Source organism: Rhodopirellula europaea 6C (genome assembly GCF_000338295.1).
GTDB lineage: Bacteria > Planctomycetota > Planctomycetia > Pirellulales > Pirellulaceae > Rhodopirellula > Rhodopirellula europaea.
In genome coordinates this window covers 1-57671 of the sequence record NZ_ANMO01000272.1, presented here as the reverse complement: position 1 = coordinate 57671, position 57671 = coordinate 1, and the positions used below count along the sequence as shown (strand labels likewise).

Below are 57671 nucleotides of genomic sequence, written 5' to 3'. Positions count from 1 at the left end.
TGCTGCCGCAAAGGATCAACCGAAAGCGGCCGCCAAATCCGAGTCGCCAGAAGCGCCGGCCTCGGAAGCCAAGACCGAGACTACCGAAGCAGCCCCAGCAGCAGATGCCCCTGCTGCTGAAGCTGCTGCTCCTGAAACCGCAGCTCCAGAAGCAAGCGGAACCGAAGCCGCCAGCAGTTCAGAGCCGCCGGCCGCGGAAACAGCCGAAACGCCCGCCAGCGAACCGGTTGCTGAAGCCGCCCCGGCGGAACAAGCAGCTCCCGCCGAGCCAGCCGCCGCGGAAGCTCCCGCGGATCAATCTGCAGCCGCAGCGACACCGGCCGCCGATGCTCCCGCCCCAGCGGCGGAAGCAGCCGAAGCGACCGAGCAACCTGCCTCGGAAAAGCCAGCCGCCTCGGTGACCAAGCAGGCTCCCGCAGCCAAAGCGGCTCCCGCGAAAGCGAAAGCCAAGAAATCGAAGAAGATCTCTCCGCGGCAACGTCGTCGTCGCTGGTTGGTCAGCACGCTCAAACCGCTTGCCGGAAAGAGCATGCCCGCCAACAAGCTCAGCTCGTTCCAATTGGTGATGCTCGGGCGTGCCCTGCGAAGCCAAGTGGCCCAGTGTGCGTTTGATTACGACGCAGCGAAGTTGGTCGCTGAATTGCAAAAGACCGCCGCCGGATTCAATCGTCCGCTGGCGGATCGTTTGTCCGGATTGGTGCTCGAAAACGAAGCCATCATTCGCGACGCCGCCGAAGCAGCATGGTGGGACGAATTGCAGGAGCAGGCTTCTGCACGCTTGGTTTCCATCGCCGCCGACAACTTGCATTCGCAAATCAACCGTGGTGGAGTCGAAGCCAAAGTGGTGATGTCGATCGATGCCGTTGGGCCTCGTACCGCCGCCACTTCGATCGTTTCATCGGACGGACGCCTGCTACACAGCGAAGACATCCCATGTCAATTGTCCGCCGCCATGCGGACGTTGGCCGTGACAAAGATGGGCGAGCTGATTCATGCTCACCACGTCGATCTGATCGTGATCAGCAACGGTCCCGCCCGTCGGGCGTGCATGATCGCGGTTGGCGAACTGATCAAACAATCAGCGGACAAATCGGTTCGTTGGACTTTGGCTGACCGCAGTGGCGCTGACGCATACGCTGGCGGACCGGCCGGCGATCAAGAAATGAAATCGACTCCGCGTCGATTCCGAGCCGCCGCCTGGATCGCTTTCTCGGCGATGCAGCCCGCTCAAGCGTTGGTCAAGGTCGACCCACTGAAATTGCGTCTTGGTTCGTTCCAACGCGAATTGTCCGATGACGCGGTTTTGTCGGCACTCGAAGATGTGATGGTCAGCGGTGCTGCCCGCGGCGGTGTGGATGTGAACTCCACCGCAACGACCTGGATGCAGCGATTGCCGGGCATCACGCCGGAGATTTCTCAAGCCATTGACGAACGTCGTCGTGAGAAGCTGATTGCTTCCCGCGAAGATTTGGCGACCGCGGTCGAATGGCCCTCCGTCGTTCATTCGCGTCAAGCGATGCCATTCCTGCGTGTCTTTGCCAGTGAAGAAACGCTCGACGGAACATTGATTCACCCGGATGACTATGCACTCGCGAAGAAGCTCGCCACCGCTCTGAACGTCGAGCTGCCGCCAGACCGTCCGCCAGCCTACGAGCTGCCTGATTACAGCACGCCGGCACCGGCTCCTGCTGCCGCTGCGGTGGAAGCACCCGCGGAAACGGCCAGCGAAGCAGCTCCCGCCGGTGAAGAAACAGCAGCAGACGGTGCTGAGTCGGAAACCGCCGATTCGGAAACCTCCGCCAGTGAAACCTCCGCTGAGTTGTCAGCGGAAACCGCGACGGAATCGACTGAGGCTCCTGCTGCGGATGCCGCAAGCGAAGAACCAACCGCGGAAGCCAGTTCTGACGAAGCACCGGCGGAAGCCGCAGCTACAGAAGACGCCCCCGCACCTGAAGCCGCCGCCGAGTCAGATGAATCTGCATCGAGCGATGGTGAGTCCAGCGAAGAGCCCGCAGCGTCCGGAGACGATGCAGCTGAAATCAAGGCCGAAGCGGACGCTCCCGCGGCACCCGCCGCACCGGAGCCTGTTCGTCGTCCGATGCCAGAACGTGCCGCTGTCGACAAGCTGATCAAAGAATGGCAAATCGGAAAACGTCGTTCGCATCAGCTAGTTCGTTGGTTGTGCGATCCGTTCGGCGAAGGAGCTTCCGAGGGTGAAGCACCTGCCGTGATGACCGCCATGCCATCGCTTTCGGAGCTCAAGCAAGGCGATCAAGTCATCGGCGTGGTTGTCGGTGTGATGCCGTTCGGCGTGTTCATTGAGCTGTCGCCTGATTGCAGTGGTTTGATCCACGTCAGTCGCATCTCGGATAGCTACGTTGAGGATTTGCACGAAGCCGTTCAGGTCGGTGACGTCATTACCGCCTGGGTGACCGGGACCGATGCAAAGCGTCGCCGGGTGGCACTGAGTGCAATCTCGCCGGAACGCGAAGCAGCGATGGAGTCGCGACGCCAAAACGAACGTGGCGGACGCGGTGGGCGTGGCCCCGGCGGTCGCGGTCAGCGTGGCGGCCAAGGCGGTGGTCAAAGCACCGGACAAGGTCAACGTTCGGACTCGGCACCACGTGGTCGTGGTGGACAGTCCGGAGGCGACGGACGCACGGGCCAAGGTGGTCAACGCGGCGGTCGTGGACAGGGTCAAGGCCGTGGTGGACAGGGCGGACGTGGCGGCAAACCAGGTGGTCGTCCAGGCGGACGCGATGGTGGCCGAGGCGGTCGCGGTCGTGGACCAAAGAAACCAGAAGTCTACGAAGTGATCGGCAAGGATCCTGAAAAGCCAAAAATCAGCGACGCGATGGCCAAAGGCGATGAGCCCATGCGATCCTTCGGCGATCTGATGCAAATGTTCAGCAAGGAAAAAGGTCAAACGACTCCTCCGGCGGACAAGAAGCCAGCTGCGAAGCCTCCCGCCGCCGAGAAGCCGGTTGCTGAAACGCCTGCAGAAGGCAAGCCGACTGACGCACCTCCAGCGGACGCGTCCAAGACCGAGGCTCCAGTCGTCGAAGCATCGAAACCAGCCGCTTCCGAGGGAGACGAATGAGCGACGACTTTCAGTCTCGATTGGAATCGGCCATCGCTCGCGGACGTCGGCGTGCGGAGCATGAAGCTTCGCAGGAACGGCAGAAGGAGATGTCCGAGGAAGAGCTGAAACGACTTCACACGTCGTATCGTTTGTCCTTGTCAGAACAAATTGAAACCGCCGTGCGACGCGTGGCGGATCACTTCCCTGGCTTCCGCTACGAATCTGTCTTCGGTGAAGAAGGCTGGGGTGCGGCCTGCTACCGTGATGATTTGAGACTCGACGCCGGGCGTCGCACCAATTTGTACAGCCGCTTGGAATTGGTCATTCGGCCTTACAGCGATTTGAGAGTGCTGGACTTGAAGGGCAAAGGCACGGTCATGAACCGTGAGCTTTTCAATCGCACTCACTACACCAAAATCGCAGAAGTGGAAACGGAAGATTTCAGCCAATTGATCGACGCGTGGGCGATCGAATACGCCGAGATGTATTCCGCCAAAAGCTCGACGTCTTGAGCATCCGCTGGGGGCTGCTCAAGCGCGATCAACTGGACTTCGGTTCGGAGTTGAACTCGTTCATCTGAACCGCAAGTTCGCCTGGCGGCTTGTTGATTTAATAAGTCGTACCGCGTTAGCGGCGGTTAATCAGACGCCAACCTGAGCCAACGCCCATCGGCTGATTGTTGCCATTCGGTATGCGACTGAATCAGCAGCCCGCTAGGTCGATTGTTCTTGGACGGCATTCTTTGCCACCTGCATCCGAGCGTGCGTCGGCAAGTGGTTTTTGCCAATTCGTCCATCGGCTTTGGCCCATCCAAGCGGACGCCCTTGATGTTGCACAATCAGCCAACCGCGTTGATCTGTGGGGACCGTGCCGCCCGCCAAGAAGGTTGCAGCTTCGGCATCGTTCAGTTCGATGCGTACGACATTCACGGTCAAAGGATCATTGGTCTGTCTCAGTGCACACGCATGCGAGGGTTTCCAAGTTTGTCCGGTACGGTGGGCGACTTCAGGACCAATCGTCCAGTCTTGTTTGACCCACTCGGGAGCGCCTTTACAGAACGCTTCCGTGATCCAGTCTCTTTGTCGAAAGAACCCTGAGTCATCTTCGGTGGCATTTTCCGAAGGGGAAACTCCGAGGACGGATTGGATCAGTTCATCGCAGTCGGAATCCAGTGGTTGCTCCGATCGCAACACGCCTCGACGAAGTAGCCATGGATCTTCCGAGAACTCAGCGGTTTCTTCGGTTGGGTCTGCGGCGATTGGTTTGGTCAATCGAGCCGCGAACGCACCGGCACATCCATCGCGATGTGGCCACACTCGGTACCCGCAATCGGCGAGCGGACTTTGATAGTCGCTCAAAGTTGAGACGGGAGATGGTTGCATCTCCAATTCGCGAATCATCCAATCGACTTGATCCTCGTTCTCCGCCACTGCAAAGGTGCAGGTGCTGTAGACGATCGTTCCGCCAGGTCGAAGCAGCTTGTGGGCAGCTGCAAGGATTCGTTGCTGGCGTGCCGCATTCGTGGCCACCATCGATTCGTTGACGGCACCCTTGGATTGCCGGCCTCGCGACAGCAAGGCTTGGCCGCTGCAGGGTGCATCAATCAGAATTGTGTCGAAGACGCCCGGAAGCTTTTCCGCGAGAGCGTCGGGATCTTCACTGCTAATCGCGTAACGATCGGAGCCCGTGCGAGACAGGTTGTATGCCAGCGGCGCGACCCTCGAACGGATTGGTTCGTTGGCGAGCAAGAAGCCGTCGTCGCCGATGGCTTCTAAAAGTCCGGTCGCCTTTCCGCCAGGAGCTGCGCACAGGTCGCAAACCAGTTGCCCAGACAGCGAATCGGTATCTGCCTGAGCGGCTGCGAGAGCGAGAAGCGATCCAGCGTCCTGCAAGTAGAATTCACCGGCAGCGAAGTCAATGGAACGAGAAGCGTGAAAGCCATCCGGTATCGCGAGAGCCAGCGGGTACCACGGCACATCGGCTTGGTTATGCGAATCGGCGTCGCTGCGGCTAATTCGAAACGCATCGGTCCGGTCGCGACGAACGCGCATCACATTCGCGTGACGCTGACTCATCGCGGCGGCGAGACGCTCCAGTTCATCGGTTGGCAATTCGATCGGTGCGATCGCCGCGGAGACCTGTTCCGCATCCAGCTCAACTGGTTTGCGATTGGCGGATGGTTTGGAAGACGCCGAGGATTTGCGGCTGGCTTTCTTCGAGCCTTTTCGGGACCGACTCACGTTCGTGTGATCTTGTTCCAAACGGACATCACCAATGACAGCGTCATCGCAATCACGAGCGGCGAGGTGAAGGTGAACATGATAAACAGCACCTGCGCGAGGCTGCCGGAGTCATCTTCGGGAGGTTTCGCACCCGCCCAAATCGCGATGTCGGTTTGGACGCTCGGAACGCGAGACGCATAAAACAACCCTGCCAGAAAGACGGCGCTGATCAGGACCAGCAGCAGCGATACCGCGATGCTGACCTGTGGGCGGGGTGCGTTGCTTGAAGGTGTCCTGGAGGCGGGCGGATGAACGGGGGCGGCGTCAGTCATTGAAAATGCCAGACCCAAAGTCGTCAAACGGATCCGAACTGTCTTGCGACGATTCGTCGGGTGTCGCTCCACCAGCGTCGCGGTTGGGCGAATTGGTCACGGTCGAGCCGCGAGATCCTCCGCCACGACGATGAAGATGGGGTTGAGGGATGCGTTTTTCATCGCCTTGCTCGCCGCGAACGATCAGTGTTTCTGAATCGTCTTCCGTTGCATTGCCGCGATCGGAACCTTCGTTGGATACTGAACCGGAATCACCTGAGGAGGAATTGGCGTAGTCGGCTTCGTCGTAGTCTCCGGCGTCAAAGTCGTCCTCGTAACGACTTCGGTAACCGGGTTGCTGCGATCGATCGAGTTCGGCCTCGAATTCTTCGATCACCGCCTGCTGAATCATTTCGCGGCATTCGCTGTTGATGGGGTGTGCGACATCCGCGTAGAGCTTTTGTGGCGAGTTCGCGTTGTGGCCGCTCAGCTTGGCGCCACAATGGTTGCAGTAGGTTGCTCGCAGGTGGTTCTTCGAACTGCAACGTCCGCAGTGGCCGGTCAACTTTCGGCTAGGCATCGCGACGAAGGGACCGCTCGTACCGTCGATGATTTTCAAATCACGAACGACGAATGATTGATCAATGGTGATCGAGCAAAACGCCCGTAGACGATCCTCCGAACTTTCCATCAGCTTGATGCGAATCTCGGTAATTTCCACGACGTACCCCTATGCGATGTGGATCTCCGACGGCACCACATAACTCATAACCGCTCGGATCAATGCGCCGCCCGGAAAAGTCGAACGCAAAGTTTCCGCAGCGATTGCTGCTTGTTGCGACGAGTCTGCCAAAGCGAAGCAAGCCGAACCGCTGCCCGTCATGTGGCAATGTGTCAGTCCAGCCTTCGACAGACATTCTAGGGCGGGATCGATGCGCGATGAAAGCCCGCGTGCGGGCGCTTGCAAGGCGTTATGCAATGAAAACTCGGATTCCGCTGTGATTCCTTGCAAAGCACGCAGTAAATCGTTGCTAGATTGGGGAGAATCGGGGACTTGGCACCTTGAATAGACTTGTGCGGTCGAAATACTCGCCGCGGGGTAAATCACGACTGCGTGCAGCGGATTGGCTAATGTGAAGAACTTCAATTTCTCACCGCGTCCCGTTGCATGCGCGCATTGGACAACACGATCGGCTTCCAGATCACCTAAGAAAAATGGGACATCACTTCCAATTTCCGCGGCCAAGGAAAGCAGCGTTTCGTTCTTAAGCGTTGCCGACAGATCAGATTGTGTCTCGCATGCGGCGGCCCATCCCAATTTCAAAGCCGAAGCCGCATCACTGCTGGCGCCACCCATTCCCGCCCCACTTGGAATGTTTTTGCTCAGTTGAACTTCCCAGCCGCCTTCTAAACGCAACGTTTCGGTGAGGCGATTGAGAGCACGCACGACGAGATTTTTGTCATCGGTCGGGACAAGCAGCAATTCGTTGTCTTCATCGACTTGCAATTCTGCAGCAACCGAAGTTCGTCCATCCGTCCAATCAACCGACAGTTGGACGCCGGGAACCGTTGTGTGACGAACGCGAAGTTCATCACGCCAATCGATCGCGACCATCACGGTATCCAGTTCATGAAAACCGTCATCGCGACGTGCCAAGAGCTCGAGAAAGAGATTGAGTTTGGCGGGAGGCGACGTGGAATACCAACGAGATTCGGTCACTGGTTCAGGCTGCTTTTCGAGAAGACGACAGGTGGTCTTCCATGGTATCAGCAGATGCCATCGCTACCAAAGCGATCCCGAGTCGGTCGGCAAGTTGGATGGTTTCTTCGCTGTCGAGCAGGATCGTTTTTTCGGCTTCGATTGCGATCGCCGCTCCGCCTGCTTCATGAACGCGTTGAATCGTTTGGGGCCCGATCGTTGGCACGTCGAACCGCATGTCTTGATCTGGTTTGCTGACTTTGACCAATGTCCAACCACCGCGACGACATAGTTCGCCAGTTCGTGCGATGCACGCGTCGGTGCCTTCAATGGCCTCGACTGCGATGATCGTTCCATCTTTGATCGTGATGGCTTGTCCGATATCCAATCCACCCATCGTTTTCGCGATTTGCCATCCAGCAGAAATGTCAGACTGAATCACTGATGAAGGTTTACGGCGAGTCAGTTGTCCTGTTTTGGCAAGCAACTCAGGGGCTAAGTCCGTAGCGGAGCATATTTTCATCGCGTGATTCTCATAGGTGTCGATCACCGCACCGAGCAATCTGTCGTCGCGTGCGTCTCGGCGAGCGCCAAACAAGCAGGGCCAAAATGTCTTGATACACGTCCAGTCCGGCGTATGACGAATCCAAACCGAACCACTGTAAAGCAAATCTGACTTGAAGAGTTTTCCTGCCATCGTCACATGCGCGACGTCATTGCGTTTGAAGTATCGAAGATGGCCTCCGAAACGACCCACGCCTGACCAAAGCACGCTTTCACAAATGTCGTTGAGCTCATCGCCCGCATGACCGGTGATAGCCACGCAGTGAACCGGATGCCCGAGTGCCTTCAGCTTTTCGGCAACGCAGATTGGAAAACGTCCCCACCCCGCGATCAAACCAACCGGCGCGCCATCGGGCACGTCGCGGAGAATTGATTCGCAATCAAGCGGCCGGCTTTCGCTGGTATCGTGAACCGCGTGTCGCATTGGGAGAGCGTTTGTCATGGCAGTGCAGCTATGCGGGAACCTAAGTTGATTAGGCCGCTTTGCGCTGGTTGGTGTCGGCGGGTTGTTCTTCCAAAGCTTCACTCAGCCGACCGATTCGTTGAGTCAGTCGTTTCAGTTCACGACGCATCTCCGGCAGTTTGCGTTGAACGGCCATGATCTGCATTTGATCGCGTTGCGGTGTTGCTGGCGAACCTAAATAAACTTGGTTGGGAGCAAGGTCATCCATCACACCGGCTTGAGCACCGACGATGACTCCGTCGGCCAATGCGATGTGGTCCTTCAGCCCGACTTGGCCGGCCAAGACGACATAGTCCCCGGTTGTGCAGCTGCCTGCGATTCCGACTTGGCTGCACAACAAGTTGTGTCGACCAATTTGGCAGTTGTGCGCGATCATGACTTGGTTGTCGATCTTGGTGCCTTCACCGATTCGTGTCGCACCATAAGTGCCACGGTCGATCGTTGAGCTGGCGCCGACTTCCACATCGTTTTCGATCACGACATAGCCGAGTTGTGCCGTTGGGATGTGGCGACCGTCGACCATTTTGTATCCAAAGCCGTGGGCTCCCACGACGGTGCCGGCATGCAGCGTGACACGCTCGCCAAGTTGGCAGTAGGCATACAGAGTCACGTTGGGATGAAGCGTGCTGTCCGCACCGATTTGGCACCCCGCCCCAATGTTGACTCCCGGTGCGATGGTGCAACCGGGACCGATTTCGACATTCGCACCGATGTTGGCCGAGGGATGCACTTGGCTGGTTGGATCCACCTTGGCTGTCGGATCGATTCCGCTGACCGGCATTGTCTCGCCAAGTGCCGGACGGTAGTGGCTGACCAGTTTCGTGAACGCTGCGTGGGGATCATCGACCAAAATCTGCAAGCGAATCGGGGAGGCTGCCACGTATTCGGGTGCGATCACCGCGAAGGCTTGGCTGTCAGCCAATTGGCCCGCGTGGTTGGCTTGGTCGATCAGCGTGATTTGTTGAGGTCCCGCTTCGGCCGGCGGAGCAGCACCCGTGCAAATTGTGGAGGAGATTTCAACGCTCGGGGATTTTCCTTGAACGGCACCGTCCGACGCATTGGCCTCGTCAGTGGTGCAGTCGCTGAAGTCGAGCAATTGACCACCGACGAGATCGGCGATTTCTTGCAGTGACAATCCGTTGGAAGACGCCATTTGAAAAATCCTTTTTTCGTGACGTGTGTCGGGGTGCGGGGCGAGACCGTGGGTGCCTTCCTTGTAGCGGCAACCCACAAATTGACGCAACGTGAATCGTCGGTCTTGCGACGGTTCGTCAGAAAGGACTAGTACAGGGCTGCATGACGCGCGTTAGTGTTCAACCTGCGCGTTTTCCGAATGGCTCCAGCACCCAGTCGCTAACGATGCCCAGCCCTGCTCTTCGCAACGATTCTTATCTTTCGTCCGCCTCCCCGGTTTCGGTCGGCAAGCCGTTGCATGCCAATGACGCGACCACAACGAACCCGAACGGTTTGCGGATTTTCAATCCAAATGACAACGCGGCGGCGGGATCGGCAACTGAGCCCGTTCGGCAAAGTCGATTGACCATTTGGAGTTGTTTGACCGCCTCCCTGATCGCGGGAACGATTTTCGCCACGATGACCGGGTGCCAATGGGCCGCCGGAAGTCAGAACACGCAAGGTGCGGCTCTGTACAACCAAGGACAATACACGGCGGCGATGGAGCAATTTCAGAAAGCGATTGCTTCGGATCCAACCGACTCGGACGGCTACTACAACTTGGCCGCCACGACGCATCGATTGGGAAATCAGCGACAAGATCCCAATCTGATCCGCCAAAGCGAAGCCCTTTACAATCAATGTCTGGATCACGATCCCAATCACGTCGACTGTCATCGCGGATTGGCGGTATTGCTGGTTGATTCCGGCCGTCCCGACCGAGCCTTCACTCTGCTGAAGAACTGGGCGGCCCAAAATCCAGCCCTGGCCGAGCCACGCATCGAATTGGCGCGCCTCTATGAAGAGCACGGCGAGCCACAAACCGCACTGAAGTACCTGGAAGACGCCGTGCAACAAGACGCCAACAACGCTCGAGCGTGGTTGGCACTGGCTCGTTTGAGAGAGGCCAGCAACGATCCTGTTCAGGCATTGCAGAATTACCAGCGTGCTCTCGCCCTGGGTGGAGGCGTTTTGGGCCCCAACGGTGCGATGGTCAGCGAACGAGTGGCGGCACTCAGCCGTCAAATCAACTCGACCCGCGACGCGGCATCGTTCAATGCGGGCGGCACGCAAATGGCCACTCCGGCCGGATTCGGCTCGTCCCGCTATTGAATTCCGGTTTGAAATCTCCCGGGATTTCGGCGGTTTTTCGTTCCAAACGCTGTCAACTCAGGGCAGATTCACGGTTCTTCGCGTTTGGACCAGTGGGATAGGCTAGCGAACGAATTTGGGGACAATGTTGGGTTGGATTTCCCTTCACTCCTCGATTGCCTGCCCGATTCTCATGAAATCAATGGACGCCTTGGTGTCGTTGTGCAAACGACGCGGTTTTCTTTTTCAATCCAGCGAAATTTACGGCGGTGTCCAAGGCTTCTGGGACTACGGACCGTTGGGCGTGGAGCTAAAACGCAATCTGAAAGATGCGTGGTGGCACGACATGATCTCCGGGCACAACGAATTGGTGTCGCCCGCCGGTGCTCCATCAACGTTCGAGATGGTGGGGCTGGATTGCACGATCATCATGCACCCGCAGGTTTGGAAGTGCAGCGGCCACTACGATCTTTTCCACGATCACATGGTGGATTGCCGCGAATCGAAGAAACGATATCGCTTTGACCAAGTCCGTGGTCGTTTTGTGGAATACCAAGGCACCAAGATCTTTGTTTCAACGCTTGCTGAGATCGAGCAAGAAGAAGACGAAGTGCGACGCCGTGGCATGAAGTTTTTCAAGCTTCGTCCCAAAAACGCGGATGAACTGACCGTCGAAAAAGAATCGCTAACGCTGGACAAGCTCGATTCGACCGACAACGTCCTCGCTCCCGATGCGAAGACACTCGGAACACTGACCGAGCCCCGCGAATTCAACTTGATGTTCAAGACCACCTTGGGTGCTTTGGGTGGCGAGGAAGACACGACATTCTTGCGTCCGGAAACCGCGCAAGGCATTTTCGTCAACTTCAAGAACGTCGTCGACAGTTCTCGCGTTCGCATCCCATTTGGAATTGGCCAGGTCGGCAAGAGCTTCCGCAACGAAATCACTCCGCGAAACTTCACGTTCCGTTCGCGTGAGTTCGAGCAGATGGAGATCGAATTCTTCTGCCACCCAAATCAGTCGCAGGAGTGGTACCGCTATTGGCGTGATCGCCGAATGGCTTGGTACACCAAACTCGGTTTGTCCAGCGAATCGCTAATCATGCGGGAGCACCACACCGAGGAACTGGCTCACTACAGCGTCGGAACCGCCGACATCGAGTACGCGTTCCCCTTCCTTCCCGAAGGTGAATATGGCGAATTGGAAGGTATCGCGCACCGCGGCGATTTCGACCTTCGCAGCCACATGGAAGGCAAGCTGGATCCGGCAACCAATCCGATGACCGTCGAACTGAACGAGCACGGCAAGCCGAAGCATCGCGGCAGCGGCAAAGACCTTGCCTACCGCGACGACATCACGAACGAGAAATTCGTGCCGCACGTGATCGAGCCTTCCGCAGGTGCGGACCGTGCTGCACTCGCGTTCCTCTGCGAAGCGTACACGGAAGACGAAGCGCCCGACGAAAACGGCAAGATGCAAACTCGAACGGTCATGAAATTGGACCCACGTTTGGCACCGATCAAAGCCGCCGTATTCCCGCTCGTGAAGAAGGACGGGATGCCGGAAGTCGCGCAAGAGATCTACGGTGCGCTCAAAGAGCACTACAACGTCTTCTACGACGCCAAGGGTGCGGTGGGTCGACGTTACCGTCGTCAGGACGAGGCTGGAACGCCGTACTGCATCACCGTCGATGGCGATTCGCTGACGGACAAAACGGTCACCATCCGCGACCGAGACACCCTGGAACAAACCCGAGTCAAAATCGACGACGTCATTTCAGAGATCCAGTCCCGAATGAAAGCCTCCACCTAATCAGGCTCTTGTGCGACCATTCCTGAGCTTTGCTGAAAGGGTGATGATGCAACTGGAATTGTGTCGTGGGTTCGGTCTTAGAACCCGCGCACAGAACGGTGGTGAAGATCTATCACGTCAACCTGAACGCATCAAACGATCGTGTGAGTCCCCGCTCACCCCATGCCGGTGAAGAGGTGGCGTTTGATGGCGGCGGCTTTGGGGGTGAGTTGGTCAGTGGCTTGGGATTGAGATTTGGCGGATGCCGGGGGGACTCGATCGGGTTGGTCGAAATCGATCAGTTCCAGTTCTCCGTTTCCGTACTCAACCATCGCAGTGGCGTTTTCGACCCAGTCGCCCAGGTTGAAATACAAAGGACGCTTGGCATTGGGATTGTCCGACGTGGGGCTGAGTCGTCGTACGGTTGGAATGTGAATGTGGCCGCAAACGATTGCGTCGCAATCATTTTCGCAAGCGTGCTGGCGGACTTTTGATTTGAATCCGCTGACCCACTGAACCATGCGTTTTGTGGTCTGTTTCAAATAACGGCTGATCCGCCGAGGCTTCATTCGCAACCATTTCAACACGCGGTTGATCGCTCGGTCAGCGGTCAGCAAAATCGTGTACAGGAACGTGCCGATCAGTGAGAGCCAATGGGCTTGGCGCTCGACTTTATCGAATTGGTCACCGTGCAGGACCACGATGCGGCGGCCATCGAAGGTTTCGTGAACGAATTGCTCGCCGATGGTCACGTCATCCGACTCGGCGGTATGGGGCCAGTCCACATGCCGCAGGTAGTCGTCATGATTTCCCGGCGTGTAACAAATTGCCGTGCCTTCCGCGGCGAGTTCGGCCAACCGATTCAGCAAGCGGTCATAAATTGGCGGCCAATACGGCTGCATGTGCAACACGCGGGCGTCAATGAAATCACCAACTAGATACAAGTGTTCAGGTGAGTGGCTGTTGAGAAAGGCAAGCAGCCGGTCGACTTGGGCGTGGCGAAGACCGAGATGAACGTCGCTGATGAAGATCGAACGAACTGACCGGGTTGCGCGGTGTTCAGCCGCCGCTTTCGCGGGCGCAACCGTCACTTCAGATCGTGAAGGGGACTCCGTTCGCCGGCGGCGAGGAGGCAAAACGGCGGACGATTGAGTGGGCAAAAAAGTGATCAACAGGGTGGTCCATCGGGCCAAACGAAGGTCAACGTGTTCGGTGTCAGGATAACCACTGACATCAAAAGTCGAGTCCCAATGATTCGAAAGAAGAAATCAATTCACGAAATAATCACTTGGTACCTCGCATATCGGCGTCGTTTCGACTGCCCACGTGGTGCTCGATGCCCACCAAAGCGTTTTACGGGCAGGCATTCTGCGACTATCCGCATTTTCAGGCTTCTGGACCCAACTGGCGGTTTGATCGCAAGCGAGGAAAGCACCGACGTTGTCAGGAGGACACTTCAGCGACAGATGGTCGCAGTTGTGGGGAACGATTCCCGCGGCTCTCTAGGCTGAACCGTCCGCAAGGCGTAAACTCCGATGGTGGAGCCGATGGAACCGATACGATGGACGCGTTGTTGCGTTATCTCAAACGGTGAACGACGGTTCTACGATTGGCCAGTTTCCACCTCAAGAAGACCTGGACCCACGTGTCTGAACTCACTCGTTCGCAATCGTTTTTCCTGCGTCACGAATTCGCCATTCGACGACTGCACTCGCTGACCGGGATTGTGCCGCTGGGCGTTTACATGGTCATTCACTTGACCACCAACGCCAGCCTGCTCAATGGGACGGAAACGTTCCAACGGGCGGTGTTTATGATCCATAGCCTCGGGAATTTGCTGCCCGTGGTGGAATGGGGAGGCATTTTTGCCCCGTTGTTGTTCCACGCGATTTTGGGCGTTTGGATCATCAGGACGGGCAAGTCAAACCTTGGCAATTATCAATTCACCGGTAACCGCCGTTATGTGTGGCAACGCTGGACTGGTTTGATCGCCTTCGTTTTCTTGATGACGCACGTTTTGCACCTGCACGGTTGGTTCCATGCTGGATTTTGGCTGGCAATCGTCGAGCCGCTTGGGTTTGCGAGCTTTGACCCTTACAACGCTGCTTCGTCACTTGGCGAAGCGATGCAGGGCTATGTCTGGCCAGCGTTTTACCTGGCGGGTGTCTTGGCGACAGTTTATCACTTGGCCAACGGCATCTGGACCGCTGGAATCACCTGGGGATTTTGGGTTTCGCCACATGCTCAGCAGCGAGCTACCAAAGTTTGTGTGGCCTTCGGTGTCGTTTTGGCGGTTATTGGGACGGCGGCCTGGTGGGGTGCAGTCCGAATGGACGCCGAAGACATCGCTCAGGCCCGAGCCGATGAAAACATCATGTACGAAGCGGCCAAGGAAACCGGGTTGGCTTACGACATGCCCGAGAAACGAACGCAGGTCGACGTCGAGGAACTGGGGAATGAACCCAACTCCGACGACGACTCAATCACCGAATAAGTTTGCACCCACCCATTTTGATTCTTTAAAGGAAACATTCCATGGCACAATCCAACTCGCCTACCCGCGTGGTTGTCGTCGGGGGTGGTTTGGCCGGTTTGGCGTCGACGATGAAGTTGACCGAGCTGGGCGCTCAAGTCGATTTGATCAGTTTGACCCCGGTCAAACGATCGCACAGCGTTTGCGCTCAGGGCGGCATCAACAGCTGCAACGACGCGACGCGGCAACTGGGCGACGATGAGTGGAAACACCTCGACGACACGGTTTACGGGGGTGACTTTTTGAATCACCAACCGCCCGTCAAAGAGATGGCTTACTGGGCACCCAAGGTCATCGAGCTGATGGACCGCTTGGGCGTGCCGTTTAACCGTACCGGCGAAGGTTTTATTGACCGACGTCGGTTTGGTGGAACCCTCTACAAACGAACCGCTTTCGCGGGTGCGACCACCGGGCAACAGTTGTTGTATGCGTTGGACGAACAAGTGCGTCGCCAAGAAGCCGAAGGCAACGTTCGCAAGTTCGAATTTTGGGACTTTCTTGGACCTATCCAAGATGAAACCGGCCGCTGTCGTGGGGTGGTTGCTCAAGACATGGTATCGATGGAAATCAAATCATTTCCTGCGGACGCTGTCGTGGTTGCGACGGGCGGATGCGGCCTGATCTACGGACGCAGCACGATGAGCGTGTTCTGTACGGGCAGTGCCGCGAGCCGTTGTTTCCAAAACGGTGCCAAGTACGCCAACGCGGAATTCATTCAGGTGCACCCAACGGCCATCCCTGGTGCTGACAAGCTGCGTTTGATGAGCGAATCGGCTCGTGGTGAAGGCGGACGCGTTTGGGTTCCACGCACCCCTCAGGATTCTCGCGGTCCTCGCGACATTCCCGAAGCGGATCGCTACTACTTCTTGGAAGAACGCTATCCCGAATACGGGAACTTGGTTCCACGCGACATCGCGACGCGTGAGATCTTTGATATCTGTGTCAATGAAGGGCTCAGTGTCGAAGATGATCGCATGTGCGTGTACCTCGATTTGACGCACATTCCGCGTCACGAGCTGGATCGCAAACTCGGTGGCATCTTGGAAATCTACGAGAAGTTCCAAGGCGTCGACCCACGCGACGAACCCATGAAGATTTTCCCAGCCGTTCACTACAGCATGGGTGGATTGTGGGCGGATTATGTGAGAAGCGAAGATGGCGGGATGGAAGCCGGAGCACCTCGCAATCACATGACCAGCATCGACGGTCTATATGCCATTGGCGAATGCGATTACCACTATCACGGTGCAAACCGATTGGGTGCGAACTCATTGCTGTCGTGCATTTTTACCGGTTTGTTCACCGGTTCTTCGATCATGAACTACTCGGCATCTCAGCAGTCGGGGGCGGACGATGTGCCTCAATCGCTGCTTGATGCCGCCGTGAAAACGCAGCAAGACCGGCACGACCACCTGCTCAACGGAAATGCGGGAAGCGACGAGAATCCATACCTGATTCACCAAGAGCTGGGCGATTTGATGACCCGCGTTGCCACCGTGGTTCGTCGCAATGACCAACTGGAAGAAGCGATCAAGAAGGTCGACGAACTGCACGAGCGAGCGATGAAGGTTTCATTGGCCGACACAGGTTCGTGGACCAACCAAAACGTCATTTTCGCGAAGTCATTGCAAGACATGTTCCCACTGGCAAAAGCCCTGCTCAAGGGAGCTTTGCAGCGAGACGAGTGCCGTGGGGCTCACTTCAAGCCTGACTTCAAGAAGCCATCGTTGACTTCCGAGGATCCCGTTGAGCGTCGTCGCCAAGCCGAAGCATGGTGCGATGAGTTTGAAGCCAACAATGAGAAGTATCTCAAGACCACGGTTGCAACCTGGAACGCCAGCACGAACCAACCGGATCTCGCTTACGAAAATGTTGATACATCGTTGATCCCACCGCGTCCGCGTTTGTATGGATTGGTGGGTGCCGAGGCGATCGAAGAAGTTTGGAACGAACGGGCCGCCAAGAAGTTGGCTCAATCGAAATCGGGCACGGGGTTGGTGGGAGCCAACTGAGTTCTCCTTCAATTTTCAATCCCTGCGACTCCGACGATCGCTCTGTTCACCACACTGCCTCTCAACCACTTTTTGAATTCTTGCTCCGATGATTGCTCTCGAACCTTCGAAAAAGAAACGACCCGAGTTCATCAACGTTCGCGTGCGCCGTCAGGACGCTCCCGGCGAATCGCCGTATTGGGAGCTGCACAAGATCAAATATGAGCCAGAGATGAACGTGATCAGCGTTCTTCAACGGATCGCGGCTCAGTCGACCAACCGCGACGGCAAGAAGGTGACTCCTGTAGCCTGGGATTGTGGTTGCCTGGAAGAGGTTTGCGGATCATGCACAATGGTTATCAACGGCCGAGTCCGTCAAAGCTGCAGTGCGTTGGTCGATCGTTTGCTTGTGGACAATGCTGATGAAATCGTTTTGGAGCCGATGAGCAAATTCCCCGTCGTTCGTGACCTCGTCGTCGACCGGGCTCGGTTGTTCCAAGGCTTGGAGCGAGTCAAAGCTTGGGTGCCAGTCGACAGCTACTACAACATGGGTGCCGGCGAGCGGATCCTGCGGGAAGACCAAGAACGTAACTACCCACTCAGCCAGTGTATGAGCTGCGGTTGTTGCGTCGAAGCATGCCCTCAATACAACAAGATCGAGCTGACGCAAAAGTCCGATGAAACGGAAGAGGAATTCGAGGCTCGCAAACGCCAGGCTTACTCCGAGGCGTTTGTCGGTCCTCATGCGATTTCCCAGGCGATGTTGTTCAACAACCATCCCACCGGAAAATCGTTGGCCGGCGAGCGACTGGACGCATTGGAGGGACCCGGTGGTTTGGCAGCCTGCGGGAACGCTCAAAACTGTGTCGCAGTTTGTCCTAAAGAAATTCCACTGACAACTTCCATCGCACGTGCAGGGCGAGCGACGACACTTCACGCTATCAAGAAGTGGTTCGATAAGTAATTGGTTTGGTTGCGGTATTTATGGGCCGCTCCCAACACACTAATCGGAGTGACAATCGGATTGTTGTTAGGAGGGCGTGTCGTGTGGGTTTCGGGGGTCGCTGAAATTCACGGACGCTGGATTGCCCGGGGCCTGCGATCGATGCCTGTTCCCGCCGCAGCCATGACGCTCGGCCATGTGGTGCTTGGGTGCACGATCGCGGACCTGGAACGAACTCGCAGACATGAGCGTGTTCACGTGCGGCAGTATGAACGCTGGGGTCCCTTCTTCTTGCCCGCCTATCTAGGTGCTTCGTTGGTGTTAAAGCTGATGGGCCGCGATGCGTATCGAGGCAACCCATTCGAGATCGAAGCTTACGCAGTTGATGACCCGTCAAAGCGAAGCTTCTAACGTGTCCCTCAAAGCAACTTCCGGTTTGAATGACCGTACGATGGACTTCGAAGTCCGTCGATGGCAGCGTTCTTCACCAACTTGGAAGTCGGTCGCACGGCCGACTAGATCCTGAGTTTTCAGTCTTCAGGGCTTCGACGTGTCCGGCGTGATGTCGAGACTCCAGTTGTGCAGCAATCCAAAGCGTTCGCTGCGTGTCCCCGCGATGACCAATTGCCAAGTGCCTTGAACGCTTTTTCCATTGAAAGAGCTGAGGCTAGGTTGATTCTTGAGGCGGCCTTCGGGAATGAACGTTCCTTCGAATGGTGGGCGAGCCTTTGTGATCGGCAGTCGTGCGTCGTCATCGAATCGTGTTCGGTCGAAGTGATCGTCGTGCCCGCCGACACCGGAGAAGAGTTCGATCTTCGTTTCATCGGGACCGATCAAATAAGCATCGAGTGCTTCATCGTGAGTGTGTGTGATTGAGAGCTGCACGTTTACGTCCGCGATCACATAATCTTCCTCGATGAAGATTTCGGAGACGACTGTTTTGCGAGGTGGTAGAGCAGAAGCGGTTTCGTTTCGGTAGTTGCCGCCCATTAAAGCGGTCGATCCTGCAAGCTCGCTTTTGGTTAGCAGCCCATCCGCATTCTGGTCGTAAGATTCAAACTCAGCCAGCAATTCAGGGGTCCATTCGGAGGTGAATTCGGGCATGGAGATCTGTTGATCACCGTCTTCGTCGCGTTCGAAGAACCACGGTGGCAAGCCTTCTGCGTCCTGGTCTTCTTGTTCTTGAACTTGAATGAGGTGGTCGTTGAGTTCGCCGCGAGAAATCTCGCCGTCTCGGTCGAGGTCAATGCGACCGAAGGGGATGCCCATCGCGACGGTCTCGCTTGCTTCCAGCCGCCCGTTGCGATTCTTGTCAAATCGTTCCATCACGGTCGAAGCGAGGTAGTAGCGCCGATCGCGACGCCAGTAACGTGACTCATCTTCGCGGCTGGGCCGTTCTGTCTCGCGGACCTCGCTACCCACTCGTCGGCGTTTCTTGATCAGTTCACCCGATGCATTCGAAAGCAGACGCCGTCGAGCGTAGCGTTGGGCCAATTCGATGACGCTGAGTCGATTGTCACCGTCGTAGTCTTCTTCGAATGGATCCCGGTATCGCCAATCTGCTCGTTCCACTTCACGTCGGTCAAGGAATCCATCTCGATTGCGATCACTTCGCGATAAAGTGCGCTCGGCTTGGCGATAGTCGGCGGCCGTGTACTGGAACTTCATCTCACCCAGCCCGAACTCGGGAACCATCGGTTCATCGTCCATTGGACCGAAAGGTCGCACAGTGATTTCGCTTTCGGGGTCGACCTCTCGTGAAGAAGTGCCGTTCTGCAATGCGTGATAAATACGCACCGCTTCCTGCCAACGCTCGACCGAGTTGTCCCGGTTCAGGTCCATTCGGCGCGCTTCGGCCACACGTTCGAGATAGGGCCGAGCGAGTGCCGTGATTTCTTCTGGTTCAATATCGCCGTCTTGATCGCGATCGAGTCTTTCCAACGATTCGCGAAGCCCCGATTGTGCGCGGGCGACGTTGCCGTCCGACACCACGGCAGCGGCCATGGCTGCCATCGAGACCGGCAGAGCGGCTCGAAGAACGGTGCGACGCAATGACTTGATGAACGAAGAGGACATGGTGACGTTCCAGTGGAATCGCATCATCGTCCTCCTCGGTCTCGCGAACGATCGCGGGATGAAGATGTGGTCGGTCGCCGGCTAGTGATCGTCGACGCACCAAGCACTTGTTGCAGCACTTCGCCCATGACTTCATCGCTGCTGGGAATGATGACTTCGACCGCTTGTTCGCCACGCGAATCGATCGTTTGAACGAGCGTTTCCACTTCGGCAAACAGTTGCTGAGGTGCGGTCACGATCAAGGAATTGCTGGCTTCGTGAACGGCGACGGTCATCTTCGGTTCCAAGTCACGAGCCGCTTGGGAGGCCGATTTCTTGGGTGGATTCTTTGAATTGCCGCGGTTGTCGCCATTGCGCGCCGCGTCGCGTGCATCGGCATCGTTTCCACCACCGGCTGCCGCATTGGCTTTGCCCGGTCCTTCGGCCATACGACCGGCGTAGGCTGCTTGAACGGCTTCCGCAACATCCTCCGCACGGGTGTGCTTGAGTTCGATGACGCGGGAAGTGCCGTAGGTTTGAACCGTCGTGATGCTGCGGTCTTTGTCGATGATCTTGAGATAGTTTTCGATCAAGTCGATGTCGTCGGAGGATCCCTGAGCGATCAAGCGATTCAAACGCGAATCGGAAACGATCGTGATGGAGCCAAACAGCAACGTCATCGTTCCGTCACGAGTGGTCAGGAAGCTGCCAAGGTAGCCGCCGGATGAAACCGAAGTCATGGTTCCATTGATCAGCGTTCCAGCTTCGCCTTCCTTGGCTGCCTCTCCACCCTCAAGCAACTCAGCCAGCATTCGCAGGGCGTCGTCTGGACGAATGTGTTGCAGGTAGAATGCGATGGGGGGAGATGACGCAGGCTGCATCGATGTGCCGAGCGAACGTAAATGTTGCTCAAACTCATTGAGGGCCGTGGTGTCTTCGGATTGCAGGATCAACCCACGTGACGTGATTTGGCAAGTGATCGGCTCGGATCGCGAACGTGTAACGGTTGTCAGCAAGCGAGCTTCGGTGGGTTCGTCGGTCAGGCTGCGTTTGCTGGTCAGTTCGAGGGCCTTGTGGTCAGGTCCGGGATCAGAGCTTTCAGACGCGTCACTTTTGTCTTCGTTGGGGACGCGTTCAAGGACATTTGGCGAATCGGATTGGTGTCCTGGATAGAGGATCACCGGATTCGTCGATTGCCAAAACTTGGCGCCGGTCTCCAGCAAGCGTTCCGCGTTTTTGCCTTTGAACGGAAGCACGCGAATTTGCTCGGCGTCGCTTGCCCCACCGCCTTTTTCGAGTCCTTCGACGATGGTTTTAATTTGGTCGATGCGATGACGTTTGCCTCGAACGAAGAGTCGGCGATTGCCCGGGTCAGCGTCGATTCGAGGGGTGTCCGGATCGATGTCGTCTGGATCGGCGTACTCGTCAGGCAAGTCCAACATCTGATCGATCAAGCTGATCGCGTAGGATGGATCGACGGACTTCAGTTGGATGACTTCGAACTCATCATCGGCGGCTCGCAGTTCTGACACGGTCTGGCTGATTTCTGCTTGGGTTTCAGCCGAAGCCAAAGCGACGATCGTGCCCGCGTCATCGTCCATCGAAAGACGAACAGTTTTGCCGGAAAGCAGTGTTTGCAAGACGTTGTAGACCGTCCGAACGTTTCCGCCGGGAACGAGGTAAGACCGAAGTTGCATCGATTCGTTCGAAGTGGCCTTGGCAGAGTCGGGTTGATCGACCGCTTTGACCAAACCTTCTAGTAGCTTCACTTTGTCTTCGATGCCGGTGACGAAGATGCTGTTACCACCTAGATCAGCCGACAGGCTGACATCAATGCCGATCATCTCATCCGTCGCCAGGCCCAAGTGCGGTCGAGCAACCGTCAGCACGTCGTCCGCGGTAACGTGTTGCAACTGGAACGATTGGACGATCGTGCCGTTGTCCATTTCGTCCAATTTGAACGCCGACAGAACTCGTTGAACGCTTCTCAGTTTCGCGACGGAATCGGTAACGATCAGTTGGTTGGTTTTGTTGAGGACCGTGGGACTGGTCATCAAGTTCAGCGCCGACAATTCTTGAACAGCGTCTTCTCCATCGATCTCACCGAGTGAGAAAATGCATTTGACGACGTCGTGTGGTTTTCTGTCGGCGAGTTGTTCGGCGTCGACGAACTCGGCCAACGTTTCAAGCTGTTGGACTCCGCGCGGGTCGGTCAAATCGATGACCGAAAGCAAGCGACCGCTGCGAACCAACGTGAAGCCTTCCGAGATCAGAAACAGATTGACTCGGTCAATCGCTTCTTGAACGGTGAACTCGCTGTTGTCGGTGTAGGTGAAGCTGCCCGATGGCAACTCACTGATGTGCAAGGCTAGGTCCGCTTCATCGGCCAGCCACTGGATCACTTCACGCCATGGAACGCCGTTGAACGAGAACCGCAAGGTTTCCGCTGTTTGCGAATCAACGTTTGGTTGTTCGACCGAATCGGCAGGGGTGACGTCGACAACTTCGTCGGCTGAACATGGACGAATGTTCGGTGCTGCGGTGCCAGTGCCCATGCACGCGCCGGCCAGCACGGCCAGAACCAGCGAAGCTCGAACCCGTCGTTTGCTCGAGACGCTGCGATGACGCTTGGTCTTCAGACCTGCGGACGCATCGCGGCCTGAGAAACATTCGTCCAAAGCGACCCATCGCTTTGGGAAGTTCAATGCATTGTTCATGAGGCTGGAAGCTCGGTGGCGGTGAAACCAGCGGCTTTGATTCGGTGGGAGGTGGGAGCGATCGTAGGAACTGTCGAAAATGCTGATCGCAGGGGGGACTTGTAGACTACTGAATTATCTAGCAGAGTCAATGTTTTTCGGGGGTTTCGGGCTGTCGAAGCCCCTCACAATCGATGGCCTTCGCTAGTTTCACAGCGTCTTTCTTGGCAAAGTCGCCGTATTCAGACGTTGAATCATTCGAAGTCGCGACGCGGATTGACCGACAAATCTAAATGCGGCCCGAAAGAGGGGTGCCGAGCGTCCATCTCGGTGGCTGCGTGGTGGGCTCAAGCGGATCGAATTTGCCGAATCAGGGCGAGAATTGCCTCGGCTTGGTCGATTCCACCAGCTTGCTTCACGAATTCAGCACCTGCCTGCAGCGTTTCCATGCTGACAGCACCCGAAGTGGGGGTAGGTACGGACGGTGGGTTTGGCGTCGCTGCCGGTTCCGGGGCCGCGGCGGCTTGGCGGCGGCGTTTCGACGGAGCGGACTTCTTTGCCGCCTTGCGTTTTTCCTGCGAGCGAACGTTCCCGACGTCCTGGTATTTGATGCCGTGTTCTTCCAAAGCGGCAACGATTTCCGTGTTTCGAGCCTCGGGATGAGCCTGGATGTAGCGGCGAATTCGCTCACTTTTGCTCATCGCAGGTGCATCTGACTTCGACGGCGATCCAGCGTCGTTGCTGGCAGTTGGAACGGAGTTCTCCGAGTGGGAGGCGTTGATCAAATCGGGTTGGGTTGTATCCATGAACGTTCGTTGCTAGCAATTTTTGGGCAAATCGGAACGTCTCATTAAAATCGCTCGACTGGAAATTTGAAACCGTTCATCGGTACATCTGTGCCTTCGTTGGGTGAGCTGGCTGTTGTTTCGCCATCAAAATGAGGTCACACGGCGGGAAAGATCGCCGCGGCAACCACGGTGACCAGCAATGCCGAAACACCCAATGCGGCACTCATGGGAGAGATGGTTCGCAAGGCTTCTTTTTCGGTCATGCCCGTCATTTCGGAGATGATCCAAAACGCGCTGTCGGTCATCCATGAGATTGGTTTGCTTCCCGCACCGATCGCCATCGCCAAGTAGACCGGGTGAAACGGAAGCTCGCCGCTTGTTGCCAGCGATTGCAGAATGCTGGCCGAAGTGATCATCGCGATGGTCGCCGAGCCTTGGATTGTTCGGATCGCGGTTGTCACGAGGAACGCCAGCGGAAGCAACCAAAGCCCCGGGAATCCCTTTGCGATGGAGCCGACGACTTCTGCGATACCGGCTTGGTAAAGCATTTTGCCCATCGCCCCGCCCGCGGCGGTGATCAGGATGATGGATCCGGCGGACGCGATCGCAGCCGAAACCACTTTGCGTCGTTGATCGTTGGGAACCCAGCGGATCAATCCAAAAGCGACGAGGCAACCCAAACCCAACGCGAGGTTTTTGTCGCCCAAGCGAAGGATCCAGCCCAGCAGTTCCGATTCCGCGACGGCTTCGCTTCCGTAAATGGATTTGATGGTCGAACCCAACGCGATCAGAACCACTGGCAAAGCGATCGGGAATAGCGACAGCCACAACGGCGGCTTGGGTGGGATCTCCGTTGATTGATCGCCGGCTGATGCCAGACGCTGCGTTTCGGGGCGAATCTCCTCGCCATCTTCGTTGCGAAGTGGCAGGTCGACAAAGTGATTGATGACTCTAGCCGCTGCCAATGCAATCACGCTGGTGATGCTGCCGATGCCGAGACCGGCGATCAACATCGCACCGATTTCGACTTCCAGAAAAGCGGCAACCTGAAGTGGGCCGGGCGTGGGCGGGATCAACGAGTGCGTGATCGATCCACCCGCCAAAATGGCCAGGATGAACAACACGTAGTTCTTGCCGGTTTTGCGTCGCAAGGATCGAGCCAGCGGAAGCATCAGGTAGAAAACCGTGTCGAAGAACACGGGAATGCCCAGCACAAACGACGCCGCAGCCATTGCTTCGGGAGCACGTTGTTCCCCGGTCCAGCGAAGCATGGTGTCGACGATTTTTGCCGCCGCACCGGACTGCATCAGCAATCCGCCGATAACGCTGGCCAACGCGATCACGATTCCAATGGAACCGGCGGTCGCGCCGAAGGCATCTGCGACTCGTGCCGACGCGGATTGGCCCACGAAGGCGGTGGCTTCGGCGTCAGTGAATTTGCCTTCGGCCAATCTTGCCGATGCGAACGATGACAATTGAGCCGGCGTGGTTAGCATCGCAACCATGATTGCCGTCGATAGCAACGCCAGAAACGGATGCAGTCGAAACGCGAGGATCGAGACCAGCACCATCGTCACGGCGAGCGCGACCAACCACCAAATCGTCAAGGTTTCTACTCACAGCGTGGGGAATGGATGTGTGACGCCAGAGTCTACTCCAAGCAGACACGCCATTGCCCGTCGATCAAACGTTCTTGTGGTACGAAACGAGATTTGTAATTCAGGTGCGGGTTCTCAGCGACATACAAACCCAAGTAGACCCAGGTGCGACCGTTGTCTTTGGCCCACTGAATTTGCTGCAGCACCGCGAACGTGCCCAAGCTGAATTTGGATGCGATCGGATCAAAGTGGGTATACACCGCACTGATGCTTTGTCGACCGATGTCCATGATTGATATGCCGACCAATTGGTCTTGGTGTCGGATCTCAAGCTCGAGCGTTGGCCAGCACGTCGCGATCAAAAACGTTTCGTAGTCCGATGCGCTGATGTCGCCATCTTGGGCCAAACCACGGAGGTTGCGATGGTCGTTGTAAAGACGAACACGATCAGCGTCGACTCGCGGGGTTTGCCAACTCCAGGTCAGTTCACGCTCCGCCTTCTTCAGGACACGACGCAGTGATTTGGTCAGCTGGAACTCATCCGCTAGCAAGCGAGTTGGTTGGCAAGCACGGCAATTTGGACAATTCGTGTGATAGACGAATTGGCTGCTACGACGAAAGCCCGCGGCCAGCAGCGTGTCGGTGTCTTCGCTACGGCGTGGTGGCGTTGGGAAGTACAGCGGCATACGAGCCGGTTCGCCATCGATGTAGGGGCAATCGCTGACGGCATCCTGAACCAACATCATTCGATGACGCAGGGGCTCAGCACTTTCGGGATAGCCATCTCTCGCGGGACTCATGTCATCCAGCGTATCGGATTGCTTCATCGATGGAGAAGGCTGCTGTTTTGTTGCCAAACGGTTTCCTGAATCAAAATTCGGTGGTCGCCAATTCCTGGCTGCGAGCGGTCCCAAGTGCACCCCAGACACCATACGGGCTTTCTGGGTGAAAGATTGAGGTAGGTGATTCCGAGGCGGTTTGCTTGGAAGAGTTGTCATCGGCAACGCCAGCCGTTTCGGAAGCGTTGGCGGAGGTCGTCTCATCGGATTCCGTCGTTAGAACGACCGCGGCGGTTGAGTCGCCATGGTCGATCGATTCGGTGATGAATTTGACCGCGCCATCGGCCATCAACACATGTGCTCCACCTTGATGAAAGCTGCCGGCCGAATAGATGCCTGGGGCGGTCAATCGCGTTCCGACGGAACAGCTTGGCGAATTGGGTGGCAGAATTGTGTTGACGGCGGCAATTGCCGAAGCTCCATCTGCCCACCGACCGCCCCGCCCGACGCTGGCGAGTTGGACCGATGGTTCGTAGAAATTGGGACGATCCACATCCAGGGTCTCTTTGCATCGACTGGGAGACTGAAGAATTCCTATGCTCTGCCCAATTGCCGTTTGTCCAATTATATGGCCGTCACCCGAATCATGGCCGATTTCACACATCGCAATCGTATTGGTCAGTCCATCAGTGATCGTTCGGAAGTTTGGGATATGCGCCCCTGCGAAAATGCCTCGCACTGTTCTTGTCGACGAGTGCTCGGTGTTGAGCAGGTCAACTTGGTCGCCGACGCAAAACGCATAGCTCGTCAATCCAAATGGCTCAGGACCGGCCGGTGAAGCGGGACACTGATAGGTTTGAATCTGCGTGGTCCAAGGTTCGTAAGTTTCGACCCAGGGCGCCGGGCCCATTGGCGGGTACAGCATTCCGTTGAACTCAGCGGGGTTAGAAATGGTTTGCCATAGCTCGGGTTGCTCCATAAACGGAAGCAACGCCACCAAGCCACTGAGTCGTCGAGAGTTGCCATCGCGTTCGGATGGCCCTCGAAGTGTGCCTCCTTGAGCGGAAGGAAGGTGTTTGTAGGCAGAGTGATAATTGTGAAGGCCAAGCCCGATCTGTTTGAAGTTGTTGCTGCACATCATCCTTCTGGATGCTTCGCCGGTCGTGCGCATCGCGGGCATCAGCAAGCCAGCCAAGACACCGAGGATGATGATGACCACAAGAAGTTCAAGCAGTGTGAAGGCGTGACGTCTTGGTTTCGCGGTGTGCAGCGTCATGACATTTTCTCCCGACTTCGAAAAGGAACCATGGGACCAACCAACTGGTCCAGGCGATAAGACGGTGTGCGAAATCCGTTTCGGTACCCGTGACGATCGTGAACCCCACCACCACTCGATGCAGCAAGGGTGAACACAGCAACAAAAAGCAACGAGCTGCCCAAAGACGATGTTGGGTCATTCGCCCAACCATCGCACTGCGGATTGCCATTGCCATCGTGACCGCTGTTGCCAATGACAACAGCGTGAAGGCTGCTTCAGCGGTTGGACCGGCCATGGCGTACTGGGCCATCACCAAACCGCTGGGGAACAGAAAAAACAGAACCACTGCGGCTTGCACGCGGCCGATAACACGGTGCCACGGTGGAATGCGTTTCCGCCGAGATCCGCTGAAGAACAGCGCCGCACCTTGAACCAATGCGATTGGTCCGGCAACAATGTGGACGTAGAACGCGAACCGATACCAACCGTGAAAGTGACCTCGATGTGCGGACAAAAACACGGAGTCTTGCAGGTTGGCGGGGAAGTAACCGCGGTATGGAATCAGCAACTGAATCAAAACACTCACGCCGAGCACGATGGTCATGGCGGTTGCCACTCGCAGTAGTCGGTTCAGTCTCGCTCGATCAAGATTTGCAAGCGTATCTCGATCGGAATTTTTGAAGAGTGAATGCTCGGAAGCCATCGGTTATCCTCCGGCTTAAGTCTAACCGCTCCGGAATCACCGCACCAAATGGATTGCAGCATGAATGAACCGCAAGCTTCCGAATCGAACCGGCAAACGCCAGGGAATTCATCCCAAGATGAAACTGAACCCCAGTGGAATCAGTGCTCACCCGCGAATGCGACGCAGGGTGTTTGCCCCGTTTGTTTGGGGCGAACCTTGATCGAAATTCGCGGTAAGTTGCAGTGCCAGCGTTGTCACACGATTTGCGAAACTTGCTGTGAAGGCGGCCGCATCTAAGTGTTGCCGCTAGCGAGGTTGTCTGACAAATCGCCAATCCGGTATTTCTGCCACACGCTCATTCGGACTGCTGTCAGTTGCTTTTGGCGTGACCGGATTGTCGGACGGTTGCCGGATGAAACTTCGCGTTGATGCCGATGGTGGCGGTTGATGAGTCAGCGAGTCCGTCGCGGAAGGCGTGGGCCAAGACAGAGGTCCGACAGAGTCCGTTGACGGATCCGTTTCATCTTCTGGATAAGGCGGAAGCAATTGTTCCAGCGGCACCGCATCGTCCAACTCGGGTTCTTCGAGAGAAGAGTCCAGCAGGTCGCTCGAACTAGGTTGCAGGTCTTCCGAGGGTTCTTCTTTGATCGAAGGTGGCGGTAGTTGCAGCGACTTTTCTTTCAACAGTTCGTTGACCTTGTTCTCGTCGAGCAGTCGTCGTTGCTCGCTTCCAACGGGTGGTCCTCCAAACGTTTGAAACGGTTCCACTTCGTCTGGTTCGATCAAGTACTTCTTGTACTTCTTTTCCAAACGCTGGTGTTCTTGGTAGTCACGAAAGCGTTGGATCTCTTCTTCAGTTAACTGATGCTTGGGAAGCGATGTGGCTTCCGCAGGTGCATCGATGTTGGTGTCAGCGTTGTTGGATGTTTGTGCGGGTTGCGATGCCGCGGAGGGATCCTCATTGGCCAACACCGAGAACCCATGGTGGGTGAACTCGTCGATATGATTGGAGTGCAATTCGAAACGCGGTGAGTTGGTCCGTGGATAGTGACCCTCGATGGACTCGTGATCGACAATAGGATCGACGGGGCGAGCACCCACTTCGGTCGCGGCGGCTTGGAAGCTGACTTCGCGAGCGTACTCATCAAAGCGATCGTAGAATGTTGGCCGCCTTGTGCTGGGCAACAAGGTCGGACGCAACATGCTGAAGCCATCGCGGGTACGGCTGGCATGCAATGAGTTTGGTTTGCATGTCCCCTGGCAACTTGGTGATTGGCAGTTGCGGCACCCCATCACTTTGTCGGCCAAGTTGCCGGTGCGAGCCGGATAAGAGCGTGGCGGTAGATTCGCCATCGGACGCATGCCGCTGCTGTGGCAAGTGTGATAGCCATCGCCCCAACTGCACCCGCAAAAGCGTCCGACCCGCTCAACCATCTCCGGGAATCCTGCCGAGCTGGTTCCGATCCAGCCGGGACCAGCCGACAGCATGGTGCACCCAATCGCGACGGCGAGTATCCGACGGCGTCGAAGCATTCGATCCACCCGAAGGACCGCGGAAGCGATCATGCGAGTGGATGTTGCTTCGTGGGCGTCGGAGGCGGAAGCATCAGTGGGTTTTGAAAACCATGTCATGAAACAGACTCAAGCGATGGCGGCGGGACGAGACGCTTGGTCGCCGAAGCGGTGCCATGCGATCGCGTCAGAGCGACGTCTCTCCCAGGGATCGACGCGAACGACCCGATCGCTTCATCCGCCAGAACAGTCGCAAATGATTTTTGCAGCCGTTGGGACGGTCAGCGCGGTTAGTGAATCTTGAAGGTTCGTATCCGAGTTCGAGAATGGTTTTGCAAAGCATTTCAGCCGCAGTTCCAGTCAGATCGCAGCGCAATGAGCGAAATCGAACAACACAAGTCGGGTCGATAGGCGAAGACGTTGCGACAACGGCTTTTCGGATCCAATTGGTCGAACGGTTTGAATTGGCGGCAGAATGATCAACCTGAATGCTTCTTTGCGGTTGGACGCAAGCCCTTTGCGTAAAAAAACGCATGCAAATTGTATTAATAAGGTATGTTGTCAGTTGGGTGTGGGCTAATATATGTATGGAATAACGATTGCAGCATGAAGGGGTTGCCGAATAGCTTCTGTGAAGCTCAAAGCCGCGACAGCAGCAAGCAAGTCTCGCAATTGCTCAAAATGAACCCACTTGGTTGAAGGTAAGAAATATATCCATGAAGTATTCGATATTCGCTGCCGTTCTGGCCGTGTTCTTTTGTGTTTCATTGCCCGGATGTGGTGGCGGTGCGGAGAACTCAGTCACGGCCCCCCCGGAAGATGTCCCGACTGCGGAAGAGTTGGCCGAATCCTACAAGAGTCAGGCCAAGGATTACGCAGAGCAACAACGAGAGATGCAGAAGCGGGATTCAGGCCGGTAGTTTTTTTAGGGGATTGGAGCCAGCACGGTCTGACCCATCCCTGTTTTTTTAGCAAGCTTTTCAAGAGGACATTATGAAGTCAAACTTTTTTCGCCAAAGCCGTAAGGGCTTTACATTGGTGGAACTCCTTGTCGTGATCGCTATCATCGGTGTGCTCGTCGGGTTGCTCTTGCCAGCTGTGCAGGCAGCTCGCGAAGCAGCTCGCCGCATGAGCTGTAGCAATAATTTCAAGCAAATTGGCTTGGGGCTGCACAACTATCATTCTGCATTCAACCAATTCCCTCAGCAGATGGGCGGTACATACTGCTGCACCGGCGCGGGGGCAGCTGGTGATAATGAGTACATTTTAAGCTGGTTGGTAGGCATCTTGCCACAAATTGAACAGCAAGGACTGTGGGAGCAGATTAGCAATCCATACGCCTTGAACGGTGATGGAAGCGTCAAGAATCCTCCTTACCAAGCGATGGGGCCTGTGCCGTGGGACACCAACTACACCCCATGGCGTACGACCGTTGGGACCTTCCGTTGCCCGAGCGATCCGACCGTCGGTGTGGGTGGACAAACAGGGCTGAACAATTACTCCGCGTGTATCGGAGACTCGATGCAGACGACACATACGGGTGGAGTTGACGGAGAGGGTAACGTTGTCGATGCCGGAGCGAAGTCTCGGCAACGTGGTGTTTTCGAGAGTCGTTACACGACTCGGTTCCGCGACATCTTGGACGGTACCTCTAACACGATCGCGTGTGGCGAGATCGTCACCGACGCGGGCAACTTGGAAATCAACTCGCAACCCAAGATGAACCAGCAAGACCCATTCTTCTTTGATCCGGAGTTGTGCTACCGCGACAATGTTGACCCGAACCGACCTCAGTTTTGGGCGAATGCAAACGACACAGGTGCTGCTGATCAACGCCGCGGCAAGCGTTGGGCAGATGGTCGTCCAATGTTCACCAGCGTGAATACAGTTCGTCCACCCAACAAAGAAAGCTGTCTTTGGGGCGGTGATGGTTCGGACGGAACCTACACGATGGGAAGTCGCCACCAAGGTGGTTGTCACATCCTCATGGCCGATGGGGCGGTGAAGTTCATCACCGACAGCATTGAGGCCGGTAATCAAAATCGTGCGACGCTTCCAAAGGCCGGTCAGCCTGGCGAAGAGAGTCCGTACGGTTTGTGGGGTGCTTTGGGAACCAAAGCCGGAAAAGAAACGAAGTCGCTCGAGTAGAGCTAACTTCAATCGTCAAAGTTTGAACGACCGAGTGTTGTTCAGGTCGTAATGATCTGGACAGCACTTTTGTCGTTTCTACGGCCAGCAATTTTAGTCCTGGATTTGGCCAGGTCTCAAAGGGACAGGCAATGGTTCATTTGGTCACGAATCGCAGTGGATGGAGATGGCATCGTTTGATTGATCTTCCACAAGTGGCATATGGCGAAAGACGTTCGAGGCTAGTTGGAAAACTGCTGCTGTTGGTCAGCACGATTGTTCTGGCTGGATGTGGTTGTTCCAAGTCAGAACAACAAAGAACCACATCGAGTCGTTCTGGTTCGGTTCCCAAGTCTGCCGAAAGCGACGTGACGAGTCGGGAGTCACTCAAGCGGTCCACTGTAGACCCTTCGCTGGAAAAAGTAGCAAAACCGACGCCGTCTGAACTGGAAGATCGTGTCGGCGAATTATTGAGTGAGGCACGCTACGCCGAGGCAGAGAAACTGAATCGGTCATTGTTACTGTTGAGTCCGGATTCTCCCACCTTGTTGTTTCTGGCGGCACGGATCGCTCACGGCAAAGGCGAAGCTGACGAAGCCATTTCCTATCTGCGGGCGATTCCTCCGAATCACCCTGAGGCGGGTTTACCAGCTTTGGGGCAACTCGCGGATTGGCTACAGGAAGTCGGCCGGTTGGAAGAAGCCGAGGCGACCTACGTCGAAATGATTCGTCGTTTCGGAGACTTGGCTCCTGTTCACCGTCGCTTGGCCGTTTTGCTTAATTCACAAGGCCGTCGTGTCGAAGCGACCCGCCATGTCGAAGCGTTGATTCGGTTGGGTGATGTGACTGAAAAGGAATTGTTGAGCATGACGACGCTGAGTGTTCCTTATCACGATGGCGAACCGGGAGCGTTGATGAGTGGTTCAGCGGATGATTTCAATGGTGAAACGTTAACGCTGAAAGAGCTAGCAAGAGCCAAGCGGTTGTTCGTTCAGGACGAGCTGGTCGAGGCGGAGAAACTGATTAAAAAACTACGCACGGCGTTTCCCGATTCTGCCAGCGTGGCTGCTTTTGAAGGACGCGTTTACGAGGCACGGCAGTCGAATGAAGACCTTTGGAAATGGTCCGCCTCACTACCACAAGATATTGAAAAGGAGGCCGAGTATTGGACCGCGATCGGCCAATGGTCATTGCGTTTGAAGCGGTCCGCCGCAGCCATTCGAGCTTTTGGCGAAGCAGTTCAGATTGATCCGACCGATCGAGTCGCCTATCTCCGAATGGCAGAAGCCTTAGCGATGGAAGGCGAACTGGAAGCTGCCGAACGGGTCCTTCAACGCAAAGAATCACTTGACGAAGCTTGGCAAATGGCGATGAATGTCGGCTTGAATCGTGAAACGCGACGCGGGGATTTGAAGAGGCTCGTGGACCAACTCGAAAAGCTCGGCCGAAGTTGGGAGGCAGTCTCCTGGCGAACGATCTTGGCATATGAGGAAGGCCGCTTGCAAGAAGCGATGCCAGAGTTGGTGGAAGCAAGGCAACAGCTCAGTGAAAATCGTCCGTCTTCGTCGGATCTGTTAAGCGGTATTGATTTGCAGCGTTGGCCTCTTCCCAACTCCACCGCGATGTTGGCCGATGCTGGACCGGAATCATCTCCTTCTCTGCGTTCGGGGGATCAGCTAGGCGATTCGATTCGGGTTGAGATGGTGGATGTTGCTTCGCAGCTTGGCGTAAATTTCCAGTTTCGTAACCATTCTGATTCCGACCCCAGCCATCTTCGGATGAGTCAAGTCAATGGCGGGGGCATCGCCGTAATCGACTTTGATCTGGACGGGTGGTCGGATTTGTATTTTTGTGATGCGGGAGGTGCAGCGAATGACTCACGCGGCTCCGGCCCGAATCAATTGTTTCGAAATTTGAATGGATCGACCACCCAGAACGTTTCGGCTTTATCGGGCAGCGATGATCGGTCGTACGCGCAAGGAGCCACGACCTCCGATGTCAACCAAGACGGGTTTGCTGATTTGCTGATTGCTAACATTGGTTTCAACGTTCTGTGTGTCAACAATGGCGACGGAACCTTCTCGCCCCAATTGATTGCTGGTTCCGACGGATGGACCAGCAGCATTGCCTGCGGGGATCTGAACGGAGACGCGTTGCCCGAAATGGTTGAGATCAACTACATCGACGACGAAAACGCGTTTGAAACGAAGTGCTGGGGCGAGGGTTTTGATTGTTCTCCCCGGATTTTTGCCCCTGCGAAAGATCGCTTTTTGGAGCGGATGGCAAACGGTGAGTGGCATCAGTGGCCAAGTGTTGGGGCGGACCGCCAAGAACCCAACTACGCCTTCGCTGGAATCATCGCCAATTTCGATCGGAAAGCAGGGAACGACTTGTTTCTCTCAAATGACACCACCAGCAATCACTTCTGGGTCAGCCAAATCGACGGCAATGGCATGTTGGAGTTGAAGGAGCAGGCGATTCTTCGTGGTTGTGCGTCGGGCGACAATGCGGAAACACAAGGTTGTATGGGCGTCGCCGGCGGCGACTTTGATCGCGACGGTTCATTGGATTTATTCGTGACCAATTACTACGCGCAACCTAACAATCTCTTTTTACAGCGCACGCCTGGGTTCTTCACGGACATGGCTTCATCATATGGACTTTCCGAAGGCAGTCATGAGATGGTGGGTTTTGGAACCCAAGCATCGGACCTGAATCGAGATGGATGGTTGGATCTAACGGTTGTGAATGGTCACGTGTTTGAACCGGCGCAAAACGGAACGCCGGACATTCCTTTCCGCATGTTGCCGCAGTTGTATCGAGGCGGCCCATCGGGATTTGTGATGCAATCAACGATTGAGGTGGACGAGGGTTCGCCGTCCTTTTGGCGAACGCCACGGATTGGGAGAACGCTGGTTCGATTGGATTTTAACCGAGATGGGCGGCCCGATTTGGTGGCCAATTCGCTGGACACGCCAGTTTCTATATTGGAGAATCGAACCGAAAGTCAGCATTGGTTGCGTGTTGACTTGGTTGGCACCGCGTCCCAACGCGATGCGGTGGGCGCAGAGGTGATCGTTGTTTGTAGTGATGAGCAGTGGCACGGTTGGATGACGGGTGAAACCTATATGGGTGCCAATGAAAATACGGTGGACATCGGAATTGGCGCTCACCAACAAATTGACCACTTGCACATCGTGTGGCCGTCAGGAATTCGACAATCATTCGAAGAGATCCCCGCGGACTCGCATTGCTTGATAATCGAGTCAGACGACACGATTGATTACCGTCATGTCGCCAAGCCTACGGATACAAATCGCGGCAGTTGAGGCGGCATGAGTTCCGGCAGTCCCCGTTTCGGTTGGCAAAAGAGTGGTTCGCAATTTGCTCGATCGGCGGTCTCTCGGCAGCTTCCTCTCCGTCGGTTAGTTTGGAAGCATGATTCACTCTAAATTGATGGTCGCCACGAGCGACTCTGCTGACGGTTCTGGTTCCCCCAACAATGGCTCCGATGGAGCCCAGGTGATGGCCGGTTTGGCCGATCGAAACGCGAATTTGTTTCGTCGCCTGGGGATTGCGCTCGGTGACCCTGCCGCCTGGCTGAAATTGCCCGATGGCAAAAACGTTGGGATCGTTCGCGACTTGGAAATGGACCGTACACGCGCCGCGGGACGTTTGGATTCAGTTCATTGCCCCGCTGATTTTCCGCCCGCATCGGGTTCGGCCAGCGGCGATCGCGAAACCGCGTCGGCTCAATCGGTTGCTCGGTTCCTGCAGCTTCAATCCATCGATCGAGTCACTGTCGATCGAGCGTTCCCGTTCATCTACGCCTGGCATTTGGCCGATGCAGGGATCGCGGTTGCCTATGACGATGATCTTGGTGTGATCGACCGCCGAGTCAAAACGGACGAAGAGATCGAGTGGCTGCGGAAAGCCCAGTCGGTCACGGAGTCGGTCATGCGGCAGATGTGTGAAATGATCGCAACCGCGGATGTTGGTTCCGAAGGCCGATTGATGTTTGGTGGCGAACCATTGACCAGTGAACGAGTTCGCACGATGGCCGGGGAAGCGTTCATGAAACGCAACTACACGATGAGCCATGGTGCGATCGTTGCGACGTTGCCCGATTCAGCCGATTGCCATCATCGTGGCGACGGCGATTTGTACACCGGGCACCCGGTCATCGTCGATCTGTTTCCGCGTGATGAGTCGACGCGTTACAACGGCGACTGCACGCGAACGGTGGTCAATGGAACGCCCAGCGAAACCGTTCTGAAGATGCACGCGGCGGTGGTCGCATCCAAAGAAGCGGCGGAGTCGGTTTTGTTCCCTGGGCGAACTGGTGAAGAAGTCCAGTTGGCTGTTGAAAAAGTCTTGGTCGGCCATGGCTATCCGATCTCACGTGGTGAGCTGACGGACGGGCCTTCAATTCAGCACGGCACCGGTCACGGAATCGGCTTGGAAGTTCACGAGCCAATTCTGTTGGATCACGGCGGAGGTGAAATGCTCGCGGGTGAAGTTTTCACGGTCGAGCCAGGCCTCTATGGTCGCCAAACTGGTGGCGTTCGCATCGAAGACATGTTGGTCGTGACGGCGGACGGTCCTGTCAACTTGAACCAGTTACCCATGGGGCTGGATTGGAAACCGAACTGATGCCTGTTTCGACGCCTCTGGCCATCACGCTGTCGGGACACGAATTGGAACTGTATCCCGGCGGCGGTTTGTATTGGCCAAAGCATCAGGCGTTGATGGTGTCGGATTTGCATTTGGGAAAAGACGCGACGTTTCGGCGTCATGGGATTGGCGTGCCGGTTGGATCCAGCCGCGCGACGCTGCGTTGCGTTTCGGACATGTTGGAATCCAGTGGCGCGACGGAGCTCTTCATCATCGGCGACTTGTTCCATGCACGCAGTTCGTTGTCGATGGATGCGACCTCGTTGTTTGGTGGTTTCTTGGATCATCACCACGATGTCGCGGTGACTTTGGTCGAAGGCAACCATGATCGCGCGGTCGGGACGTTGCCAGAGTCTTGGCCGATGCAGGTTGTCGTCGGGACATTCCACCTGGACACGCTGGCGATGGCCCACGAGCCCGGTTCGTTGCCATCCGATGCTGATCTGCTGGTCAGCGGTCACCTGCATCCCGCTCACGTGCTCAGCGATGGTGGCGAGTCGACCGGAAAGTTGCCGTGCTTTTGGTGGTCCAGCGGTTGTTTGGTGTTGCCCGCCTGCGGACGATTCACCGGAACGATGAGAATTTCGCCGAAAGAAAACGATCGCATCTGGGTGATCGCTGACGAGCAGGTCGTCGCGGTCTGAATCAACGCGTTGCCCCGTCGTTGGGCTCGCTCTTCAGAATTCGCGTCCAAGTTGACGCGTCCTGTGGCAAGTTTCTTATTGCCCGTCAATCAAACCGCGGCGATTGTCTTTCCCTCGGTTCGCATGGGTTTCGTTTCAAATGGTTACATTACGTTACCGAAACGGAGGCGAGATCGATTCCGATATCGAGGAAAGTGGGCGAATGAATGATTCAATGACTGCGATCCCGTCTCGACGACATGACTTGGATGCGTTGCGAGGCATCGCGATGTTGCTGGGGATTTTCTTGCATGCAGCCATCGCTTATTCGCCCGATGCGGGCCGCGGTTGGCCGATCCAAGATTCGCAAAGCAGCGATTTTGTTTCGATGTTCATTGCGATGGTGCATGGCTTTCGAATGCCGTTGTTCTTTCTGCTCAGCGGCTTTTTCACGATGATGCTTTATCAGCGTCGCGGAACATCCAAATTGATTGAGCACCGCGTGCTGCGAATCGCGATTCCGTTCGTGATCGGGATGTGCACCATCGTTCCATCGATCTGGATTGTGGCCGGCCATATTCAGGCCAATCCATCGGCCAATGCCACGGCGTTCAACGAAACCGATCTGTTGACTCCCGTTGTTCAGGATGACTTGGTGGCAGTGGAAAAAGCTTTGCTGGCAGGCGCCGATGTCAATCAACGGTCCGAGCAAGGTGATTCGCCCTTCTTGGTGGCAGCGTTCCTGGGACGCGATGACATTGCCAAGGTGTTGCTGGATCACGACGCAGATCCTGAGCTAGGGAACCACAAGGGCGAGCAACCCATCGATGTGATGCGAGCGCCGTGGGGAACAACCGAGTACGTCGCTGGATTGCTAAAAATCGAAGTCGATCGGGACGACGTCGAATCCGGGCGGGAAGAAATCGCTGCGATGATGGGCGTCACGTTGTTTGAGTCACCAGCGGACCAGGCTGCTGACGGAGGCATGAGTGCCGCGAACTGGAGCGGATTGATGTTTCTGCTGTTCGAGTTTCCAGCGACGGGGCACCTGTGGTTTCTTTGGTTTCTGTGCTTCTTGGTGGCGGGGTTCGTGATCGTCATGACAGGCACGCCGCAATCGCTGAAGTCTCGCTGGAATGCGTCGGCGCTGGCAAGTTCACCCCATTGTTTGCTCTGGTTGATTCCGCTGACGATGTTGACTCAGTGGTTCATGCGGCACGAAGGCTTTGGGCCGGCGACATCGGTCGGCTTGCTTCCTCTCCCGTCTGTGTTGGCGTACTACGCGTTGTTCTTTGGCTTTGGTGCGATCTACTTTGTCGCGGATGATCGCGAAGGTCGCCTGGGTCGCGGATGGAAGATCAGTTTGCCGTTGTCGCTCACCGTCTTGCTCGCGATCGGATGGATGCTGAAGAGCCAAACGTCGGGCAGCGGATTGTTCGCGTCCGTGTTGGTTCAATCCGCTTATGCCTGGATCGTGTCCTTCGGCATGATGGGGATGTTTCGAAGTGTGTTCGCACATCCCAGTCGCACGCTGCGGTACCTGTCCGATTCGAGCTACTGGTTGTACCTCGTTCACCTTCCCCTGGTGATGTTTTTGCAGTACTGGGTACGAGATTGGCAGGCCTCTTGGAGCGTCAAATTCGCGGTCGTCAGTGCGATCTCCTGTGTGGTGTTGTTGATCAGCTACCAAGTCTTCGTTCGCTACACACCGATCGGATGGTTGCTCAACGGTAAACGAAAATCAACCGTGCCAAACGCGAACGAGCCGAGCACGAATGACGTGCCCGGCTCGGAAGTCGTTGCTGCTCAGCTAGTTCGTTAGTGAGACGTTTCCAGGACTTCGCCTTTGGGTTGTCCCATCTGTGAAAGCAAGTCACCAAACCAGTCCACGTTGATGTCGAAAGGTTTGCCGCCAGCGATGCGTTCAAACTCGATCGCGCGAAGTTCGTTGTTTTGGTCTTCGTCTTCGCCAACCACGCCACCGATCCCTCGCATGGCACATTCGACGGCCTTCTTGGCACAGCGACCGATCAAGGCGATGTCGTCCGCATTGGCGGCAGCGGCGCGACTGAAGTAACCGCTCTTTTGCACGAGCGTTTTCTCGGCACCCAGCATGTCCGCGAATTGTTTACCGAACCATTTGCCGGGGTTCACGGCGTCGAGTTTGTAGTGACCGAATGCATCTTTGGGGACGCTTTCGCCACGCGATTCCATTTCCTTGACGATGGTGTCGACGCCGGCACCTTCGGAGATGAAAATGTTGACGCAATCGATCTCGTCCATGATTGCCCGCAGGCGTTTGGCTTCTTCTTCGAGATCAAAACTCATCTCGGGAACAAAGACACCGTGCACGTCGCGACGTTCTTGGCTGAGTCCCATCTCGGGCAAGAAGTTGAGCGTCTGCAATCGTTCGCGATATTTGGCTGCGGTGGCGGCGGTCAACCAACCACAGTTGCGCCCCATGACTTCGTGAACAATCAACATGCGTGGGTTGGCGTTGTGTTCGCCGACCACATTTTCAAAGAACTTGGCGCCTTCTTCGGCGGCCGTCCAAGCACCCAAGCTCTGTTTGATGGGGATGACGTCGTTGTCGATGGTCTTGGGCAAACCAACGACCGTCAGTTGGTATTCGTGCTTGGCCAAGTAAGCGGCCAAGTCTGCGGCGGTGGTGTTGGTGTCGTCGCCACCGATGGTGTGCAACACATCGACTTCGTCCGATTGCAATCGCTCCGCGGCAACCTGCAGTGGGTCTTGGCCTTCGCTGACCAAACCGCGTTTCACACAATCGGCGACGTTGGTCAGCTTGACCCGGCTGTTGCCGATGGGGCTGCCGCCGTGCTGGTGCAAGATCGCCGCGTTCTTCCGCGAGTGGTCGTCGACGACAAAGCTGTCGCCGAGCAGCAAACCTTTGTACCCGGATCGGTAGCAGACAATTTCAATTTCAGGAGCTTGCTCTGTATAGGCTTCAATCAGGGCTCCGATGGCCGACGACAGACACGGGGCCAAGCCACCGGCGGTGAGGATTCCGACACGTTTGATCGACATGAGGTTGGTTCCGAAAGCTCAAAGGGCGCGAACGCGTGAATTTTCTAAAAGCCTATCGAATCATCGGATTTTCGTCGCCCCGTCAGGAATGGCATTCTCGGGCGGTCAATTGCATTGTTTCAAAGATTCGCGTTTCATCACGAGACTCGTGGTCATTGAAAAAGTTAAATTGACAATTGTAAATTTGAAACTGGTTGAGCCTCAATTTGGCGAGAGGAAGATGCGGGGCGAATCGGTTTGGCCAACGGCCAAACTCAAACCAAATGGGACCAGTTGATTTAATCCTAACCCAAAGCGTGAGAGAGGGATCGCGTGCCCTTGCAGCGAGCCTGTGGATCCCTCGCTCACGCGTCGGGTTGTGAAATCGATTAAATCAACAAGCCGAAATGGGACGAGCTGAACAAGGCCTTTGGCCATCAGCTGAACTCGTGCAAATCCAACGCCCGAGCTCCAATTTTACAATTGTCAATTTAACTTTTTCAATCGCCCCCACGCTCCTCCCTCACTCCACCACCGCCAGCAAATCTCCCGCTTCGACCTGGGTTCCTGGAGGTGTATGGATTTTGGTGACGACACCATCGGCCGGAGCATTGATGGTCGTTTCCATTTTCATGGCTTCGAGAACCAACAGCTTTTGACCTGCCTTGACCTTTTCGCCTTCGGCGGCCGCGACGGTGATCACCATGCCGGGCATCGACGCTGCGACGTGAGTGGCATCCGAAGGGTCGGCCTTCACCGCGGCTTTGATGTCAACGTCCAGCGATCGATCGACGACCACGACTTCTCGCGGTTGTCCGTTGAGTTCGAAGAACACCGTTCGCGTTCCATCGGGATACGGTTGTCCGACGGCCAGGTATTTGACGATCAATCGCTTGCCGGGTTCGATGTCGACGGCGATCTCGTCGCCCGGTTCTTGTCCATAGAAGAAGTTGGGTGTCGGAAGCGTTTCCACATCGCCATAGGTGTTGCGATGCTGCGAGTACTCTTCGAACACTTTGGGATACAGCAAGTACGTCACCGCGTCTCGATCGCTGGGTGCTTCTTGGGTCAGCTCGGCGGCTTGAGCTTTCGCCGCTTCGAGATCCGCTGGTGGCATCGATGCACCCGGGCGTTCCAGCACGGGAGCTTGGTCGCCAAGGATTTTCCGCATGACTTTTTCGGGGAAACCACCCGGTGGTTGGCCCATTCGGCCGCCGATCAAGTCCAGCACGCTGGCGGGAAACGCGAGAGCTTTGTTGGTCGTCAGGACGTCTTCCGCTGACATCTCGTTGGCGACCAAGAACAACGCCATGTCGCCGACGGCCTTGCTCGTTGGAGTCACCTTCACAATGTCGCCGAACAATCGGTTCACGTCCGCGTAGGCGCGGCAGACACCAGCCCACTGGTCGGCCAAGCCCAACGCGCGAGCTTGCTGAAACAGATTCGTGTATTGTCCGCCAGGCATCTCGTGATCGTACAAGTCACCCGTTGCCGGCAAGACATCGCTTTCAAACGGTTTGTAGAATTCGCGAGCGGCTTGCCAGTAAGTTGCCAACTGCGTCAGCGATTCGCTGTCGAGCGAAGATTCCCGATCGGTGAAACGAAGGGCTTCGACCAGCGTGTTCAAGTTCACTTGGCTGGTTCCGCCCGACAACGGTGCCAGTGCCGCGTCCGCGATTTGCAAACCTTCGCCGGCAGCCGCCATCAACGTCGACGCTTGGATGCCCGCCGTGTCGTGAGTGTGCAAGTGAATCGGCAAGTCGACTTCCTCACGCAGGGCACGCAGTAGCTTCACCGCCGCGGCCGGTTTGAGTAAACCCGCCATGTCTTTGATCGCGATCATGTGAGCGCCGCCCGCCTGCAGTTTCTTCGCCAGATCGACGTAGTACTTCAAGTCGTACTTGGTCCGCCGAGGGTCTTGCAGGTCGCCGGTGTAGCAGATCGATGCTTCGCAGATGCCGCCTTCTTCGATCACTGCGTCCATCGCCACACGCATGTTCTCTTCCCAGTTCAACGCGTCGAAGACACGGAACACGTCCATGCCGGCTTGGACCGCTTCGCGAACGAACATTCGCACGACGTTGTCGGGATAATTGGTGTAGCCAACCGCGTTGCTGGCCCGCAGCAACATTTGCGTCAGGATGTTGGGAACCGCCGCGCGAAGATCAGCCAGACGTTGCCATGGCGATTCCTTGAGGAATCGCATCGATGTGTCAAACGTCGCTCCGCCCCACATTTCAAGTGAGAACAATTGCGGGGCCAAGTGAGCGTAGGCCGGCGCGATGCGGAGCATGTCGTTGGTGCGAACTCGCGTGGCCAGCAACGATTGGTGCGCGTCACGCATCGTCGTGTCGGTCAGCAGCAGACCCTTCTGCTCACGAATCCAACGCACCAAACCATCGGCGCCTTCTTCTCGGAAGATGTCAGCGGTTCCGCGAGGCGGTTTGGCTGCGGTCGGGATCTCGGGAACAGGTGCCGGTTCGCGGCGGACGGCTGGCGGGCGTCCAGTGACAAGCGAGTTGCCGTTGACGATCGTTTCGCCCAAGAAGGTCAGCAGCTTGGTGGCTCGGTCGCGCCGGCGTGGCAAACGGAACAGTTCCGGCGTTGTGTCGATCAACCGCGTCGTGGCTTCGCCGGCCAAGAACGTGGGATGATTCACCAGCCGCGTTAGAAACGGAATGTTTGTCTTCACGCCACGAATGCGGAATTCGTGCAGGCACCGATCCATCCGGCGAGCGGCTGCGGCGAGGGTGGGAGCTCGCGCGGTGACCTTCACCAACATGGAATCGTAGAAGGGATTGACGACCGCGCCACTGAATGCCGTGCCCGCATCGAGGCGAACGCCCAGGCCAGCCGCACTTCGATAGTGGCTGATTCGGCCATAGTCGGGGCGGAATTCGGTGGCCGGATCTTCCGTCGTGATCCGGCATTGCATCGCGAATCCCATGGTTCGGATGACGTCCTGTGATGGCAGCCCGACTTCTTCGCTAGGAAGAGGGTGGCCCTGAGCGACCAAGATTTGGTTGCGAACGATGTCGATGCCAGTGACCTCTTCCGTCACCGTGTGTTCGACTTGAATTCGCGGGTTGACTTCGATGAAGTAGAACTCGTCCTTGTCGACGTCGAGCAAAAACTCAACCGTGCCCGCGTTCTCGTAGCCACCGCTTTCTTTGCCGACCGCGCGCCCGATTCGCAGCGCCGCATCGCAGATGGCGTCACGCATTTCGGTGGAAAGGTTCGGTGCGGGGGCAAGTTCGACCACCTTTTGGTGCCGTCGTTGGACGCTGCAGTCGCGTTCATACAAGTGAACCAAGTTGCCATGGCGGTCACCGAGCAATTGGACTTCGAGGTGACGGGCTCTTTGGACGAAACGTTCCAGGAACACTTCGTCGCTCCCGAATGCTGTCTTGGCTTCGCGTTGAGCGGAATCGAGCGAGCTGGCCAATTCGCTCGGTTCCATCACGACTCGCATGCCTCGACCGCCGCCACCCTTGGCCGCTTTGAGCATGATCGGGTAGCCAAGTTTTTCAGCAGCTTCGGTGGCTTCTTTGATCGATGCGACGGCTTGTGCGGTTCCGCCCAACACGGGCACGCCAGCGATCTCGGCCAAGCGACGAGCGCTGGTTTTGTCACCCAGATCTCGCAAGCTTTGTTCGCTAGGACCGACAAACAAGATGCCTGCGTCTGTGAGTGCTTTCGCGAAATCGGGGTTCTCGGACAGGAATCCGTAACCCGGATGCACCGCGTCGATGTGATGCTTTAAGCACAAACCGACGATCGCATCGATGTTGAGGTAAGACCGAATGGGTTCGCCGGGCGTCCCGATTTGGTAGGCCTCGTCGGCTTTGAATCGGTGCAACGCGTAGCGGTCTTCATGAGAATAAATCGCGACGGTGCGAATGCCCAATTCGTGAGCCGAGCGAAACACTCGGGTGGCAATTTCGCTGCGATTGGCAGCCAAGATTTTGCGGATCGGACGAATGTTGGCGGAGTCTGTGGCAGCGGTCGATTCAGCGACGGTCATCGGGGCATCCATTGCGGGGAAGTCATAGTCGGTTTGCTAATTTACACATTTCGAAACGCTCGTTCAGCAACTGGAACGACTTGACCCGCCTGCAAAAGCAATTGTTGTTCTGAGACCGGTTTCGGCGGGCAATTCGGCTGACTGACGAAACCAGCAATGACGCTTCCGCTCGGAACACTAATCCCGCGTTTCCAGCGTCAAATCTGTAGCTCGGTCGTCCCCACCGAGACCCGTACCAAACACGCGGGCTCACAAAACAACTTCACCGAACCACCACCGATCACTTTGTCGGCGTGATCACTCAACGCCTTCGGTGATGCGGCCATGCAGATGTTCGATGCAGGTTGCAATCAGCGCCGTCCAACCGGTTTGGTGACTCGCGCCCAAGCCTTCGCCGGTATCGCCGTTGAAGTATTCGTAGAACAAGATTTGGTCCTGCCACAACGATTCGTCGCTCTTCATCCCGCTGCCGCGAAGGCATGGCCGTGAACCGCCTTTCTCGGGCGACAAAAAGATTTTGGACATCCGACGATTCAGTTCATCGGCCACCTCGCGAAGATTCATCTTCACGCCCGATCCTGTGGGACATTCGACTTGGATGTCGTCGCCATAGAACTCGTGGTACCGCTGCAAGGCTTCGATCAACAAGTAACTGGTCGGGAACCAGATCGGGCCTCGCCAATTGCTGTTGCCACCAAACATCCAGCTGTCGGATTCGCCTGGCACGTAGGCAACGGTGTGTTCTTTGCCTCGAACGGTGACTCGAAACGGTTCGCTTTCATGCTTCTTTGAAAGCGATCGAATTCCGAAGTCCGACAAGAACTCCGATTCATCGAGCAGAATCTCCAAGACGCGTTCCAAGCGTTCTTGCGTCGGAATGGAAATCAACATTCGGTGGTGGCGTTTCGTCGTTTGACAAAATGTGATGTGTTGCACCAGGTCATGTCGATTGTTGAGGAACCATTCCAAACGATTGCGGAAACCGGGCAAGTCCGCCAACAGGTCTTCGTCCAGGATCTCGACCGCGATCAGGGGCAGCAACCCGACCAGCGATTTGACTCGCATCGGGTGAGTCTCGCCGTCGATCTGCAATTGGTCGTAGTAAAAGCCGTCATCTTCGTCCCACAGTCCGCCGCTCTCGCCGCCGTTCATCGCGTCGACGATGCGGATGAAGTGATCCAGGAACTTCGAGGCCATGTCGGAATACGATCGATCGTGGCGAGCGAGCTCGAGAGCCATCGACATCATCGTGCCGCAGTAGAATGCCATCCAAGCGGTTCCGTCGGCTTGTTCCAGTTCAGCTCCTTCGGGCAGCCCTTTGCTGCGGTCGAAGACGCCGATGTTGTCCAGTCCCAGGAACCCGCCAGCGAAAACGTTGTCTCCGTTGCTGTCGACTTGGTTGACCCACCAAGTGAAGTTCACCAGCAACCGCTGGAAGGCTTGCGAGAGAAACTTGTAATCGCGTTTGCCTGTTTCGGCTTCCATTTGGAAGACACGTAAACATGCCCACGCATGAACTGGCGGGTTCACGTCGTCGAAGTAGAACTCGTAAGCCGGCAACTGACCGTTGGGATGCATGTACCATTCCCGCAGCAGCACCATCAATTGCTTCTTTGCAAAAGCGGGGTCGATGCGAGCCGCTGGGATCATGTGAAACGCCAGATCCCAGGCGGCGAACCAAGGGTATTCCCACTTGTCCGGCATCGACAAAACGTCGCGAGCGTACAGGTGCCGCCAGTCTTTGTTGCGACCTTCGTGACGTGCGGCGGGAGGCGTCATCACGTCGCGATCACCGTCCAACCAATCGGCGACGATGTAGTGATAAAACTGCTTCGTCCACATCAGCCCCGCGTAGGCTTGCCGAGAGACAAGACGCTGCTCGTCGGTTGCTTTGGGCGGAATGATGGCTTGATAGAACTCGTCAGCTTCTTCGCGTCGCTGAGTCAGGACGTTGTCAAAGTCGTCGCCCAGGTCCGGATGAAACTCGCCGACCTTTTCTTTCTCGCTCAAGCGAACTTTGACGTGTCGTGTTTCGCCCGGTGCCAAGTTCCAACGATACAAGGCCGCGACTTTGGTTCCGTGTCGCTTGGGGTTCACCGCGTCGGTTTGGTCGTCGATGACGTACCGATGGAAGGCGTCTTTTGTGTACGGTGAGAAGTTTTCGGTGCCAAACAAATGTTCGGAATTGGTTTCGTTTTCCGTGAACAGCAGTTCGCTGTCTGGTTGATTCTCGAACGCACAAACAAACGGTTCCAACGTGTCGTGTCGCGTTTGAACGATGTGTGAATCAATCGCTTGAATGGTGGGCTTTGCCGTGCAGCCTTCGTGCAAGCATCCCCAAACCCACGTGTTGCGGAACCACAGCGTTGGCAGCAATGTGATGTCGTGAGCGTCGGGGCCTTGGTTGGTGATCGCAATGTCGATTAGCAAATCGTTGTCCGACGCTTTCGCGTAGGTCGCCGTGACATCGAAGAAGCGATTCTCGTCCAGCAATCCTGTGTCGATCAGCTCATATTCGCGATCGTTCAACCCGCGTTGTGCATTGATGCTGACCAGATCACGGTATGGGTATCGCTGTTGCGGGTAGCGATACATCGCCTTGGCGTAGGAATGCGTCGGCGTCGAATCCAGGTAGTAGTAGAGTTCCTTGACGTCTTCGCCGTGGTTGCCTTCCGGGCCGGTGAGCCCAAACAGGCGTTCTTTCAGAATCGTGTCGTTGCCATTCCAAAGTGCAATCGAAAAACACAGCCGGCATTGGCGGTCGGAGAACCCGAGCAAACCGTCTTCGCCCCAGCGATAGGCGCGACTGCGAGCGTGCTCGTGCGGGAAATCGCTCCAGGAGTTGCCACCCTCGGAGTAGTCCTCTCGAACCGTTCCCCATTGACGCTCGGAAAGGTACGGCCCCCAACGTTTCCAGTTCTTTTCGCGGCGTTCGTCTTCGTCGAGTCGTTGCTGTTCGGACGTCGTCATGAAGATGCTCGTTGTCTGCGTCGCCAAAGAAACCCGTCCAGAACGTAATGCGTGATCTGGGGGACCGCCAAGGCGGGGGCCAGCCAAACGGACGCTTCCGCCAGAGTTTCGCCCGCCGAATCCGCGAAACCAGGGGGCATCCAAGCGAACAACCAACCGCGTTCCTGCCAGATCCCAAAGTCCCACAGCATTTCTTCCGCGTAGGCGAGGATCCAGACCACGCCCAGAAACAATGCGACTCGGCCGGTGTTGGTTTGCCATCGCGACGTCGGGCGAGACGGATGAGTCGAAGCTTGGTCAGTTGCCGAATCAGAACTCTCTGCGATCCGGCACCATCGATACCAATAGATCAACACCATGTACGGCACGCCGTGAATGATGACGTTGGTGACCGTGAACGCGTAATCGGAATTGAACGTGATGATGCCGACGTACCAGCACACCGCTGTCGTCAGGACCACGATGTCCTTGCCTGGATTCCAAGCCCCATCACGGAAACCACGGTGCAGGCTGCGAGCGGCGTAGGTCAATATGCTGAGCCAGTAGATTGGCATCACGATCGTCGCCGCGACTTCCGGCACCTGAATGAAGTCGCCTTCGGCGAACCACCAAAAGTGCCTCGGCAAATGAGCGTGCCAATGGATCAGCGGATACAGCGTGGCCAGGTAAATCGCTGACGCATCGATCCACCAGCCGGTTCTTTCGCTGTCGTGCTCTCGTGATCGATAGAGAGCGACCCAGCCGTATTGCTGGCGGATGAAATGGAAGACCGCGAGATACGCCAGCACACTCCAGAATAGCGTCACGCTTTCGCTGTAGATCGCACCGCCGATCGCAAACGCGAGCACCGGGGTCAGCCCGTACAACCAAGGCCGCCGGCGAAGTTCGTTGCCGTCGAAGTAGACACGAAACCCAGTGGCGTAAACGTGAGCGACATCGATCAGCAAGATCGTCGCGACCCAAGTCCAACCGGGTGTTTCGTCGTGAAGGAACCCGAGTGCGGCACCGAGCGGCAGCATCGCCAGGGCGACCAACGCGCTGCCGCCGAACGTTGCCAAATCAACCGCGGGTGAGAACAACCACGGCAAGCGTTCCAGGCTGTGACGCGAAGGGGATGCGGAGTCGCAGGTCGTCATTCGCGGTCACAGCGTGGAGAAGTTGATTCTGGATCGAGCCTCGCTCGCACGTTCAGTCAACGGTGCTTCCCCACCAGTCACCGTTGGGTTTCCAGTTGGGGGCCAGCATCGCCGCTTCGCGTTTTTCCAGGCGTTCTTTGTTGGGACCGTGAGTGCGAGCCCAGCGTTGCTTGGCCTTTTCAGGATCGAAACGTGGGTCGGGTTCTGGGAATTTCGCGTCGACCGATTTGAGGTACGCCAGCAGTTCTTTTCGCATGGCTGCGACTCGTTCAGGTTGCTCCGACGCGAGGTCATTTTGTTCGCCAATGTCGGTGGGCAAATGGTACAGCTCGTCGTGTGAATCCAAGTGGTAATGGATCAGCTTGTAGTCACCGGTTCGGATCACGGACGATGGTTCACCACCTTGATTGCCATAGTGTGGGTAGTGCCAGATCAGCGAACGTTGCTCCAGCGATTCGTCTATGCCGCTGGTCAACACGGTTTCCAGTGACCGGCCGTCGACGTGTTGCTGCGGACGCAGAGGCAAATTGCAAACGTCCAGAATCGTGGGATACAAATCGGAGCCAATCACAGGTACGTCGCTGGTGGAATTCTCAGGGACGATCGCTGGCATCGAAACATAGTAGGGCTCACGCAGTCCGCCTTCCCATTGTCGGCCCTTGCCGCCGCGGTGTGGCAAGTTGCTGGTCGAGTAAGCGTCGCCGGAGGAGACACCGCCGTTGTCGCCGGTGAAGATGACTAGGGTGTTGTCGGCTTTGCCGGATGCTTCGATCGCCGCCATCACGTCGCCGACCGCGTTGTCGAGTGTTTCCATCATGCCGGCGTACACCGGGTTGTCTTGGATTTGACGAACGGGCAACGTGCGATCGATCTTGAACCGATTGCCGTCGGCCGGCGGCGTCGGTGCTGATTCTCGGTACTTCTGCCAGAGTTCTTGCGTGGTTTGGATCGGCCCGTGAACGGCGTAGAACGAAAGCATCGCGAAGTAGGGCTGGTCGTCTTGCTCTTCGATGAACGAAGCCGTTTCTTTTCCCAGCCGACGCGTCAGCGATTCACCATCGGGCCCGTCTTCCATCACCGGGTTTTTGTAAGGTGCGAAGAAGCCACCGGGAGGGCTGCCGCGATGGTGGCCACCGATGTTGATGTCAAAACCGTGGTCGGTCGGCATCGAGCCTTCGCCGCCCAAGTGCCACTTGCCGGCAAAGAACGTTTTGTAGCCCGATTCGCGAAGAGCTTCCGGCAAGGTCACGTCTTTCGCGGGCATCTCGTGGGCGTACTCGGCCGGCAGCAGTTCGTCGCCACGGTTAAAGTTCATGCCGGTCTTGGCACCGATCCAGTCCGTGATTCCGTGGCGAGCGGTGAACTGCCCCAGTTGAATGCTGGCTCGCGAGGGGCTGCAGACGCGGCAGTTGGCATAGCCTGCCGTGAATCGCATGCCTCGTTTGGCGAGTGCGTCGATGTGAGGCGTTTGGTGAAACTTGCTGCCTTCGATTCCGATGTCATGCAGGCCCAAATCGTCGACCAAAATCAGCACCACGTTGGGGCGAGCGTCCTCGGCTTTGGCCTGTGAGATGGACAAGCATGCAAACGTGATGGTCGCAAACAGCATCCAGAGCAGTGTCGACGAAGCGACGTCGAGCGAGCCAATGGTGATGGCTCTCTCGCGATCGGAGTGTGGCGTTGTAGGTCGGGGAACGAAGCTGGTTGGTCGCATGCGGGAAGCTCTCGGAGACGCGGACTCGGTGTGGCTAACAATGTAGCTCCGCAAATCAATTCCGTGCAAATCACCGAGCGGGCCGAGCTTGTGTCGTCAAAAGTGTCTCGCCTTGAGATGTCGGATTGGTGTCGATGTAGTCATTGTGATTCCTCTCGTGAAGCTGGATTGGCAAGTCGTGGAAATAGCTTTTTGATTCTAAGTCGTTTGTGAGTCGTGTCTTATGGGGAGAGGGTCCAGTTTGCGTGGCAGTTTGGCATCCGCCTCGCATCAGGGAATGCTGTCTCGATGAGGATGTCGGGGAATGGATCAAGGACGGCTTCTCCCAATGGATCACTAGGACTCAAGCACATGACACGCTCACTTCGGACTTTCGCCACGGGCACTTTCTTCGCCGCCATGGTTGCCGTGTTGGCCGGGCCGCAAACCGCCCAAGCCGGACACGATTCGCCACTGTACGTTGCCGCAGACCGCTATCGCGATGCCGTCAGCCACTTTGAAGACGAGGCCCGGCGGGGTCGAAGCCTGGATCGTGGTGTGTTGCGTTTGATCGACGATTTCGAAGACCAGACGAGCGACGTTCGTTCCGCCGCTCGACATCCTGATCGCTCGGATCGATTGGCTCGGGAGTTCAATGACGTTCAGTTTCTGCAGGCACAAACCGAACAAGCCGTCTTCGGCAGTGGATGCCCGATTATCGCCCGAGCGCTCACGCGTTGTTGGAGCGATGTGCTGGGTTCGTTTGCCGCGCTCCAGCAGCAAATGGCCTACGTCCAACCTTACGTTTCCGCTCGCCCATCGGTGACCTGTGACGTTCATCATCGAAGCCGCTATTCGGCACCGACCTACCCATCGACTCCTCCGGTTGTCTTTCCTGGTCAAACGCCGTTGCCACTTCCACGGACCGTGCCGCACGTGCAGCAGAAACCAATCAGCTATCCCCACCGCAGTTCGCCTGATTTCAACTCGCATGACTTCTACCGAGGTTCTTCGCATCGCGACGCTCCTCGTCCCGGCAACTACCGAGCCTCGATTCCTTCACGGAAGTCGGTGCCCAAGGGAGCTGAGATTGGTTTGGTGTTGTTGAATAGCTTTCTGAATCGATAGCAAACGGTTGGGGCTTAATGGCCGAACGCGAAGATTATCACGGAAGACGGCCCCATCCGGGGCGAATGGGGATGGATGGCTCCGGAGGAGCCCGCGTTCATAGCTCGGGGCGGAAGCCTCGAGACCACCATCCCAAAGAAAACCAGGCCGCCCCGGCAGGGGCCGTCGTCGATGATGCGCCACAAATTGGCCCCACGGCAAATCGACAAATCGTGATGGAGATGAAGTATGGTAGGCGTCCCAACGCCCACCCCTCCCCACGAAGGATTCTCGCGATGCGAGCCTTGCTCCAGCTGCCGTTTTCGTCTCAGCAAGTTGACTCCCCGTTGGTCTGGATCTTGCGAAGTTTGATCGTGCCCCTCGTCCTGTTGGCTTCCACGATCAACGGTTTCGCGGAGAAGCCGAAGAACGTGTTGCTGATCTGTGTCGATGACTTGCGACCTGAGTTGGGCTGTTATGGAGCGGACGACATCTCGTCGCCCAACATTGATTCACTCGCCGCCAAAGGCATCCAGTTCAATCGGCATTTCGTTCAGGCCCCGACCTGCGGTGCCTCTCGGTTTGCGATGCTGACTGGTTGTTACGGTCCTTCGGGAAACCACGCGTTGTTTTCGCGAGCCAAGCGGATGGCGAAGGACCCGAGTTCCGTCACCCCGTCGATGCCGCGTTGGTTCCGCGATCATGGGTACACTAGCGTTTCCGTCGGGAAGGTCTCGCATCATCCCGGCGGTCGTGGCGGAGCGGACTGGAACAAAGAGGACGAGATTGAAATGCCAGGTGCATGGGACCGGCACCTCATGCCAACCGGGCCGTGGCAGCATCCTCGCGGTGCCATGCACGGGTTGGCCGATGGCGAGATTCGCAAGGACGCCAGCCAAATGGATGTGTTTCAATCGGAAGGCGGCGAGGCGAAGTACCCCGATGATTTGATTCTGGAAACGTCGCTGGATGAGCTTGCCACGCTGGCCAAGGACGTCGCCGACAAGCCGTTCTTTTTAGCGGTCGGAGTCATTCGTCCGCACCTGCCCTTTGGGGCTCCCGCCGAGCACATGGAACCTTACCGGCAGACCGTGTTGCCGAGGATCGAGCATCCAAGCAAGCCATCAGGCCAAACGACTTGGCATCGATCCGGTGAGTTCATGCGGTACAACCGCTGGGGCAAGGATCCGAACCAAGACGCCGAATTCGCGGAGGCCGTCCGGCGGCACTACGCCGCGTGTGTGTCCTACGCGGATGCGAATGTGGGTGAGGTGTTGAAGCAACTCGATGAGCTTGGCTTGCGAGAATCCACGGTGGTGGTCGTTTGGGGAGATCACGGCTGGCACTTGGGCGAGCATGCGATTTGGGGCAAGCACGCTTTGTTCGAGGAATCGCTGCACTCGCCGCTGATCATTCACGATCCGTCGATGAGCAGCGCCAGCCAAACGGAAGCGATCGCGGAAACGATCGATGTGTTTCCAACGTTGTGCGAGCTGACCAATTTGCCGTCGCCGCCAAAGGTCGATGGCGAGTCGTTGGTGCCTGTGTTGAAAGACCCGGCATCATCCGAAGGCGAAGCGGTTTCGTATGCGAAGGCGACGACGATTCGCACGTCCACACATCGGTTGATCGCACATCCAAGAGGTTTCTATGAGCTGTACGATCATGAAACGGACCCCGGCGAAACCAAAAATGTCGCCGACGAAAACCCTGAGCTCGTCCAGAAGTTGCAACAACATTTGAAAGAACGCTTGGCCAACCGTCAGCAGTTCTGAGCAGACAAAGTGGCATAGGCTTCCAGCCTGTGATTCCGACTCCACAGGCTGGAAGCCTATGCCACTAACTTGGCGTACAGTTCGCGATAGGCATCGACCATGGCGTCGATGGTGAATTGGGAACGGACGCGAGACTGGTTGGCTTGTCCGGTTTGGTTTGCCAGGTCTTCGTCGGCCAAGAATCGTTCCAGCGAATGAACGAGCGACGTGTCATCGTTCAGCTCGAAGCCTTGATGGGGATCATGGCCGATCAATTCTTGGCTGCCTTCGACACGGCTGCTGACAACGGGCTTGCCCGCCGCCATGGCTTCCAAGATCACGTTGGGCATGCCTTCATAACGGCTTGGCAAAACCACCACGCGGCTGGCGGCGATCCAGCTTGCGATGTTGCTTTGCCATGTCAGCACTCGAACGCGGTCGCCGGAGACTTGTTTGGCCCAAGTAGCCAGTTCGTTTTGCAGTGGGCCGTTGCCGATCAGCACTAGCTTGCGATTGCTGCCTGCCGGAGCGAACCGCTCGACGGTGCGCTGCAAATGCTCCAAGCCTTTTTGCGTGTGCAGTCGGCCGACGAACAGAACCACGGGGCTGTCGGCGGGCCAGCCCAATTCGGTCCAGTCGATTGGATCGGCGGATGCAAACGCATCGACGTCGACCGCGTTTGGGATCACCGATGTGCGATCCGGTGAGAGGTTCAGTTGTTGCTGCGCGAAGGCCTCCACCGCTCGGCTGACGCAGACCACGTGGTCCACGTTGCGAAGCGTTTGTCGTTCCACCGCCAGTCGCAACGAATTGGGTTCGGCGACACGGATGCCGGCGACTCGTGGTTGTCGGGACGAGACGTTGAGCATGCCGAGCACGTTGGCGTGCCACAGAAACGTTTGAACCAATGCACCAGGTCGACGTGCCAGCCAACGTCGCAACTGAATCGTCGCTGGCAGAAAACCGCGAGACGTTTGGACTCCGCCGCTGGTGACCTCAATGTCTTCGTCATGCAACTGTTGGACAAGTCGGTCGTTGCCTTTGGGCAGAGAGTCTGCGGTGGGCAGTTTGCCGAAGCTGAAGAGTCGCACGTCATCGCCTCGATCGCGAAGACCGATGGCGAGCTGTGTGAGCGCTCGTTCGGCCCCGCCAAAGTTCATCTCGGTGATGATCAGGTCAATGTTCATGGTGCCAATCGCAAATCAGAGCCACTCACAATTCACAGCACCGGCCCGACTGTCCACGGCACGAATTCATGGTCGCCCAAACCAAGCCGTTCGCTGGCGGTTTGCGTTCCGCTGGCAAACTGCAGCAGTTCTTCGAACAGTTGATCCGCGAGTTCGTCCATCGACACACCCTCGAGCAACTGGCCTGCGTTCCAATCCATGTCGTCTCGCATGGCGTGGAACAAAGTGGAGTGGCTGGCGATCTTGATCACGGGAACCGGTTTGCCGCCGAAGCAGCTTCCGCGGCCGGTGGTGAACAGCACCAAGTTGCAACCGCCGGCGACCTTGCCCGTGACGCTGGACGGATCAAAGCCCGGCGAGTCCATCACGTACAAACCTTGCTTGGGCACCGTGTCCGCGTAGTCCAGGACACCATCGAGGATCCCCGTTCCGGACTTGCTGACTGCCCCGAGTGATTTTTCGGTGATCGTGGTCAGCCCACCGGCTTTGTTGCCGATCGATGGGTTGTTGTCGATCTCGCCGCCGTACATCGCGACGTGCTGCTTCCACCAATCAACTTTGTCCATCAAACGCTGGGCCACGGATTCGTCACGCGAACGGGCGACGAGCAAGTGTTCGGCGCCGATCAGTTCGGTGGTCTCGCTGAGCACCGCCGCGCCCCCGTGAGCGACCATGCGATCGGCGAGTGCACCGACCAACGGATTCGCGGTCCATCCCGAATGACCATCGCTGCCGCCGCACTCCAGAGCGAGTCGAAGGTGGCGAGCCGGGACCGTGGTTCGTGAATTTTGGTTGGCGATCTCGAGCATCGTTTCGAGATGCTTTTCCGCGCGATCGATCGTCGCACGCGTGCCGCCTTCGGCTTGCATGGTCAGCATCGTCGTCGAGACCGATTCTGATTCGGGCGAGGTGACCGGCAACGACCGGGGGTCGGAAATCGCGACCAATTGGTGATGTTCGCTCAGGTACTCGGGCGTCGTTTGTTCGCAGCCCAGTCCGATCGTCAGGCAGGATCCGACATTCGCGTGCCCGGCGTAGCCCTTGAGGACTCGGCCGAGCATTTGTTGTTTTTGACCGGCGTAGCGAAGCGCGCAGCCGGTCGTGTGCGTTCCGATCGCGATTCCATCCACGTTGGGGAATTCCGCCAAGCGTTCGGGAGGAAACCGGGCCGCGACATGGTGGCAAACCGTCGCACTGCAATTCACGCGAGCCAGAATCTGAACGTAATTTCGCGTGCCGACTTGGCCGTCCGGTCGCACGAATCCTTGCCAAGTTTTCTCTGCGGGAACGGTTGGCTTTTTCGCGGGAGAGGATGTTGAGAAAGCGGTTCCGGCCAGCGACCGCCAATCCGAGTCGACTTGGTGAGCGTCGACCAAATTGTGCGAGTGCACGTGTTCACCGACGCCGATGTCGCAGGAAGCTTTGCCGATCGGCTGGCCAAATTTGATCACCAATTCGCCGGCGGGAATCGCTTGAGCGGCGACTTTGTGTCCGGCGGGAACGGCGGACCCTGCGATGCGGAGATTGCCGATCGTTTCGCCTGCCACCAAGGCCCGCGCGGCCATCCAAACGTTGTCTCCATCATGCAGTTGGACGACGCCGTGGTCGGTTCCGTTGGACCCGCCGCCGTCCGAATCATTCATCGTTGGACCGGCTGCTCCGGGACCTTCCGCGTCGGCATTGGGATTTGGCGTGGAGGCGGATTGTGGGTCGGTGCCAGTCATCTATTGAGCGGTGGTGGTTGGAATTTTCCGAGCTGCTACCATTTTCACTTCTGGGCAGTCTGACAGACCCCGGACTCGCTCGCCATCATGGCGAGGAGACGTACCTTCGCATTCCTTTCGCTTGCCAACTGGGCTGAACCCCCGATGAAAATTCACGAGTATCAAGGCAAACAGCTTTTCCGAACCGCCGGCGTTCCGGTCCTGGAAGGGCACATGGTGACGACGCCTGACGAAGCAGCTGCCGCATACGACAAGCTCGGTGGCAAAATCGCAGTCGTCAAGGCTCAGATTCACGCTGGCGGGCGTGGCAAAGGCAATGTCATCGACAACCCGGACCAAAAGGGCGTCGTCCTGGTCAAATCGGCCGAAGAAGCCAAAGCGGCAGCCGAAGGATTGTTGGGCAACAAGTTGGTCACGATTCAAACCGGGCCCGAAGGCCAAACGGTTTCGAAGGTCTTCGTCGAAGCTGGATGCGATATCGCTCGTGAATTGTATTTGGGCATCGTGGTCGACCGTGCGGGAAGCAAGCCCGTTCTGATGGTCAGCACCGAAGGCGGTGTCGAGATCGAAACCGTCGCGGAAGAAACTCCCGAGCTGATCTTCAAAGAACACTTCGATCCCGCCGTTGGGCTGGATGGTTACCAGGTTCGCAAGCTTTGCAAGAAGCTCGGCATCGAAGGTGCTGCCGCTAAGAGTGCATACAAATTCATGACGGCGATGTGTCGCTTCTTCGTCGATTTCGATTGCGAAATGGCGGAGATCAACCCGCTTGTGATCACCGGCGACGGCGAAATGGTGGCTCTGGATGCGAAGGTCACCTTCGACGAGAACGCGATGTTCCGTCACAAAGATTTGGAAGAGCTGCGTGACCTCAGTGAAGAGGAAGAGTCAGAATTGCGGGCCAAGAAGGCTGGGCTCAGCTACGTCAAGCTCGATGGCAACATCGCTTGCTTGGTCAACGGAGCCGGGCTGGCGATGTCGACGATGGACATCATCAAGTACCACGGTGGCGAACCGGCCAACTTCTTGGACGTCGGTGGTGGAGCCAACGCGGCTCAGGTGACCGAAGCGTTCCGGATTCTATTGTCGGATCCCAATTGCAAGGGTGTTTTGGTCAACATCTTCGGCGGGATCGCTCGTTGCACAACGATCGCGGGAGCACTGATCACGGCTAGCAAAGAAGTTGGGTTCAACGTTCCTTTGGTGGTGCGTTTGGAAGGAACCGAAGTCGAGGAAGGCCGCAAAATGCTGGCGGAAAGCGATGTCGACATCATCAATGCGATGGATTTGACCGACGCGGCGAAAAAGATCGTCGCGGCAACTGCGTAGTGGCGTCATCGCTGCTGTTGGCTATGAGCTGTCGGCTTCTAGCTTCTTGAATCAACCCTCCAATCACACCTCCTGCTGCTGGCCAATCGCCGGCGGCTAATCGCTAAGAGCTTTCTTCCATGAGTATTCTGGTCGACAAAAACACCAAGGTCATCTGCCAGGGGATCACTGGCAACGCCGGGAAATTTCACTCTCTCGGGTGCCGCGACTACGGCACGCAAATGGTCGGCGGTGTCACGCCCGGCAAAGGTGGCCAAGACGTCGAAGGCATTCCTGTTTTCGATACCGTTGAAGAAGCGGTTCAACAGACCGGCGCCGACGCGACGATGATTTTCGTCCCGCCGCCGTTCACCGCGGACGCCATCTTGGAAGCCGTTGACGCTGGCATTCGCGTTATCGCCGCCATCACCGAAGGCGTGCCTGTCATCGACATGGTCCGAGTTTATGAAAAGGTCAAAGCCAGCGGATCGACGCTGATCGGCCCCAACTGCCCCGGTTTGATCACTCCCGGCGAGTGCAAAATCGGCATCATGCCCGGTTACATCCACAACCCCGGCAAAGTTGGCGTGATGAGCCGCAGTGGAACGCTGACCTACGAAGCCGTTTGGCAAACCAGTTCGCTGAAACTCGGCCAAAGCACCTGCGTTGGTCTGGGTGGCGACCCGATCGTCGGAACGAACTACATCGATTTGTTCAAGATGTACCAAGAAGACGACCAAACCGAAGCGATCTTGATGATCGGTGAAATCGGTGGCAGCGCCGAAGAAGAAGCTGCCGCGTTCGTCAAAGAGCACGTGACCAAACCGGTCGCCGCCTTCATCGCTGGTCGCACGGCACCTCCCGGAAAACGCATGGGCCACGCCGGTGCGATCATCAGCGGCGGCAAAGGCACGGCCGAAGAAAAGGTCGCCGCATTGGAAGACGCCGGCATCGTCGTCGCTCCTTCGCCAGCAGAAATGGGCGAAGCTGTCGTCAAGGCAATGTCGAAGTAGTTTCGGCAACGAGAGAACCTCTCGCGTTGAACAGGGCGTGCAGTTTTGAAGTGCTGTGTTGCCAAGCGTTT

At 56.7% G+C, this 57671-nt stretch carries 41 protein-coding genes (1 of these 41 running past the window's edge); 19 read left to right on the top strand and 22 right to left on the bottom strand.

Features of this window, described 5'->3' with window-relative positions; translation table 11 throughout:
- Positions 1-3100, top strand: partial view of a S1 RNA-binding domain-containing protein gene (locus RE6C_RS29080; RefSeq protein WP_039963840.1) — the 3' portion only. 692 nt of this gene lie to the left of the window's left edge; the window shows 3100 of its 3792 coding nt (coding positions 693-3792); the start codon falls outside the window, past its left edge; the stop codon is at positions 3098-3100.
- Complete coding sequence (locus RE6C_RS29075; protein WP_008662588.1) at positions 3097-3594, top strand: hypothetical protein; 498 nt, start codon at positions 3097-3099, stop codon at positions 3592-3594. Before RE6C_RS29080 ends, RE6C_RS29075 begins: the two co-directional genes overlap by 4 nt.
- A gap of 201 nt (positions 3595-3795) precedes the next feature.
- On the opposite strand, the gene RE6C_RS29070 is transcribed toward RE6C_RS29075, so the two are convergent.
- From RE6C_RS29070 to lpxD, 6 genes are read right to left on the bottom strand one after another with little or no spacing between them, the layout of a single operon-like run.
- Positions 3796-5322, bottom strand: a complete 1527-nt coding sequence (locus RE6C_RS29070; protein WP_008662585.1) for a methyltransferase RsmF C-terminal domain-like protein — start codon at positions 5320-5322, stop codon at positions 3796-3798.
- Positions 5319-5636 (bottom strand): hypothetical protein, encoded by a 318-nt coding sequence (locus RE6C_RS29065; protein WP_008662584.1) that lies wholly within the window; start codon positions 5634-5636, stop codon positions 5319-5321. The genes RE6C_RS29070 and RE6C_RS29065 overlap by 4 nt, the downstream gene beginning before the upstream one ends.
- Positions 5629-6336, bottom strand: coding sequence for a SpoVG family protein (locus tag RE6C_RS29060; RefSeq protein WP_008662583.1), 708 nt, complete (start codon positions 6334-6336; stop codon positions 5629-5631). Before RE6C_RS29060 ends, RE6C_RS29065 begins: the two co-directional genes overlap by 8 nt.
- Before the next feature lie 9 nt (positions 6337-6345).
- Positions 6346-7335 carry a 4-(cytidine 5'-diphospho)-2-C-methyl-D-erythritol kinase gene (gene ispE, locus RE6C_RS29055; protein ID WP_008662582.1) on the bottom strand — a complete coding sequence of 330 codons (990 nt, stop codon included), beginning with the start codon at positions 7333-7335 and terminating at the stop codon, positions 6346-6348.
- 4 nt (positions 7336-7339) lie between these two features.
- On the bottom strand, positions 7340-8302 hold the full coding sequence (locus tag RE6C_RS29050) for an LpxI family protein (protein ID WP_008662579.1): 963 nt from the start codon (positions 8300-8302) through the stop codon (positions 7340-7342).
- A 49-nt stretch (positions 8303-8351) separates the two neighbouring features.
- Positions 8352-9494 (bottom strand): UDP-3-O-(3-hydroxymyristoyl)glucosamine N-acyltransferase, encoded by a 1143-nt coding sequence (gene lpxD / locus RE6C_RS29045; protein ID WP_008662576.1) that lies wholly within the window; start codon positions 9492-9494, stop codon positions 8352-8354.
- Positions 9495-9700: 206 nt separating this feature from the next.
- On the opposite strand from lpxD, the gene RE6C_RS29040 reads away from it, so the two are divergent.
- Positions 9701-10627 (top strand): tetratricopeptide repeat protein, encoded by a 927-nt coding sequence (locus RE6C_RS29040; RefSeq protein ID WP_008662575.1) that lies wholly within the window; start codon positions 9701-9703, stop codon positions 10625-10627.
- Between the two features lie 181 nt (positions 10628-10808).
- Positions 10809-12419: a glycine--tRNA ligase gene (locus tag RE6C_RS29035; RefSeq protein WP_039963852.1), complete on the top strand. Its 1611-nt coding sequence runs from the start codon at positions 10809-10811 to the stop codon at positions 12417-12419.
- A 155-nt stretch (positions 12420-12574) separates the two neighbouring features.
- Here the strand turns inward: RE6C_RS29035 and RE6C_RS29030 are convergent, their stop codons facing one another.
- Positions 12575-13489, bottom strand: coding sequence for a UDP-2,3-diacylglucosamine diphosphatase (locus RE6C_RS29030; protein WP_008662572.1), 915 nt, complete (start codon positions 13487-13489; stop codon positions 12575-12577).
- Between the two features lie 554 nt (positions 13490-14043).
- Here RE6C_RS29030 and RE6C_RS29020 point away from each other — a divergent pair.
- The 4 genes from RE6C_RS29020 to RE6C_RS33370 all read left to right on the top strand — a co-directional run bounded on the left by RE6C_RS29020 (position 14044) and on the right by RE6C_RS33370 (position 18276).
- On the top strand, positions 14044-14892 hold the full coding sequence (locus RE6C_RS29020) for a succinate dehydrogenase cytochrome b558 subunit (RefSeq protein WP_008662570.1): 849 nt from the start codon (positions 14044-14046) through the stop codon (positions 14890-14892).
- Between the two features lie 41 nt (positions 14893-14933).
- Positions 14934-16943 (top strand): succinate dehydrogenase flavoprotein subunit, encoded by a 2010-nt coding sequence (sdhA, locus tag RE6C_RS29015; protein ID WP_039963836.1) that lies wholly within the window; start codon positions 14934-14936, stop codon positions 16941-16943.
- 88 nt (positions 16944-17031) lie between these two features.
- A complete protein-coding gene (sdhB, locus tag RE6C_RS29010) occupies positions 17032-17886 on the top strand; it encodes a succinate dehydrogenase iron-sulfur subunit (RefSeq protein ID WP_008662566.1) in 855 nt (284 codons plus the stop codon).
- Positions 17887-18276: a hypothetical protein gene (locus tag RE6C_RS33370; RefSeq protein WP_039963835.1), complete on the top strand. Its 390-nt coding sequence runs from the start codon at positions 17887-17889 to the stop codon at positions 18274-18276. It abuts the gene before it with no gap.
- Positions 18277-18402: 126 nt separating this feature from the next.
- Here the strand turns inward: RE6C_RS33370 and RE6C_RS29000 are convergent, their stop codons facing one another.
- The 7 genes from RE6C_RS29000 to RE6C_RS28970 all read right to left on the bottom strand — a co-directional run bounded on the left by RE6C_RS29000 (position 18403) and on the right by RE6C_RS28970 (position 27655).
- Positions 18403-19968: a proprotein convertase P-domain-containing protein gene (locus RE6C_RS29000; RefSeq protein WP_008662564.1), complete on the bottom strand. Its 1566-nt coding sequence runs from the start codon at positions 19966-19968 to the stop codon at positions 18403-18405.
- A complete protein-coding gene (locus tag RE6C_RS28995; RefSeq protein ID WP_008662562.1) occupies positions 19965-22637 on the bottom strand; it encodes a secretin N-terminal domain-containing protein in 2673 nt (890 codons plus the stop codon). Before RE6C_RS28995 ends, RE6C_RS29000 begins: the two co-directional genes overlap by 4 nt.
- A 326-nt stretch (positions 22638-22963) precedes the next feature.
- Positions 22964-23422 (bottom strand): hypothetical protein, encoded by a 459-nt coding sequence (locus RE6C_RS28990; RefSeq protein ID WP_008662561.1) that lies wholly within the window; start codon positions 23420-23422, stop codon positions 22964-22966.
- Between the two features lie 137 nt (positions 23423-23559).
- A complete protein-coding gene (locus RE6C_RS28985; protein ID WP_008662560.1) occupies positions 23560-25011 on the bottom strand; it encodes a GntP family permease in 1452 nt (483 codons plus the stop codon).
- Positions 25012-25055: 44 nt separating this feature from the next.
- Complete coding sequence (locus RE6C_RS28980) at positions 25056-25829, bottom strand: arginyltransferase (RefSeq protein ID WP_008662558.1); 774 nt, start codon at positions 25827-25829, stop codon at positions 25056-25058.
- A 43-nt stretch (positions 25830-25872) separates the two neighbouring features.
- Entirely contained in the window at positions 25873-27057 is a 1185-nt protein-coding gene (locus RE6C_RS28975; protein ID WP_081605792.1) for a DUF1559 domain-containing protein, read from the bottom strand.
- Positions 27008-27655 (bottom strand): DUF2306 domain-containing protein, encoded by a 648-nt coding sequence (locus RE6C_RS28970; protein WP_236618606.1) that lies wholly within the window; start codon positions 27653-27655, stop codon positions 27008-27010. The genes RE6C_RS28975 and RE6C_RS28970 overlap by 50 nt, the downstream gene beginning before the upstream one ends.
- A 147-nt stretch (positions 27656-27802) precedes the next feature.
- Here RE6C_RS28970 and RE6C_RS28965 point away from each other — a divergent pair, with 147 nt between their 5' ends.
- The gene (locus RE6C_RS28965; protein WP_236618605.1) at positions 27803-28021 is read left to right on the top strand and encodes a hypothetical protein; all 219 of its coding nucleotides are present in this window, start codon (positions 27803-27805) and stop codon (positions 28019-28021) included.
- 9 nt (positions 28022-28030) lie between these two features.
- Here RE6C_RS28965 and RE6C_RS28960 read toward each other — a convergent pair whose 3' ends face one another.
- On the bottom strand, positions 28031-29356 hold the full coding sequence (locus tag RE6C_RS28960; RefSeq protein WP_008662550.1) for a hypothetical protein: 1326 nt from the start codon (positions 29354-29356) through the stop codon (positions 28031-28033).
- 596 nt (positions 29357-29952) lie between these two features.
- Here RE6C_RS28960 and RE6C_RS28950 point away from each other — a divergent pair.
- The 6 genes from RE6C_RS28950 (at position 29953) to RE6C_RS28925 (ending at position 38482) form a co-directional block, all read left to right on the top strand.
- Positions 29953-30156 carry a hypothetical protein gene (locus RE6C_RS28950; RefSeq protein WP_008662546.1) on the top strand — a complete coding sequence of 68 codons (204 nt, stop codon included), beginning with the start codon at positions 29953-29955 and terminating at the stop codon, positions 30154-30156.
- 73 nt (positions 30157-30229) lie between these two features.
- The gene (locus tag RE6C_RS28945; protein ID WP_039963826.1) at positions 30230-31384 is read left to right on the top strand and encodes a DUF1559 domain-containing protein; all 1155 of its coding nucleotides are present in this window, start codon (positions 30230-30232) and stop codon (positions 31382-31384) included.
- Between the two features lie 131 nt (positions 31385-31515).
- Complete coding sequence (locus RE6C_RS28940) at positions 31516-34692, top strand: FG-GAP-like repeat-containing protein (RefSeq protein WP_008662543.1); 3177 nt, start codon at positions 31516-31518, stop codon at positions 34690-34692.
- A 109-nt stretch (positions 34693-34801) separates the two neighbouring features.
- Positions 34802-36016 (top strand): M24 family metallopeptidase, encoded by a 1215-nt coding sequence (locus tag RE6C_RS28935; protein WP_039963824.1) that lies wholly within the window; start codon positions 34802-34804, stop codon positions 36014-36016.
- Positions 36016-36681 carry a ligase-associated DNA damage response endonuclease PdeM gene (gene pdeM, locus RE6C_RS28930; protein ID WP_008662540.1) on the top strand — a complete coding sequence of 222 codons (666 nt, stop codon included), beginning with the start codon at positions 36016-36018 and terminating at the stop codon, positions 36679-36681. Before RE6C_RS28935 ends, pdeM begins: the two co-directional genes overlap by 1 nt.
- A gap of 202 nt (positions 36682-36883) precedes the next feature.
- On the top strand, positions 36884-38482 hold the full coding sequence (locus tag RE6C_RS28925) for an acyltransferase family protein (RefSeq protein WP_236618603.1): 1599 nt from the start codon (positions 36884-36886) through the stop codon (positions 38480-38482).
- Here RE6C_RS28925 and RE6C_RS28920 read toward each other — a convergent pair.
- The 5 genes from RE6C_RS28920 to RE6C_RS28895 form a co-directional block, all read right to left on the bottom strand.
- A complete protein-coding gene (locus tag RE6C_RS28920; protein WP_008662538.1) occupies positions 38479-39705 on the bottom strand; it encodes a pyrophosphate--fructose-6-phosphate 1-phosphotransferase in 1227 nt (408 codons plus the stop codon). The genes RE6C_RS28925 and RE6C_RS28920 overlap by 4 nt on opposite strands.
- A 502-nt stretch (positions 39706-40207) precedes the next feature.
- Complete coding sequence (locus RE6C_RS28910) at positions 40208-43720, bottom strand: pyruvate carboxylase (protein ID WP_008662535.1); 3513 nt, start codon at positions 43718-43720, stop codon at positions 40208-40210.
- A 285-nt stretch (positions 43721-44005) separates the two neighbouring features.
- A complete protein-coding gene (locus RE6C_RS28905; RefSeq protein WP_008662532.1) occupies positions 44006-46678 on the bottom strand; it encodes an MGH1-like glycoside hydrolase domain-containing protein in 2673 nt (890 codons plus the stop codon).
- A complete protein-coding gene (locus tag RE6C_RS28900; RefSeq protein ID WP_008662531.1) occupies positions 46675-47814 on the bottom strand; it encodes a hypothetical protein in 1140 nt (379 codons plus the stop codon). Before RE6C_RS28900 ends, RE6C_RS28905 begins: the two co-directional genes overlap by 4 nt.
- 52 nt (positions 47815-47866) lie before the next feature.
- On the bottom strand, positions 47867-49528 hold the full coding sequence (locus RE6C_RS28895; RefSeq protein ID WP_039963821.1) for a sulfatase: 1662 nt from the start codon (positions 49526-49528) through the stop codon (positions 47867-47869).
- A 351-nt stretch (positions 49529-49879) separates the two neighbouring features.
- Between RE6C_RS28895 and RE6C_RS28890 the strand changes: the two genes are divergently transcribed.
- Together RE6C_RS28890 and RE6C_RS28885 are read left to right on the top strand one after the other, a co-directional pair.
- The gene (locus RE6C_RS28890) at positions 49880-50635 is read left to right on the top strand and encodes a hypothetical protein (protein WP_236618602.1); all 756 of its coding nucleotides are present in this window, start codon (positions 49880-49882) and stop codon (positions 50633-50635) included.
- A gap of 275 nt (positions 50636-50910) precedes the next feature.
- Positions 50911-52389 (top strand): sulfatase, encoded by a 1479-nt coding sequence (locus RE6C_RS28885; protein WP_039963819.1) that lies wholly within the window; start codon positions 50911-50913, stop codon positions 52387-52389.
- Between the two features lie 56 nt (positions 52390-52445).
- On the opposite strand, the gene RE6C_RS28880 is transcribed toward RE6C_RS28885, so the two are convergent.
- Positions 52446-53555, bottom strand: a complete 1110-nt coding sequence (locus tag RE6C_RS28880) for a glycosyltransferase (protein ID WP_008662524.1) — start codon at positions 53553-53555, stop codon at positions 52446-52448.
- A gap of 32 nt (positions 53556-53587) precedes the next feature.
- Complete coding sequence (locus RE6C_RS28875; RefSeq protein WP_008662523.1) at positions 53588-55279, bottom strand: UxaA family hydrolase; 1692 nt, start codon at positions 55277-55279, stop codon at positions 53588-53590.
- A 144-nt stretch (positions 55280-55423) separates the two neighbouring features.
- Between RE6C_RS28875 and sucC the strand changes: the two genes are divergently transcribed.
- Positions 55424-56608 carry an ADP-forming succinate--CoA ligase subunit beta gene (gene sucC / locus RE6C_RS28870; RefSeq protein WP_008662522.1) on the top strand — a complete coding sequence of 395 codons (1185 nt, stop codon included), beginning with the start codon at positions 55424-55426 and terminating at the stop codon, positions 56606-56608.
- Positions 56609-56727: 119 nt separating this feature from the next.
- A complete protein-coding gene (gene sucD, locus RE6C_RS28865) occupies positions 56728-57600 on the top strand; it encodes a succinate--CoA ligase subunit alpha (protein ID WP_008662520.1) in 873 nt (290 codons plus the stop codon).
- The last annotated feature ends 71 nt before the right edge of the window (positions 57601-57671 follow it).

Coding starts and splice junctions, on each gene's coding strand:
- RE6C_RS28910 (WP_008662535.1), bottom strand. CDS start 43,720: ATGGATGCCCCGATGACCGTCGCTGAATCGACCGCTGCCACAGACTCC.
- RE6C_RS28965 (WP_236618605.1), top strand. CDS start 27,803: ATGAATGAACCGCAAGCTTCCGAATCGAACCGGCAAACGCCAGGGAAT.
- RE6C_RS28905 (WP_008662532.1), bottom strand. CDS start 46,678: ATGACGACGTCCGAACAGCAACGACTCGACGAAGACGAACGCCGCGAA.
- sucD (WP_008662520.1), top strand. CDS start 56,728: ATGAGTATTCTGGTCGACAAAAACACCAAGGTCATCTGCCAGGGGATC.
- pdeM (WP_008662540.1), top strand. CDS start 36,016: ATGCCTGTTTCGACGCCTCTGGCCATCACGCTGTCGGGACACGAATTG.
- RE6C_RS28935 (WP_039963824.1), top strand. CDS start 34,802: ATGATTCACTCTAAATTGATGGTCGCCACGAGCGACTCTGCTGACGGT.
- RE6C_RS28940 (WP_008662543.1), top strand. CDS start 31,516: ATGGTTCATTTGGTCACGAATCGCAGTGGATGGAGATGGCATCGTTTG.
- RE6C_RS29000 (WP_008662564.1), bottom strand. CDS start 19,968: ATGATGCGATTCCACTGGAACGTCACCATGTCCTCTTCGTTCATCAAG.
- RE6C_RS29065 (WP_008662584.1), bottom strand. CDS start 5,636: ATGACTGACGCCGCCCCCGTTCATCCGCCCGCCTCCAGGACACCTTCA.
- RE6C_RS29040 (WP_008662575.1), top strand. CDS start 9,701: ATGCCCAGCCCTGCTCTTCGCAACGATTCTTATCTTTCGTCCGCCTCC.
- lpxD (WP_008662576.1), bottom strand. CDS start 9,494: ATGGCGTCTTCCAACGGATTGTCACTGCAAGAAATCGCCGATCTCGTC.
- RE6C_RS28975 (WP_081605792.1), bottom strand. CDS start 27,057: ATGACGCTGCACACCGCGAAACCAAGACGTCACGCCTTCACACTGCTT.
- sdhA (WP_039963836.1), top strand. CDS start 14,934: ATGGCACAATCCAACTCGCCTACCCGCGTGGTTGTCGTCGGGGGTGGT.
- RE6C_RS29035 (WP_039963852.1), top strand. CDS start 10,809: ATGGACGCCTTGGTGTCGTTGTGCAAACGACGCGGTTTTCTTTTTCAA.
- RE6C_RS29075 (WP_008662588.1), top strand. CDS start 3,097: ATGAGCGACGACTTTCAGTCTCGATTGGAATCGGCCATCGCTCGCGGA.
- RE6C_RS28925 (WP_236618603.1), top strand. CDS start 36,884: ATGAATGATTCAATGACTGCGATCCCGTCTCGACGACATGACTTGGAT.
- RE6C_RS28880 (WP_008662524.1), bottom strand. CDS start 53,555: ATGAACATTGACCTGATCATCACCGAGATGAACTTTGGCGGGGCCGAA.
- RE6C_RS28995 (WP_008662562.1), bottom strand. CDS start 22,637: ATGAACAATGCATTGAACTTCCCAAAGCGATGGGTCGCTTTGGACGAA.
- RE6C_RS28945 (WP_039963826.1), top strand. CDS start 30,230: ATGAAGTCAAACTTTTTTCGCCAAAGCCGTAAGGGCTTTACATTGGTG.
- RE6C_RS28950 (WP_008662546.1), top strand. CDS start 29,953: ATGAAGTATTCGATATTCGCTGCCGTTCTGGCCGTGTTCTTTTGTGTT.
- RE6C_RS28920 (WP_008662538.1), bottom strand. CDS start 39,705: ATGTCGATCAAACGTGTCGGAATCCTCACCGCCGGTGGCTTGGCCCCG.
- RE6C_RS28960 (WP_008662550.1), bottom strand. CDS start 29,356: ATGACATGGTTTTCAAAACCCACTGATGCTTCCGCCTCCGACGCCCAC.
- RE6C_RS28895 (WP_039963821.1), bottom strand. CDS start 49,528: ATGCGACCAACCAGCTTCGTTCCCCGACCTACAACGCCACACTCCGAT.
- RE6C_RS28980 (WP_008662558.1), bottom strand. CDS start 25,829: ATGAAGCAATCCGATACGCTGGATGACATGAGTCCCGCGAGAGATGGC.
- RE6C_RS28875 (WP_008662523.1), bottom strand. CDS start 55,279: ATGACTGGCACCGACCCACAATCCGCCTCCACGCCAAATCCCAATGCC.
- RE6C_RS28900 (WP_008662531.1), bottom strand. CDS start 47,814: ATGACGACCTGCGACTCCGCATCCCCTTCGCGTCACAGCCTGGAACGC.
- RE6C_RS28885 (WP_039963819.1), top strand. CDS start 50,911: ATGCGAGCCTTGCTCCAGCTGCCGTTTTCGTCTCAGCAAGTTGACTCC.
- sucC (WP_008662522.1), top strand. CDS start 55,424: ATGAAAATTCACGAGTATCAAGGCAAACAGCTTTTCCGAACCGCCGGC.
- sdhB (WP_008662566.1), top strand. CDS start 17,032: ATGATTGCTCTCGAACCTTCGAAAAAGAAACGACCCGAGTTCATCAAC.
- RE6C_RS29050 (WP_008662579.1), bottom strand. CDS start 8,302: ATGCGACACGCGGTTCACGATACCAGCGAAAGCCGGCCGCTTGATTGC.
- RE6C_RS28990 (WP_008662561.1), bottom strand. CDS start 23,422: ATGGATACAACCCAACCCGATTTGATCAACGCCTCCCACTCGGAGAAC.
- RE6C_RS28890 (WP_236618602.1), top strand. CDS start 49,880: ATGACACGCTCACTTCGGACTTTCGCCACGGGCACTTTCTTCGCCGCC.